General features: G+C 48.9%; 57 protein-coding genes and 1 riboswitch (2 of these 58 cut by a window edge). Of the genes, 43 read left to right on the top strand and 14 right to left on the bottom strand.

Annotated elements, in window-relative coordinates:
• From spoIIP to spoIVA, 11 genes are all read left to right on the top strand, one after another.
• Window positions 1-771, top strand: the 3' portion of a protein-coding gene (gene spoIIP / locus Psch_RS11525; RefSeq protein ID WP_190240403.1) for a stage II sporulation protein P. 528 nt of this gene lie to the left of the window's left edge; 771 of the gene's 1,299 nt are visible here — the last part of the coding sequence; its start codon lies off the left edge, out of view; the stop codon is at window positions 769-771.
• Window positions 772-785: 14 nt separating this feature from the next.
• Complete coding sequence (locus tag Psch_RS11520) at window positions 786-1,706, top strand: YIEGIA family protein (protein WP_190240402.1); 921 nt, start codon at window positions 786-788, stop codon at window positions 1,704-1,706.
• Window positions 1,703-1,894: a capping complex subunit for YIEGIA gene (locus Psch_RS11515; RefSeq protein ID WP_134217063.1), complete on the top strand. Its 192-nt coding sequence runs from the start codon at window positions 1,703-1,705 to the stop codon at window positions 1,892-1,894. Before Psch_RS11520 ends, Psch_RS11515 begins: the two co-directional genes overlap by 4 nt.
• Window positions 1,894-2,508 (top strand): DUF3189 family protein, encoded by a 615-nt coding sequence (locus Psch_RS11510; protein ID WP_243124065.1) that lies wholly within the window; start codon window positions 1,894-1,896, stop codon window positions 2,506-2,508. The genes Psch_RS11515 and Psch_RS11510 overlap by 1 nt, the downstream gene beginning before the upstream one ends.
• Window positions 2,393-2,821, top strand: a complete 429-nt coding sequence (locus tag Psch_RS11505) for a DUF3189 family protein (RefSeq protein ID WP_190240401.1) — start codon at window positions 2,393-2,395, stop codon at window positions 2,819-2,821. The genes Psch_RS11510 and Psch_RS11505 overlap by 116 nt, the downstream gene beginning before the upstream one ends.
• 53 nt (window positions 2,822-2,874) lie before the next feature.
• Complete coding sequence (locus tag Psch_RS11500; protein ID WP_190240400.1) at window positions 2,875-4,221, top strand: DUF512 domain-containing protein; 1,347 nt, start codon at window positions 2,875-2,877, stop codon at window positions 4,219-4,221.
• Between the two features lie 278 nt (window positions 4,222-4,499).
• Window positions 4,500-5,822 (top strand): ribosome biogenesis GTPase Der, encoded by a 1,323-nt coding sequence (der, locus tag Psch_RS11495; RefSeq protein WP_190240399.1) that lies wholly within the window; start codon window positions 4,500-4,502, stop codon window positions 5,820-5,822.
• Between the two features lie 176 nt (window positions 5,823-5,998).
• Window positions 5,999-6,589, top strand: coding sequence for a glycerol-3-phosphate 1-O-acyltransferase PlsY (gene plsY, locus Psch_RS11490; RefSeq protein WP_190240398.1), 591 nt, complete (start codon window positions 5,999-6,001; stop codon window positions 6,587-6,589).
• An 18-nt stretch (window positions 6,590-6,607) separates the two neighbouring features.
• Window positions 6,608-7,657, top strand: a complete 1,050-nt coding sequence (locus tag Psch_RS11485) for an NAD(P)H-dependent glycerol-3-phosphate dehydrogenase (protein WP_190240397.1) — start codon at window positions 6,608-6,610, stop codon at window positions 7,655-7,657.
• A gap of 63 nt (window positions 7,658-7,720) precedes the next feature.
• Complete coding sequence (gene uxx1 / locus Psch_RS11480) at window positions 7,721-7,945, top strand: UXX-star selenoprotein family 1 (RefSeq protein ID WP_190240396.1); 225 nt, start codon at window positions 7,721-7,723, stop codon at window positions 7,943-7,945.
• A 708-nt stretch (window positions 7,946-8,653) separates the two neighbouring features.
• Window positions 8,654-10,132, top strand: coding sequence for a stage IV sporulation protein A (spoIVA, locus tag Psch_RS11475; protein ID WP_190240395.1), 1,479 nt, complete (start codon window positions 8,654-8,656; stop codon window positions 10,130-10,132).
• 27 nt (window positions 10,133-10,159) lie between these two features.
• Here spoIVA and Psch_RS11470 read toward each other — a convergent pair whose 3' ends face one another.
• The 4 genes from Psch_RS11470 to Psch_RS11455 all read right to left on the bottom strand — a co-directional run bounded on the left by Psch_RS11470 (window position 10,160) and on the right by Psch_RS11455 (window position 12,648).
• Window positions 10,160-10,651, bottom strand: a complete 492-nt coding sequence (locus tag Psch_RS11470) for a CBO0543 family protein (RefSeq protein WP_190240394.1) — start codon at window positions 10,649-10,651, stop codon at window positions 10,160-10,162.
• 106 nt (window positions 10,652-10,757) lie between these two features.
• Window positions 10,758-11,345 (bottom strand): CBO0543 family protein, encoded by a 588-nt coding sequence (locus tag Psch_RS11465; protein WP_190240393.1) that lies wholly within the window; start codon window positions 11,343-11,345, stop codon window positions 10,758-10,760.
• 76 nt (window positions 11,346-11,421) lie between these two features.
• Window positions 11,422-11,853, bottom strand: a complete 432-nt coding sequence (locus Psch_RS11460; RefSeq protein ID WP_190240392.1) for a hypothetical protein — start codon at window positions 11,851-11,853, stop codon at window positions 11,422-11,424.
• 21 nt (window positions 11,854-11,874) lie between these two features.
• The gene (locus Psch_RS11455; protein ID WP_190240391.1) at window positions 11,875-12,648 is read right to left on the bottom strand and encodes a hypothetical protein; all 774 of its coding nucleotides are present in this window, start codon (window positions 12,646-12,648) and stop codon (window positions 11,875-11,877) included.
• 396 nt (window positions 12,649-13,044) lie between these two features.
• Between Psch_RS11455 and Psch_RS11450 the strand changes: the two genes are divergently transcribed.
• The 13 genes from Psch_RS11450 to Psch_RS11390 all read left to right on the top strand — a co-directional run bounded on the left by Psch_RS11450 (window position 13,045) and on the right by Psch_RS11390 (window position 28,143).
• Complete coding sequence (locus Psch_RS11450) at window positions 13,045-14,334, top strand: homoserine dehydrogenase (protein ID WP_190240390.1); 1,290 nt, start codon at window positions 13,045-13,047, stop codon at window positions 14,332-14,334.
• A gap of 56 nt (window positions 14,335-14,390) precedes the next feature.
• Complete coding sequence (gene thrB, locus Psch_RS11445) at window positions 14,391-15,293, top strand: homoserine kinase (protein WP_190240389.1); 903 nt, start codon at window positions 14,391-14,393, stop codon at window positions 15,291-15,293.
• A 68-nt stretch (window positions 15,294-15,361) separates the two neighbouring features.
• Window positions 15,362-16,579 (top strand): aspartate kinase, encoded by a 1,218-nt coding sequence (locus tag Psch_RS11440; RefSeq protein ID WP_190240388.1) that lies wholly within the window; start codon window positions 15,362-15,364, stop codon window positions 16,577-16,579.
• Window positions 16,580-16,872: 293 nt separating this feature from the next.
• Window positions 16,873-18,030, top strand: a complete 1,158-nt coding sequence (locus Psch_RS11435; protein WP_190240387.1) for a hypothetical protein — start codon at window positions 16,873-16,875, stop codon at window positions 18,028-18,030.
• A 65-nt stretch (window positions 18,031-18,095) separates the two neighbouring features.
• A complete protein-coding gene (locus Psch_RS11430) occupies window positions 18,096-19,079 on the top strand; it encodes a GDP-mannose 4,6-dehydratase (protein ID WP_190240386.1) in 984 nt (327 codons plus the stop codon).
• Window positions 19,076-20,065 carry a hypothetical protein gene (locus Psch_RS11425; RefSeq protein ID WP_190240385.1) on the top strand — a complete coding sequence of 330 codons (990 nt, stop codon included), beginning with the start codon at window positions 19,076-19,078 and terminating at the stop codon, window positions 20,063-20,065. Before Psch_RS11430 ends, Psch_RS11425 begins: the two co-directional genes overlap by 4 nt.
• A gap of 237 nt (window positions 20,066-20,302) precedes the next feature.
• On the top strand, window positions 20,303-21,277 hold the full coding sequence (locus Psch_RS11420) for a hypothetical protein (protein WP_190240384.1): 975 nt from the start codon (window positions 20,303-20,305) through the stop codon (window positions 21,275-21,277).
• Between the two features lie 17 nt (window positions 21,278-21,294).
• Complete coding sequence (locus Psch_RS11415; protein WP_190240383.1) at window positions 21,295-22,416, top strand: glycosyltransferase; 1,122 nt, start codon at window positions 21,295-21,297, stop codon at window positions 22,414-22,416.
• 19 nt (window positions 22,417-22,435) lie between these two features.
• Window positions 22,436-23,212, top strand: a complete 777-nt coding sequence (locus tag Psch_RS11410) for a glucose-1-phosphate cytidylyltransferase (RefSeq protein WP_190240382.1) — start codon at window positions 22,436-22,438, stop codon at window positions 23,210-23,212.
• 68 nt (window positions 23,213-23,280) lie between these two features.
• Window positions 23,281-24,879, top strand: coding sequence for a lipopolysaccharide biosynthesis protein RfbH (rfbH, locus tag Psch_RS11405; RefSeq protein WP_190240381.1), 1,599 nt, complete (start codon window positions 23,281-23,283; stop codon window positions 24,877-24,879).
• A gap of 117 nt (window positions 24,880-24,996) precedes the next feature.
• Window positions 24,997-25,536 carry a CatB-related O-acetyltransferase gene (locus tag Psch_RS21405; RefSeq protein WP_190240380.1) on the top strand — a complete coding sequence of 180 codons (540 nt, stop codon included), beginning with the start codon at window positions 24,997-24,999 and terminating at the stop codon, window positions 25,534-25,536.
• Window positions 25,537-26,139: 603 nt separating this feature from the next.
• Window positions 26,140-27,465, top strand: a complete 1,326-nt coding sequence (locus tag Psch_RS11395; RefSeq protein ID WP_190240379.1) for a protoporphyrinogen/coproporphyrinogen oxidase — start codon at window positions 26,140-26,142, stop codon at window positions 27,463-27,465.
• A gap of 57 nt (window positions 27,466-27,522) precedes the next feature.
• Window positions 27,523-28,143, top strand: a complete 621-nt coding sequence (locus tag Psch_RS11390; RefSeq protein ID WP_190240378.1) for a hypothetical protein — start codon at window positions 27,523-27,525, stop codon at window positions 28,141-28,143.
• Window positions 28,144-28,602: 459 nt separating this feature from the next.
• Here Psch_RS11390 and Psch_RS11385 read toward each other — a convergent pair whose 3' ends face one another.
• The gene (locus Psch_RS11385; RefSeq protein WP_190240377.1) at window positions 28,603-29,205 is read right to left on the bottom strand and encodes a hypothetical protein; all 603 of its coding nucleotides are present in this window, start codon (window positions 29,203-29,205) and stop codon (window positions 28,603-28,605) included.
• A 286-nt stretch (window positions 29,206-29,491) separates the two neighbouring features.
• On the opposite strand from Psch_RS11385, the gene Psch_RS11380 reads away from it, so the two are divergent.
• Together Psch_RS11380 and Psch_RS11375 are read left to right on the top strand one after the other, a co-directional pair.
• Window positions 29,492-30,424 carry an NAD-dependent epimerase/dehydratase family protein gene (locus Psch_RS11380; RefSeq protein ID WP_190240376.1) on the top strand — a complete coding sequence of 311 codons (933 nt, stop codon included), beginning with the start codon at window positions 29,492-29,494 and terminating at the stop codon, window positions 30,422-30,424.
• A 17-nt stretch (window positions 30,425-30,441) separates the two neighbouring features.
• Window positions 30,442-32,223: a thiamine pyrophosphate-binding protein gene (locus Psch_RS11375; RefSeq protein WP_190240375.1), complete on the top strand. Its 1,782-nt coding sequence runs from the start codon at window positions 30,442-30,444 to the stop codon at window positions 32,221-32,223.
• 65 nt (window positions 32,224-32,288) lie between these two features.
• Here the strand turns inward: Psch_RS11375 and Psch_RS11370 are convergent, their stop codons facing one another.
• Window positions 32,289-33,503: a cofactor-independent phosphoglycerate mutase gene (locus Psch_RS11370; protein ID WP_190240374.1), complete on the bottom strand. Its 1,215-nt coding sequence runs from the start codon at window positions 33,501-33,503 to the stop codon at window positions 32,289-32,291.
• Between the two features lie 103 nt (window positions 33,504-33,606).
• Here Psch_RS11370 and Psch_RS11365 point away from each other — a divergent pair, with 103 nt between their 5' ends.
• From Psch_RS11365 to Psch_RS11340, 6 genes are all read left to right on the top strand, one after another.
• Window positions 33,607-34,980: a TolB family protein gene (locus tag Psch_RS11365; RefSeq protein ID WP_190240373.1), complete on the top strand. Its 1,374-nt coding sequence runs from the start codon at window positions 33,607-33,609 to the stop codon at window positions 34,978-34,980.
• 236 nt (window positions 34,981-35,216) lie between these two features.
• On the top strand, window positions 35,217-35,357 hold the full coding sequence (locus tag Psch_RS11360; protein WP_243124064.1) for a helix-turn-helix domain-containing protein: 141 nt from the start codon (window positions 35,217-35,219) through the stop codon (window positions 35,355-35,357).
• 41 nt (window positions 35,358-35,398) lie between these two features.
• Window positions 35,399-35,935, top strand: coding sequence for a LuxR C-terminal-related transcriptional regulator (locus Psch_RS11355; RefSeq protein ID WP_345789090.1), 537 nt, complete (start codon window positions 35,399-35,401; stop codon window positions 35,933-35,935).
• A gap of 85 nt (window positions 35,936-36,020) precedes the next feature.
• Window positions 36,021-36,293: a type II toxin-antitoxin system Phd/YefM family antitoxin gene (locus Psch_RS11350; protein WP_134217082.1), complete on the top strand. Its 273-nt coding sequence runs from the start codon at window positions 36,021-36,023 to the stop codon at window positions 36,291-36,293.
• Complete coding sequence (locus Psch_RS11345) at window positions 36,277-36,603, top strand: type II toxin-antitoxin system RelE/ParE family toxin (RefSeq protein WP_190240371.1); 327 nt, start codon at window positions 36,277-36,279, stop codon at window positions 36,601-36,603. The genes Psch_RS11350 and Psch_RS11345 overlap by 17 nt, the downstream gene beginning before the upstream one ends.
• A gap of 72 nt (window positions 36,604-36,675) precedes the next feature.
• Complete coding sequence (locus tag Psch_RS11340) at window positions 36,676-37,293, top strand: nucleotidyltransferase family protein (protein WP_282432458.1); 618 nt, start codon at window positions 36,676-36,678, stop codon at window positions 37,291-37,293.
• A 35-nt stretch (window positions 37,294-37,328) separates the two neighbouring features.
• Here the strand turns inward: Psch_RS11340 and Psch_RS11335 are convergent, their stop codons facing one another.
• Window positions 37,329-37,955: a DUF1847 domain-containing protein gene (locus Psch_RS11335; protein WP_243124063.1), complete on the bottom strand. Its 627-nt coding sequence runs from the start codon at window positions 37,953-37,955 to the stop codon at window positions 37,329-37,331.
• Between the two features lie 322 nt (window positions 37,956-38,277).
• Between Psch_RS11335 and adhE the strand changes: the two genes are divergently transcribed.
• From adhE to Psch_RS11300, 7 genes are all read left to right on the top strand, one after another.
• Window positions 38,278-40,965: a bifunctional acetaldehyde-CoA/alcohol dehydrogenase gene (gene adhE / locus Psch_RS11330; protein ID WP_243124062.1), complete on the top strand. Its 2,688-nt coding sequence runs from the start codon at window positions 38,278-38,280 to the stop codon at window positions 40,963-40,965.
• Between the two features lie 138 nt (window positions 40,966-41,103).
• Window positions 41,104-41,287, top strand: a riboswitch (cobalamin riboswitch).
• A 292-nt stretch (window positions 41,288-41,579) separates the two neighbouring features.
• Window positions 41,580-42,647: a FecCD family ABC transporter permease gene (locus tag Psch_RS11325; RefSeq protein WP_190240368.1), complete on the top strand. Its 1,068-nt coding sequence runs from the start codon at window positions 41,580-41,582 to the stop codon at window positions 42,645-42,647.
• 9 nt (window positions 42,648-42,656) lie between these two features.
• Window positions 42,657-43,451, top strand: a complete 795-nt coding sequence (locus tag Psch_RS11320) for an ABC transporter ATP-binding protein (protein ID WP_190240367.1) — start codon at window positions 42,657-42,659, stop codon at window positions 43,449-43,451.
• A 15-nt stretch (window positions 43,452-43,466) separates the two neighbouring features.
• A complete protein-coding gene (locus Psch_RS11315; RefSeq protein WP_190240366.1) occupies window positions 43,467-44,438 on the top strand; it encodes an ABC transporter substrate-binding protein in 972 nt (323 codons plus the stop codon).
• A 29-nt stretch (window positions 44,439-44,467) separates the two neighbouring features.
• Window positions 44,468-45,184: a precorrin-2 C(20)-methyltransferase gene (gene cobI, locus Psch_RS11310; protein ID WP_190240365.1), complete on the top strand. Its 717-nt coding sequence runs from the start codon at window positions 44,468-44,470 to the stop codon at window positions 45,182-45,184.
• Window positions 45,118-46,020, top strand: coding sequence for an ABC transporter ATP-binding protein (locus Psch_RS11305; RefSeq protein ID WP_345789077.1), 903 nt, complete (start codon window positions 45,118-45,120; stop codon window positions 46,018-46,020). Before cobI ends, Psch_RS11305 begins: the two co-directional genes overlap by 67 nt.
• Window positions 46,020-46,754 carry an ABC transporter permease gene (locus Psch_RS11300; protein ID WP_190240364.1) on the top strand — a complete coding sequence of 245 codons (735 nt, stop codon included), beginning with the start codon at window positions 46,020-46,022 and terminating at the stop codon, window positions 46,752-46,754. The genes Psch_RS11305 and Psch_RS11300 overlap by 1 nt, the downstream gene beginning before the upstream one ends.
• Window positions 46,755-47,008: 254 nt before the next feature.
• Here Psch_RS11300 and Psch_RS11295 read toward each other — a convergent pair whose 3' ends face one another.
• The 4 genes from Psch_RS11295 to Psch_RS11280 form a co-directional block, all read right to left on the bottom strand.
• A complete protein-coding gene (locus Psch_RS11295; RefSeq protein ID WP_190240363.1) occupies window positions 47,009-47,230 on the bottom strand; it encodes a hypothetical protein in 222 nt (73 codons plus the stop codon).
• A 275-nt stretch (window positions 47,231-47,505) separates the two neighbouring features.
• Entirely contained in the window at window positions 47,506-49,809 is a 2,304-nt protein-coding gene (locus Psch_RS11290) for a heavy metal translocating P-type ATPase (RefSeq protein ID WP_206663769.1), read from the bottom strand.
• A 17-nt stretch (window positions 49,810-49,826) separates the two neighbouring features.
• The gene (locus Psch_RS11285) at window positions 49,827-50,192 is read right to left on the bottom strand and encodes an ArsR/SmtB family transcription factor (protein WP_190240361.1); all 366 of its coding nucleotides are present in this window, start codon (window positions 50,190-50,192) and stop codon (window positions 49,827-49,829) included.
• 114 nt (window positions 50,193-50,306) lie between these two features.
• On the bottom strand, window positions 50,307-51,074 hold the full coding sequence (locus tag Psch_RS11280; protein WP_190240360.1) for an alpha/beta hydrolase: 768 nt from the start codon (window positions 51,072-51,074) through the stop codon (window positions 50,307-50,309).
• 165 nt (window positions 51,075-51,239) lie between these two features.
• On the opposite strand from Psch_RS11280, the gene Psch_RS11275 reads away from it, so the two are divergent.
• Window positions 51,240-51,860, top strand: a complete 621-nt coding sequence (locus Psch_RS11275) for a nitroreductase family protein (protein ID WP_190240359.1) — start codon at window positions 51,240-51,242, stop codon at window positions 51,858-51,860.
• Between the two features lie 504 nt (window positions 51,861-52,364).
• Here the strand turns inward: Psch_RS11275 and lepB are convergent.
• Both lepB and Psch_RS11265 read right to left on the bottom strand, forming a co-directional pair.
• Entirely contained in the window at window positions 52,365-52,889 is a 525-nt protein-coding gene (gene lepB, locus Psch_RS11270) for a signal peptidase I (RefSeq protein WP_206663768.1), read from the bottom strand.
• Window positions 52,890-53,220: 331 nt separating this feature from the next.
• Window positions 53,221-53,964: an arginase family protein gene (locus Psch_RS11265; RefSeq protein WP_190240358.1), complete on the bottom strand. Its 744-nt coding sequence runs from the start codon at window positions 53,962-53,964 to the stop codon at window positions 53,221-53,223.
• 92 nt (window positions 53,965-54,056) lie between these two features.
• Between Psch_RS11265 and Psch_RS11260 the strand changes: the two genes are divergently transcribed.
• The 3 genes from Psch_RS11260 (at window position 54,057) to Psch_RS11250 (ending at window position 57,110) form a co-directional block, all read left to right on the top strand.
• Window positions 54,057-54,497 carry an NUDIX domain-containing protein gene (locus Psch_RS11260; protein WP_190240357.1) on the top strand — a complete coding sequence of 147 codons (441 nt, stop codon included), beginning with the start codon at window positions 54,057-54,059 and terminating at the stop codon, window positions 54,495-54,497.
• Between the two features lie 91 nt (window positions 54,498-54,588).
• The gene (gene nadE, locus Psch_RS11255; RefSeq protein ID WP_345789076.1) at window positions 54,589-56,511 is read left to right on the top strand and encodes an NAD(+) synthase; all 1,923 of its coding nucleotides are present in this window, start codon (window positions 54,589-54,591) and stop codon (window positions 56,509-56,511) included.
• Window positions 56,512-56,546: 35 nt separating this feature from the next.
• Window positions 56,547-57,110, top strand: a complete 564-nt coding sequence (locus tag Psch_RS11250) for a hemerythrin domain-containing protein (RefSeq protein WP_190240355.1) — start codon at window positions 56,547-56,549, stop codon at window positions 57,108-57,110.
• Between the two features lie 89 nt (window positions 57,111-57,199).
• Here Psch_RS11250 and Psch_RS11245 read toward each other — a convergent pair whose 3' ends face one another.
• Window positions 57,200-57,671, bottom strand: partial view of a hypothetical protein gene (locus tag Psch_RS11245; protein WP_190240354.1) — the 3' portion only. 65 nt of this gene lie beyond the right edge of the window; 472 of the gene's 537 nt are visible here — the last part of the coding sequence; the start codon falls outside the window, past its right edge; it ends in the stop codon at window positions 57,200-57,202.

Here is a 57,671-nt window from a genome sequence, read left to right as displayed (position 1 = left end):
GTAAACTACGACGAGACGCCCCATGACCCGCACGATAACAACGCTTATGTCCGCTCCCGCAGGACGGCCGCCAATTTAATGAAAAGCAACCCTGCCGCAATTTTCGACATCCACCGAGACGGAGTTCCTGACCCCTCTTATTACCGGGCTACGGTGGACGGCAAACAAATTGCCAAGCTGCGCCTGGTTGTAGGGCGGGAAAACCCCCGTATGGACGCCAATATGGACTTTGCCAAGCGTATGATGGCAGCGGCCAATAACATGCACAACCAGGTAGTAAAAGAAATTTTTGTCGGTAAGGGTGATTACAATCAGGATCTGACTCCAACGGCCCTCCTCATCGAGGCCGGCACACATACAAACACCAAGGAAGAGGCTGCCATGGGTATAGCTTTGTTTTCTGAGGCTGTACCCAATGTGTTGGGACTTGCCGCCGGTACGACCGGTAATCCTGCGGCGCAGGCGCCTGGCGCCGGCGGGAGGCCGGCGGGCGCTGCCGGGGGCGCCGGGAGAGCGCTTGCCTGGATCCTTGGGATCACTATAGTGGGTGGCGTTGGCTTCCTGCTGATCAGTTCCGGTAGTTGGGAAAATGCCAAGAAGCGTATTTCAGGTTTCGGACGGGAATTCACCAGCTTCTTTGGCCCGCGTCCCGCTGCCCGTAAAAATGTAAAACTGGACGAAGCGCCTGGACACCGGAAAGTGCCGGAAGAACAGGACCCTCTTGCCAACAAGGCGCTTAAGGAAACTAAGGACGACATAACCAAAGACTAGGTTTGGGGGATAGCATGTCTAACTTAATACCCGAATACCTGCTGGTGATCCTGGCCGGTGTAGTAGCGGGGACCGTTACCAGGGTTATCCTGCTGCGCATTGACTACCGGCAGTACCCGGGTTACCCGCACGGCTACCTGGGCCACCTTTTCCTGGGGTTTATCGCTTCAGTTCTGGGGGCTGTGGCGATTCCGGCAATAATGAAACCGGATTTCGCCGCGGCCACCTTCTTGGCCCTGGCGGCGCAGCAGTTCCGGGAAATCCGTAATATCGAGCGACGCACCCTGGAAAGCCTGGAAAGAAGTGAACTGGTCAGAAGAGGTCTAGATTATATTGAGGGGATTGCCCGTACTTTTGAGGCCAGGAATTACCTGGTGATGGGAACTGCCTTTGTTACCAGCCTAGCGGCCCAGTTTGGCGGGCAGGCAATGGCTTTTGTGGTCGCCATCCTGGCGGTACTGTTTAGCAGATATTTCATGTCCGGCCAGGTAGTCGGCAGCATCTGTGAAGTGGTACCGGCCCGGATCAGCTTTAAGGGCGCTATTTTGATGGTAGACGAGATTGGCATCATGAATGTAGGTCTCAAATCAATGCGCGATAAAATTTTAAAAGATGGTCTGGCGGTTAAGCTTATCCCCAGGGACGGCAACGCCAGGTCCACTTTACATGATATCGGACAGCGCAATGCCATTGCCTTTACCGCGTCGGTCATCCTGGGTACCAAAAAAGACGTGGACATCCCGGAATTTACCCCGCTGGCCAGAAAAAACCCCGATACAGGCGAAGTTGGGTTATATATCATGCCGGTTGAGCGGGACCTGGAGCAGCTTATCGCGGCGGTCAAGCTGACCCCTGTGCTGGAAAGCGCAAGGAGCAAACCGTTGAAGGCGGGAGCTTCAATAAAAGCAGCCAAAGAGCAGGTGAAATCCACATGAGTGAAGAGTCGGTTGGTACCATCCTGGCCATTGTAACACTGCAGATGAGTATGGTTGGCGAGGGCACACCTGTTTTCCTGGCTAGAGACGAGGAAGAGCAGCAAAAGGTTGCCAATTACCTGTCCAGAATACTTGACGCCAATGTCCACGACCTGGAAAACGGTTCATTAATTCTGGTAAAGCACTGATGAAGGTTATTTACCATTGTTATGGGGGTACTCATTCCTCGGTTACCGCCGCTGCTATACACCTGGGGATGTTGCCGGAAGACCGCGTTCCAGGACCGGAAGAGTTTTTGCAATTACCGCTCTATGACCGGCAGGATGCATGCGAGCACGGCCATATTTTTTCCATAGGGATCGATGAGTACGGGCATGAAGTTTACCTGACCGCCCGCCGCAGCCGGCCGGCAGTTCTGGAAAATGTCTTTGCCGGACTGGCGGGGATTTTTGGTGTCCCCGCTTCAAGCTACTGCCTGGTCAACGCTATGAGCCAGGTCAATTGGATCATGATGTTTGGAGGATATCTTTCGAGGCGCTGGGGGTTAGTCGGGGTGGGGCGGCCTATCGTGACCATGGGTACGCGGGTGGCTTACTTTAAATTGGTTGGTTTGGTTAAAAAAACCAAAGAAAAGTTGAGGGCGGATGGCGAAAAAAGTTCTTTATTTCAGCAACAGCCGCTTTCCCGTGGCGATTGTTGCCGGTGCTATTCATACAGGCCGGCTCCCGGCGGGGAAAGACCCGGGCGCCGTCAGTTTTCGGGAGCTGCCGTTTTTGAATATGCAAGACGGCGGAGAGGGTGAGATCTTTGTTATAGGCAAAGATGACCGTGGCAATGATATTTATGCTCTTTCCATAAAAGGGGAGCGTGGTATGCCCCATCGTTTGGTTGAAAGCTTTCTCAGGATCTATAAAATTCCCCGCGGCAACTTGCTTATGGTCGACAGCGGGGTTGGCGACAACTTTTTTTTATTGGCAGGACGCCTTCTCAACAGAGCGGGCTTGCTCGCCGCTTTAGGGCGTTTTTTTACCTATACCGGTATCAAAAAAATGTATGGAGAACTGACCCGGCTGAGTGCTGGTGTTAGAGACGGCCTCGGAAAATCCCTTGACTAGATTCTGGAATTTTTAGATAATGGTTGTTAGAGCTAGGGGGGAGGTCGTCCCGTATGGAGGATCGGGGTTTGCTTATTGCGCAGGTCTTACCCGGGAGTATTGCCGCTGAAATGGATCTTGCGCCAGGGGACCGTTTAATCTCCATTAACGGGTCAGAGGTGCGGGATCTTATCGACTTCCGTTTTTTTGAGACTGAAGAAAACCTCACCATTGAGGTGATCACTGCAGCCGGTGAGGAGTGGGTCCTTGATGTTGAAAAGGACTACGACCAGGATCTGGGTTTGGAATTTGCAGACGGGGGGTTCGGGCGCACTACCAGGTGCTCCAACCGGTGCATTTTTTGTTTTGTCGACCAGATGCCGCCCGCCTTGCGCAAGTCCCTCTATATCAAGGACGATGATTACAGGCTCTCCTTCTGGAGCGGTAATTTTATCACTCTTTCCAACGTTGGAGATGAAGAACTGGAGAGAATCGCCCGGCTCCGCCTGAGCCCCCTCTATATATCCGTCCATACCACCAACCCTGAGCTGCGTAGGGTTATGCTCGGTAATAAACGGGCCGGACTTATTCTGGAACAGCTGAAGTTTCTGGCTTCTGCCGGGATCGAGATGCACACTCAGATTGTGCTGTGTCCAGGCATTAATGACGGCCGGGAACTGGAAAACACAGTAAGAGATCTGGCCGGTTTGTGGCCGTCGGTCAGTTCCCTGGCGGTGGTGCCGGTCGGGTTGACGCAATTCAGGGAGTCCTGCTACCCGTTAAGAAATGTTACACCTGCCGAAGCGCATCAGGTTGTCGAGTGGGTGGGTTTAAGGCAGGATGAGTTCCTGGCTGGTCTGGGCAACCCCTTTGTCTTTGTTTCGGATGAGTTCTACCTGCTGGCTGGAGAGCAGGTTCCCCCCTTAGAGCTCTATGCCGGTTTTCCACAGCTTGAGAACGGGGTGGGTCTGGTACGCCTCTTTTTGGAAGAATGGGAGGAAGTCAGACAGGATCTGCCCCTGGAGATAGAGCCTCTAAAAGTAACCATTGCCACTGGAGTTTTGGGAGCTATCGTGCTGCGGCAGGTCGCGGCGGGACTAAATAACATAAAGGGACTACAGGTTACCGTAAAAACAATAGAGAACACCTTTTTTGGAGAGCGGGTTACTGTAACCGGATTGGTCACGGGGCAGGACTTAATGAACCAAATTGATCCGCGAAATATAGGCGACCTCCTGGTTCTCCCCGCGGTAATGCTGAAAGAGGAGGGGGAGCTCTTTTTAGATAGCCTCACTGTCGCTGACCTGGCTGAACGTTTAAAAACCAGAGTGGCCGTGGTCAAGGGGCCGCGCCAGTTGGTTGAGGTTCTGCTGGAAGGGCCGGAACACGCAGAGCTTTTTGTCGAAGACAGGGATTACTGAAATAATAATTTTAGGTTATCATGGGCCGCAGTGCAAGCGCGATTGGAATCGCACCCACATGAAAGCAGGCACAGTGAAGACAATGTGGGTGCGTTTTAATTGGGAGCATCTTAATAAAAAATCATGGTTGGCGCATCCGCACTTGCAACAGAATGGTTATAATAGTATTAGTATACTTAACATTGATTTTTATGCAGTAATGGCGCCGGGTTAAGGACGGTGTCCTATTTATTGAAGTTTTATTAGAGTTTTACTTAAATCAGAAAGGTGACAATAATATGTCCAAACCGATAGTGGCCATACTGGGGCGGCCAAATGTGGGCAAATCGACGCTTTTCAACCGCATCGTAGGTGGCCGCGTGGCTATTGTGGAGGATACACCCGGGGTAACCAGGGATCGCCTTTACATGGATGCTGAATGGTCAGGACGCCATTTTACCCTGGTAGATACGGGAGGACTTGACTTTCAGGAAGACAGCGAAATTACCGGCCATGTCCGGACTCAGGTAGAGCTGGCTATCCGCGAGGCGGACGTGGTGCTCTTTGTTGTGGACGCCCGGGCCGGTTTAAATCCGGACGACCTGGAAGTGGCTTCGGTCGTTCGCCGCGCTCATAAACCGGCCGTGCTTGTGGTTAACAAGGTTGAAAATTTTGACTCTCCCGAGAAGATATATGATTTTTTCCAGCTTGGTCTGGGGGATCCGGTACCCGTATCTGCGGCGGAGGGATTGAACACCGGCGATATGCTGGACAGGCTGGTGGAACTGCTTCCTCCGGATCAGGGAGTGGCAGACTCTCCGGATATAATCAAAATTGCCGTTATCGGCAGACCCAATGTGGGCAAGTCCTCACTGGTAAACAGCCTCCTGGGAGAGGAACGGGTCATTGTCAGCAATATTCCCGGTACCACGCGCGACGCCATTGATACAACCTTTGAGCGGGACGGCAAAAACTACATGCTCATCGATACTGCCGGTATACGCCGCAGAAGCCGGGTCGAGCGTACTACGGAGAAATACAGTGTTATCCGCTCTTTACGGGCGATTGACCGGTGTGACGTGGTATTAGTCGTTATTGACGCGGTTGAAGGGGTTACCGAACAGGACAAGCGCATTGCCGGTTACGCCCATGAAGCCGGTAAAGGCTCAATTCTAGTGGTGAACAAATGGGACCTGGTGGAAAAAGACGATAAAACTATGAAACGCTATAGTGATAAGGTACGTCAGGAACTGGCGTTTATGCCTTATGCCCCTCTTATCTTCACCTCTGCGCTAACTGGAAAGCGAGTTTTAAAAGTGCTGGAGTTGGTCGATTTTGTAGCCGAGAAGCATGCCACCCGTGTAAGTACCGCCAATTTAAATACCCTGATCAGGGAAGCGACTCAGCAGAACCCGCCACCGGCGGATAAGACCAGGCGCCTGAAGATCTTATATGCTACTCAGAGCGGGGTCAAGCCCCCACGCTTTGTGCTGTTTGTTAATGATCCGGAATTATTGCATTTTTCCTACCAGCGCTACCTTGAGAACCAAATCCGTTCGGCTTACGGGTTTGAAGGGACACCGCTCCGCTTTAGCCTGCGCAGACGGTCCAAGGAGGAGTAAGGAGACCTGACATCTGCTATGAAAATGTAGGTGCGAATTCATTCGCACAAATGCACCATTGGCTGCCACAAGTGCGGCGCTGGCCGCCGTGTGCGATACTCTTAAATTTTTGAAAATGATATTTGGTTCGTCCGGTGTCTGACGACCGGCGGCTGAATGCCGAAGGAGAAGCAGATATGTCGGTTTTTTTAGTTATAATAGCTAGCTACCTGATTGGTTCTATTCCGGTGAGTTACCTGGTTGCCCGCTTATGGAAAGGGATCGACATCCGCAACTATGGCAGCGGCAATGTTGGCATGACCAATGTTTGGCGTAATGCCGGTCCTGTGGCAGGGGTACTGGCCTGGGCCGGAGACTTGGGCAAGGGAGTCCTGACAATACTGTTGGCCAAACATTTTGGCGGGCCTGAAGTAGTAGCCGCAGCCGGTATAGCCGTACTGGTGGGACACAGCTGGCCGGTGTTCCTGCGCTTTAAGGGAGGAAAAATGGTTGCCACCTTTGTGGGCGTAATCGCCGCCATAGCCCTGCCGGTCGGCCTTATTGCCGCGGTTGTGTGGCTGGCCGTGGTCGGGCTTTCCGGGTACGTTTCTGTTGGATCCATTGCCGCGGTTCTTGCCATACCTTTGTTAATCTGGGCTTTTCATCTGGAGTGGCCCTACCTAGTCCTGGGTATATTGGTGGCGGCCCTGGTGATATACAAGCACAAACCTAATATTAAGAGGTTGGCCGGTGGCGCCGAACCAAAAATCAAACGGAAGTTCTGGTAGGCGGGAGGTGTGTAATTGGTGAGTAAAATTATTGGGGTAGCCGGCGCCGGCAGTTGGGCTACGGCTTTGTCGGTACTACTGGCGCACAAAGGGTACACGGTGCGGATGTGGTCGAGACACGCAGCTCTCGCGAAGGAGATTACAATAACAAGAGAAAATATACGATATCTTCCCGGGGTGATTGTGCCCCCGGCGGTCGAGGTCACGGTCCATATTGAAGAGGCGGTGCGCGAAGCTGACGCGGTCGTTTTTGCTGTGCCGTCCCACGCCTTTCGGGAGGTGCTCCAATCCGCTCTCCCCCATCTGTCCGGCACGGGGCTGATTATCAACGCCGCCAAAGGAATTGAGGAGGATAGCCTGCGTCGTTTATCCCAGGCATTTGCGGAAGTTGCCGGTCCGCAGGCACTCGAGCGGTATGTGGCGCTTTCCGGGCCCAGTCATGCCGAGGAGGTGGGCAGGCAGGTGCCCACTGCAGTGGTAGCGGCGTCATCCAGCATAAAAAGTGCTGAATACGCGCAGGACCTGTTTATGTGTGACAATTTCAGAGTCTATACCAATCCGGATGTCGCCGGAGTTGAACTGGGGGGCGCGCTAAAGAATGTCATTGCCCTTGGCACAGGTATTGCCGACGGGCTGGGCTTTGGTGACAACACCAAAGCAGCCCTGATGACCAGGGGCCTGGCTGAAATCACCCGCCTGGGCATCACGCTGGGCGCCAACCCGCTTACTTTTGGCGGCCTTGCCGGGGTTGGTGACCTGATCGTAACTTGCACCAGCATGCACAGTCGCAACCGGCGCGCCGGTATGGCTATAGGCCGGGGCAAATCACTGGAGGAGGCACTGGCTGAAGTGGGTATGGTGGTGGAAGGCGTCCGCACTACCCGGGCGGCTCGCAGGCTGTCCGAGCTTTACGGTGTTAATATGCCCATTACCGAACAGATGCACGAGGTTTTGTTCGAAGGTTTCTCGCCTGAAACAGCTGTTAACAAGCTCATGACCAGGGGCAAAAAACACGAAACGGAAGAAGTGGCCCTGGCTGCTGCCGCCCTGGGTAAAAGCCAGTTTTAGTTCCACAAGATCATCCGCTATAACTAAACATAGTTTGGTAGATAATATAACGGGGTGATCGAAATGTTGAATAGGATTATCTTATTTGGTATAGACGGTTGTTCCTATACGGTAGCCGCAAAGGAGGATCTGGCCAGGCGTAAGAGGCCTTACGAGTACCATAATGTTGTAAAAGAGCAGGAAGCTTTGCAAAGGATGCTTGAACTAACGGGAGGAGCCCGTTTGGTCCCGGTAATCGTCGAGCAGGGCTGCATAAAGATCGGTTTCGGTGGGACCTGCCGGGTGTGAAATGGGACGTGGGACGTGGGTCGTGGGTATGTGGCCGCATTCCTATGGGGTCAGTCAGTGCGAATGAACCAGCCATAATATTTCAATTACATAATACCAATGAAACGCACACTGGAGACATATGTCTCGTCATTCTACATCATCTGTCTCAAGAATATTGCCCGAAAAGGCTTGACTTGCGGGCTTGGGGTTATCCGGAGCGAACGGAGCACCTGGGTGCGTTCCTTAGCGCGTGCGTTGCAGAAAGTCAAAGCTTAAATAGCGCGTAGCTACCGGGTGGCTGTTTGTAGATGCGGTCGGTATGATGTTCTTGTTGCACAAATGGAGAATTGCGAAGAGAGCGGAGAATAACCCCAAGCCCACTACCCCAGAGGCTTTTCGAAAACCAGTTAACAGTGACCTTGTGATACACTTAAATTGATAATATGAATTAATAATGCTGAAGCTGCCAATGAAGGGCGGCTTTTCTTTTTATTTTCGGCAGGGAAATAATGGATATTTTTTTACCGGTTTTTATATTTCCAGGTCATATTCGTCCAACAGGCTCATATATATATATTGTTATTATATGCAACTGGAAAAAAATAGACGTGGACTAGGGTTCACGGCAGATTAATAACATAATCTTTTTTTCGCCTGAGCGGGGGAGGGATGCAACCTTTTTTTATATATAGTTTTTATAATTCTTTAAGGGAGGGAGTGTGTTCATTGGAAAGAACCGATATTTTCCGCGATATTGCGGAACGCACCGGGGGGGACTTATATCTCGGCGTGGTCGGCGGCGTTCGCACCGGGAAATCAACGTTTATCAAACGTTTTATGGAACAAATGGTGCTCCCGAATATGAAAGATGTGCATGATCGGGAGCGGGCCAAGGACGAATTGCCCCAGGGCGCAGCCGGACGGACGGTAATGACCACGGAACCGAAGTTTGTGCCGAATGAATCCGTGGAAATTCAGATAACCCCTAACTTGACTGTTAAGATGCGTATGGTTGATTGTGTTGGCTACCGGGTTGAGGGAGCCCTTGGCTATGAGGAGGAAGACGGTCCCAGGATGGTTTCCACTCCCTGGTTCGAGGAACCAATTCCCTTCCAGGATGCGGCAGAGGTGGGAACCAGAAAGGTAATATCCGAACATTCGACCATGGGGTTGGTTATGACCACCGATGGCTCGATTACGGAGATCCCCAGGGAAAATTATGTTGAGGCCGAGGAACGGGTTATCGAGGAGATGAAGGACATTAACCGTCCTTTCCTGGTCCTCCTCAACAGCACCAACTCATCCAGCGAGGAAGTCCTGCAGCTTGCTGCGGAACTAAGCGAAAAATATGATGTTCCAGTTATTCCGGTCGACTGTGTCCAGATGACTCAGGCCGACATCTTAAATATACTGGAAAAACTGCTTTATGAGTTTCCGGTCAATGAGGTAAATATCAGCCTGCCGCCCTGGGTGGAGGAACTGGAGATCAGGCACTGGCTGCGCCAAAAGTTTGAGGAGTCAGTTCGTGAGACTGTTAAAAATGTCCGCCGTCTCAGAGATGTAAACATAGCCGTGGAGTCTCTGGGTGATTACGACTTTGTGGACCAGGTCAGCCTGCGCAGCATGGATATGGGCTCGGGCTCGGCCTCCATCAGTATCACTTCCGATCCCTCCCTGTTCTACAAGGTGTTGAGTGAGGAATCCGGCTTTGTTATCGAGGGTGAAAGGGAGCTTTTCCGGCTGGTTAAAGAACTCAGCGTGGCCAAGCGGGAGTTTGATAAAGTGTCCCAGGCCCTGGACGAGGTCAGGGAGATCGGCTACGGGGTTGTAATTCCGTCCGTTGACGAACTGGTCCTGGAAGAGCCGGAACTAATTCGCCAGGGAAGCCGCTTCGGAGTGAAATTGAAGGCAACCGCTCCGTCCCTCCACTTGATTAAGGCCGATATCACCACCGAATTAACCCCGCTCATAGGGACCGAGAGCCAGTGCGAAGAACTGGTCCAATACATGCTCAAGGAATTCGAAGACAATCCGCAGAAGATATGGAACTCGGAGATCTTTGGCAAATCAGTTCACGACCTGGTTCGTGAGGGTATCCAGAATAAACTCCACCGCATGCCGGAAAACGCCCAGCTCAAACTACAGGAGACGCTACAGCGGATTGTCAACGAAGGCTCGGGTGGCCTCATCTGCATCATAATATAAAAAAAACCGGTCGCACGACCGGTTTTTTTAAAACCTTTTGCTTCCAAAATACTCACAACCCCAGCGGTAAAAAGCTATAAAAGCCCTGGAAGACAGGAATGTTACGGTTAAGGTGATGAAGGTAATATACCAGCTCCACTTATGGTACTTGATTAATTCCGTGTAGAGTTCCAGGGGATATTCTATCACGGTTATGCCTACGCTGAAGAGTATGGCGTAAACAAGGATATGACGGAAGCCACGCTCCCTGGTAACCTGGTTGTATAATATGCAAAGAATTGGGAAAACCCAGAAATCAAACAAAAGGCTCACCTTATATAAAAGAGGCAACTGCCGGAAAGGGTATTCCAAGAGGTGCAGGTTTACCACTGCAGCCCCCCAGAGACCGTCAAGAACGCTTTTGTAAAGGAATACCACCACCCAGTCCCTGAAATAGCGCCAGTCTACGGCGAAAACCAGCAGCAGCAAACCAATTAGAGCCGATATAACGCTTATGATGAATTCCGTGCTGATAACCATATTCCCCTCCTTGAGACAATCAACTTTTCAGTAGTTAATACGGGGCCGGTTCGTTCGCCCAAGATGCAGACAACCCGCTACTAACCCAAGTCGAGCAGAATCATAATTAGACTGCCCCGTCCCGGGATGGTTCATCTTTGGTCTTGGCCTGGTGTTGTTTTCCTACAATAATTAATAACAGCCACCTTAAAAAAACAGGTATGATAATATATAAAGGAAAAGAGTAGATATGTTTCCATTGGAATATCTTATATATTCCCAACCATATGAGAAAAGGTTCACCTATAAAAGCAAAAACCGCCGCCAGCACGGTATGCGCGATGATGAATTTTTTCCAGGTCGGGAACACCTGGTAAATCAGCATAAAAGGAACAGGCAGCGCCGTGTCGTTTAACGGTATCAAGCGCGGGAAATAAGGTTCGATATCGTAATAGTATTCCCAGAGGTTTAGCTGGCAGCCTACTTCGTCCAGAACGGTTGCCACAGTTAGCGCCATGAACCCGTACAGCAATATTTCAACCAGACGTTTTTTATCTGCATATTTCCACCAAAGCAGCCAGGGGACCACCAGGACAAAAATGAGTATCCAGAATTGAAATGTGCCCAACTCTTTGTGGAGCCAGTGTTGGTACTGCATTTCTATGGCTTTATTCTGCAGCTCGATAACCTCTTCAAAAGATGGTACTGCATTCATTGTTTTGTCTCTACTCTCCTTAACTACCGTATGGTTCAGGCATTATTGTTTTCGGAGCAGTTTCTGCCAACATGTTTCACCTGTCCAACCTGCCTACCCCTAACGCCTGGTTGTTCCACAAGATTTGTTCGGACTCCTTAACGTTATTGTCGCGGCAGTGGATAATTAGAACCACTTCTGCCGTCATACTATTGGGCTTTTTACTCCTATGCGGTATCCTGCTTCTTGCGAGGGCCAGGAGCGCTCCCGCCGCTACCCCCGCCAGCAGGCCGATTAAACCCCAGATAACCGGACCCCACCTCAAAACAAAACCGTATATGACGCCAAGGACCATCAGGGCTGTCCCGGCCATGGCTGCGCCATCAATAAGACTGTTGCCGTCGCTGCCCGCGTTCTGATGTTCAAGCGGGACGGCAAGGATATTTTCCCTGGCCAAGCCGTTATGCAGGAGGTCGGAAATCGCCTGTTCCAGGAATAAGGAATGTTCAAAAGCTGCTACGAGGTACATCTAACCACCCTGATTTATTTACTAGACAGGCATGTCGAAGGCCGGGTTCTGGTAATTCTCCGCCAGGTAAGACCTCTGTTCGGCCTGGTATAACTTATTAATCTCAACCGCGTCAACGTAAGAACCGTAAATGGCGAAGACAAAAATTGAAGGCAAAAAAAGGAGCCATTGGAGATTGAGGATATCCAAAGCCTCGCTGCAAGAACCTGTACAGGTAAGTTGGATGGCGTTATACATATGGGATAACCCGGCAATGGAGATCCATAAAACTAGAATCGTTAAACCAGTGATCGTTCGCTGCAGGTGAAGGTGCCCCAACCCCGGCATGAAAGCGGACCAAATTGCGGTAAGCCGGGGATTGGACAGTTTTAAAAAGTTATGCCCGTTGGAATTTATTTTCATAAACTGAAGAGAAGGCCTTTTTCTTTCGGCCATTTTTGAAACTTTATTTAATTTTTCCGTGAGGTGGTAGCTGTCCCAAATAATAAATATATAAACGACCGCATAAATTGTCAGCCAACTAATGTCTGCGACCTCCCTGGCCAGGTCAAAATTGCCTGTGAAGGAATAAAAAATTGCTGTGTTGAGACTGGATTTCATATTGGCCAAAACCTCCCATAACAAAAAAATAAGGCCTTTGACGGGTTTCCCCAAGAGCATATGCCCCAGTCCGGGAAAAGCCGCCGACCACCATGTGACCACCCAGGGGTTTCTGCGCTGTACCAGGTTGATGGCGTATGGTGTAATATGGGATCTCTTATAGCGGTTTTCTCCATATAAATAGCAGCTGTTCATTTGTTCGCACCTCTGCGGGCCGGGTATTAACTGTTCACAGAGACTTTGCTGCAAGGAGGGTGTTGTTACCGTGAACAAAGTTATTTTTTGCATTAATAGCTCGGATCATGTATTTATTGTCTTCGCAATTAGCTATAATACCGTTAAATAAGCGCAGTGGAGAATATTATCTGAACCGTGGTTCCTTGGTGTTGCCTGCCGCCGCGCCTGGTGCTATAATGTCGCCATACCCATGTACGGTTTAGACAAGTGTTGCCAGCTCCTACAGACCGTTGGACGGGAGAGCAGGTAATAGGGTGTCATGCGGCATAAATAACAACCCATAACAGGTGGTTGGCAAGCCGACTTTGCTGTTTTTTATATATTTTTAGTTCCAGGATAAAGGGGGAGAGCCAGTTGTCCAAGAATGTGATTGGTGTAGGGCTTTTGGGTATGGGTACTGTGGGCCGGGGAGTATACCGCATCCTCACCGAAAACCGGTCCGGCATCGAGCAAAAAGTAGGCGTGCCTGTCGAAATTAAAAAGATACTGGTTCGTGACACCGCCAAAAACAGGGGTGTTCAATTGGAAGAAGGAGTTCTAACGGCAGATGTCGACGAAGTCATCAACAACCCTGACATTGACATTGTTGTAGAGGTTATGGGAGGGATAAAACCTGCCCTGCCATATGCCCTAAAAGCTTTGAAAAATGGAAAGAGTCTGGTCACAGCCAACAAGGATATGGTTGCTGAGCACGGCAAAGAACTGTTTGAGGCAGCCGAGGCGAACAACAGCGACCTCTTGTTTGAAGCCAGCGTGGCCGGCGGAATACCTATAATCAGGCCGCTTAAGGAATGCCTGGCAGCCAACCGGATTCAACAGGTTATCGGCATCATAAATGGCACCACCAACTATATGTTGACCAGGATGAGCAAGGAGGGCCTTGATTTCCAGACGGCGCTTGCTGAAGCGCAGGCCTTAGGTTATGCCGAAGCTGACCCCAGCTCTGATGTCGAGGGTTATGACGCGGCGCGCAAGCTGGCGATTCTAGCTTCCATTGCCTTCAACACCAGGGTTTCCTTAAACCAGGTTTATGTTGAAGGAATTACCCGGATAACCGCCGAAGATATTAGCTATGCGGCTGATTTGAACTATGTGGTGAAGCTTTTAGGTATTGCCAAGGAAAGTGAAGCAGGAGTTGAGGTACATGTGCACCCGGCGATGCTGCCCAAAACGCACCCGCTTGCTCCAGTTGATGATGTCTATAACGCTGTTTTTGTCAGCGGGGACGCCGTTGGCGACGTGATGTTTTTTGGCCGGGGGGCCGGTGAACTTCCCACCGCCAGCGCTGTTGTCGCCGATATCATGAGCGCTGCCCGCAGTAAACTGAAACATGTGCCGGGTTTGTACAACTGCACCTGTTTTGATGAAAAGCCGGTTAAATCTATGGGGTTGACCTCAACCAAGTATTATATCCGTCTCAATGTAGACGACCGTCCGGGGGTGCTGGCCAGTATCGCCTTTGTCCTGGGTAATAACGACGTGAGCCTGGCTTCAGTTATTCAAAAACATACCACCGGGCAGGCTGCTGAAATAGTCCTGGTTACCCACAGGGTATTAGAGCAGAACCTGCAGGACGCCCTTAAAATTATCAAAGAGTTGTCTACGGTTAACGAAATAGCAAACGTAATCAGGGTAGAGGAATAGCAAAGACATATTTATGAGCTTTTTTTATTCCTCTTACAGAGGAGGGCTGCAACCTGATGATTCGTGTACAGGTGCCGGCCACCACGGCTAACCTTGGTCCGGGCTTCGACTGTCTGGGTATGGCGCTGGAGCTTTATAACGTGGTTGAAATAATCCCGATTCCCATGGGAACGGTTATTGAGGTGTCTGGTGAAGGGTCTAACGAAATCCCCAAGGACGAGCACAATATGGTTTACCAGGCTGCCCAAAAGGTTTTTCGACAGGTGGGTTACTCCCCGTCTGGCTTAAAGTTGCGCCTGGCCAACCAAATCCCGGTTGCCAGGGGGTTAGGCAGCAGTACCTCAGCTATCGTTGGGGGAGTGATTGCCGCCAACCTTCTCTCAGGAGGAAAACTATCGATAAAAGATATCATTAGCCTGGCCAGTTCGCTGGAGGGACACCCGGATAATGTGGCTCCGGCGGTACTCGGGGGCATTGTGGTCTCGGTCCAGGCCGATGGAGAAGTAAAATGCCTAAAAATAAAGCCGCCGCACGGCTTAAAAGGGGTCGTGGCAATTCCCGATTTTCCCATGGTCACGAAAGTTTCCAGGGAAATGCTCCCTTCTCAGGTGCCCTTTCAGGACGCAGCCTTTAATGTCGGGCGCGCGGCTCTGTTGGTGGCGGCGCTGCAGCAGGGTGACTTAAGCCTCTTGGGAGCGGCTATGGAAGACCGTCTCCACCAGTCGATGCGCTCCTCAATGATCCCAGGCTTCAAGAAAGTTTTGGCTGCGGCAAAACTGGCCGGAGCCAGAGGGGTTACCTTGAGCGGAGCAGGTCCCACAGTGATTGCCTTTGCCGACTCCAACCTGGAGTTGATTGCCAGGGTCATGGGCGAAACTTTTCGCCAAAACGGCGTCAAGTGCCGCGTACTGGTTTTGAAACCCAGCCCCGTTGGAGCCAGGGCTTTGGAGATAAAGTAGGGCGTTGCGAACTTTAATCAATACTTTGATGTCGACAGCAGTTGTCTGGCATAGGAAGGCGGTTTTTCATGCTGGTAGTTCAGAAATATGGCGGGAGTTCAGTAGCCAACGCTGAGCGGATCCGCCGGGTGGCCGGCCGGGTAATACAGGAGAGGGATAAAGGCCACAGTGTGGTGGTTGTTGTATCAGCCATGGGAGATACAACCGATGATTTAATCGAATTGGTCGGTGGTATTACCGGCAGTCCCCCGGATAGGGAGATGGATATGCTTCTGTCGACCGGCGAGCAGATTTCCATAGCTCTGCTGGCGATGGCCATTCAAGATATGGGGAGTCCTGCCATATCACTGACCGGAGGTCAGGTGGGAATTTTAACCGATGATGCTCACACCAAGGCTAAAATACTGAAGATCAATACCGACCGCCTGCAGAAAGAGCTCAAACAGGGCAATATTGTGGTAGTGGCCGGCTTTCAAGGAATTGACCAGCATAATGATATAACAACCCTCGGGCGGGGCGGGTCGGATACCACCGCGGTTGCTCTGGCGGCAGCTTTAAAGGCTGATGTTTGTGAAATATTTACCGACGTCGACGGGGTATATACCACTGATCCACGCGTTGTTCCTGAAGCCAAAAAGCTCGACCTGGTTTGCTATGATGAAATGCTGGAGTTGGCCAACCTGGGAGCGGCCGTCCTGCATCCCCGCGCGGTAGAACTGGCTATGCAGTTCGGTTTGCCGTTGCACGTGCGTTCCAGTTTCAACAATAATCCAGGTACGTTGGTTAAGGAGGTAGATGATATGGAAAGAAAACATGTGGTAACCGGTGTCGCATGTGACTACAATGTTGCTAAAATTGGACTTTTTGACGTCTTTGACCGGCCTGGCATCGCCTATATCCTGTTCAAGGCCCTGGCTGATGAAAAAATTAATGTTGATATGATCATCCAGAGCGCCATGCGTGATGACAGGAACGATATAGCCTTTACCTGCCCGCAGGGCGATTTGAAAAAAGCGTTGGAAGTTGTGGAAAGGCTGCAGCCTGAAGTGGGTTCGGAAGGTTTTACCAGTGATGACGGGGTGGCCAAGGTGTCTATTGTCGGCGCGGGGATGGTCAGCAACCCGGGTGTTGCCGCCGAGATGTTCGAGGCGCTTTACCAGGAGGGTATAAATTTGGAGATGATCAGCACTTCGGAAATAAAGGTATCCTGCATCATCAAGGCTGGACAAGCCGAACAGGCCGTCCGCGCCCTGCATCAAAGGTTCAACCTTGCCGGGCGAGTTTAATAGTAAGTACAACAACTGGTTAAAATATAAAGGGATGCCGGCATGATGCCGGCATCCTTTTGTGCTATGTGTAGTCGTTCATTTCGCAAACACACGTTGGTAAGCCGTATGCTTAATTGTTGGGTACTTACGGTTTGATGAAGGGGAAGCCATGTAAGTCGTTTCCCATTCTCAATTTCTATACTTTGATCTCTAGTGTTACATAAAAAAACATTTAAGTATTGGTAACAAAAACTTACTACTATAAATAATCTATTAATAAATTGAAGAAGATTTTCCAGGAGGGGTAAATTGTGGGAGGAAAAGATTTAAAGCATTATTGTTTCGGCCAGATTTCATGGCGTTCTCGTCAGGATATAGCTCCAAATACTGCTGAATTCATACTACTTGGTGCCTACAGGCGGGATGCTTATTCCGGCAGCGGCAAGGACGGACTTCCCGTTAGGGGAGATATCATCCTCGATACAACAGGGGGCACCAGTCTCGTTTTCGGCGACGGTACCTTAATGTTCATACTGAAGTATATCGTCACAGCTTTCAGCGAAAAAGAAAACTGGATCCTGGGCAGGGCGCTGGATCCGGTAACTGAAAGAAAAACTATATTACACACTTATCCCGCCCCGGCTGACCCGGAAACGGAAGGACCCTGGAAAGCGGGAATAAAAAGTACTCATCGACAGGCATTAAAAGAACACGTCAATAACCCGGGCCGTGGTTATCAAATAGAAACGCTGGTGGAGTTTACAACGTCGAACGGTTCCCCAGCCGCTTTTGTACCGGTATTCGTTAATGCTCCGCAAAATTCCGTATTTTCCTTTCCGGTTGCTGTAGCCGCCCCTGACGGCGATTCTCTGACCTGTCGTTTGGCCACGGATGTGGAAGCCAGTGGCAATGCCGGTGGGTTCACCCAGCCCGGCCCCCCTCTTGTTCCCAAACCTTTGACCGTAGAAACCGATACCTACGTGGTTACCTGGCGTACCACAGGTACCAAGCCTGGCCAGCTATGGTCCTACCAGGTAATGGCGGAAGACGGAAAGTCAAAAGCAGGTGTGGAAGCCCTGATCCGGATTATTCCAAAGGCCGGTGAGCCACCTGTATGCGCAGCGACTGATCAAACCCAATCCGCACCTATCGGAATGCTTTTCAATATTGATATAGTAGCCTCCGATCCGGACGGCCTGGTTACCGCGATTGAGGCGATAAATCTCCCGTTTTGGGCGAGATTGAACATAACCACCGAACTGCCCGCAGCCGATGCCGTTGCCAGTATTTCCGGTATACCAGGGCCAGAGGACGTTGGGCTTCACGTTCTGTCAATAGTCGCCACTGACAATGACGGAAACCAGGCCGTAAGTCCCCTTAAGATAAAAGTGGACGATGGCGGTTTCAATGCTGTTCACCAGCACGATTATTATAAAATGTCCGATAAGGCTATGGAAATAAGAGCCTGATTTAACTATAAAGAGTGTTAAATACGCGTCTTTTTTCGTGTTCTATAAGAGAAAGGGATTAGTAAATGAGTTACTGGAAAGATAAAAATGTCTTTGTCACCGGGTGTACGGGGCTACTGGGCACCCATTTATGTGAGCTTCTCATTGGCCGGGGAGCCAACGTAGTTGGCCTGGTACGGGACTATGTCCCTAAATCGAGGCTTTTTACGGAACAACTAAAGCCAAAAATGGTTACTGTGAATGGTAACGTGGAGAATTACGGACTGTTGGAAAGAGCGATTAATGAATACGAGATAGACACCGTTTTTCACCTGGCAGCCCAGACCATAGTAGGCATTGCCAACAAGAACCCCCTGTCCACTTTCGACGCAAACATCAGGGGCACTTGGAATCTGTTGGAGGCGTGCCGCCGGAATCCCGGCGTGCAGCGGATTATCGTGGCCTCCAGTGACAAGGCTTACGGCGAACATGAGAGCCTCCCGTATAAAGAAGACGCCCCGCTGCAGGGCAGGCACCCATATGACGTATCGAAAAGCTGTGCCGACCTGATCGCGCAAATGTACAGCCTTACTTATGATTTACCAGTATGTGTTACTCGCTGTGGCAACTTTTACGGGCCTGGAGACCTCAATTTCAACCGCCTCGTGCCCGGGACGATCCGGTCGGCCCTACAGGGTGAGAGGCCGGTTATCCGCAGCGACGGCACCTATATCAGGGACTATTTCTATGTTAAGGACGGAGCCGAGGCTTATCTGTTTCTGGCACAAAAGATAGACGAAATGCCGATACACGGAGAAGCCTTCAATTTCAGCAATGGATTGCAGATAACTGTCATTGAACTGGTTAATAAGATTTTGGCCTTGATGGGTTGTTCGCATTTGCAGCCGGTTATTAAAAATGAAGCGATCAAGGAAATCCGGAACCAATACCTTAGTACTGAAAAAGCCAAAAAAACTTTAGGCTGGCAACCGCAATACCCACTGGAGCAGGCGCTTAAAGAAACGATTGCATGGTACCGCGAACATTTTCCCGGGGGTGAAGTGCTGTGAAGTTTTGTCTGCTGAGTACCGATCCCTATCATCCGGAGCATGGGAAGGACTATACTGCTGAACAAAACAACATGAACCTTTGGGCCACAATCATGGGCGGGACGGTATATAACGGGCCGCTTTTCGACCAGGGGAGGTACGGCCTGGGTTACGATTATTTTAACAAGTTTGACCTGGTTATGGTCGCTCTCCGCCAAGAAACCATTGAGGTAGGCATCAAGGTCAAAAAGAGATCAAAAGTAAAAGTAGTGGTTTTCCTTGATAGTGAAGTTGATTATTTCACGACCTATACCACCCGTGATCTGCAGGTAAAAATGGTGGAGCTTTTAAACATTGCCGATGCCGTGGCAGTGCTGCACGACGAAAGCATTCCTTTTTTCAAAGCCCTGACCAATAAACCGGTTGATGTGGTCGGAGCGCCTTACCCGATTAAAAGGGTCCGTGAGATGTGTCCGCCTGCCCAAAAACGGAAGGAGATTGTATTGGGCAGCAGCATTAGATCAATTCTTACACATAACCGGAATGCGTTAGTCAACCTGGCGGCACTGTCTGGAACTGGTCTGCCGGGTGTGGTAAATATATGGGAGCCAGTTGAAATGGAATATGTCCAGTCTATAAGAAAATTCTTACCGATACCATTTATTTCATTCAGGTCTTTAAAATCAGGCTGGAATCATTTTATTACCCAGGTAAATTATTCCCTCTTGGGCCTGCACCTGGATTACCGGTATTCCTGGGGCAGGTTCCCCATTGACTGTGCCGCTGTCGGGACGCCATGCGTGGGCTCCCCTTCTCTATATACACAAAAGATACTATTCCCCCGTCTGTGCGTACCCTATCATGATATTGGGGGAGCGGTAGCACTGTTGAAGAAATTAATGTCTGATGCTGAGTTTTTTGACGAAGCTGTAACCTACGCCCAATCACAAATTGAGCGCTTCAGCTCTGAGCAGTGCAAAATGAGGCTGTTAAACCTTATTAGCTAATGCCTTGGATGATGAATTCTTATAAGCTTTTTGGCAATGTGAAAAGTTAAATTTCTTCTCATATAACGACCGTTTTAAGACAGTACCAGCAATTATTGAAAACGTGCAGCTTTGCCACAAAGCCCTTGCGAGGATTTAGAAGTCAGAGCTACACTTTTTAACGTTTATTACTCTTGCTTTTATGCAATAAGTTTTGTCCATGGACTTCTTCGTCGCTGCACGAATGAGGTGAAGATCATGAAGTTCTGTTTGGTCAGTTTAATGCCCATGAGCGATTCAGACGGCAAAGTTTTCACCGACGAGGTAAACCGGATTACCCAGTGGGCTACGGTAATGAAAGGGACTCATTATAACGGCGTGTATTTTGACCAGGGGCATTACGGGTTACCTTATGAATTCTTCAACGAATTTGACCTGGTGATGGTAGCTGTGCGCCATGAATCAATTGAGGTCGGCCTAAAAATAAAAAGGCAGTCGACGGCCCGGGTTATTGTTTTCTTAGATGGGGAAATGGAATATTTCACCTCATACATCTGGGGTGATCTGCAGGTAAAATTGATTGAGCTTTTAAATATAGCCGATGCAGTGGGCGTCACGCACGAATTCGACATTCCCATCATAAAGGCCCTGACCAACAAGCCGGTGGGGCTGGTCGGCGTTCCGTTTCCCTTGAAAAAGGTCCGGGAGGAATTGTGTCCCAAGGTTGAAAAAAAACAGATCATCTCCTTAGGGAGCATGTTTCGGAACGGGTTTGTCAATCTGGCAGCCCTCTCGGAAATCGGTTTGCCGGGGGCCGTTGATATATATAATCTGAAGGAAATAGAGTATATCCGTCTGATGAAAAAATATATGCCGATACCCCCGATCACTTTTAGATATACACCCCGCTGGGAAGATTTTATGTTCCATCTGAATCAATCCATCATGGGACTGCACCTGGACTTTCGACAGATCTGGGGGAGATTTGCCCTTGACTGCGCTGCCGTAAGAATGCCCTGCATTGCTCCGGAAAACTTTTATACGCAAAAAAAACTTTTCCCGCGTCTGTGCGTAAGCTACCAGGACATTGACGGGGCGGTCAAATTGGCCAAAGAGCTCTTGAAAAATAACAGTTTTTATGAAGAAGTTATGGCCTATGCCGAATCTCAGCTGGCCTTTTTCGATAACGAGTCGGCGAAAAAAAGACTGCTCGATTTATATAATCAAATTTAAAAAATGGGGAGCGTACGATGCAAATAGACCAAATTACCCCTGCCATATGGTACGGCAATGACATCAGCAATATAGTTTTGGTTTTACAAAAAATAATGAAGGATCTTGGTTGTGAGTCGGACATTTTTACGGAAGCTATGCAGGTAGAAGAAAGAGAAAACATTATTTACCATATGTTTATGGGGTCACGGGCAGCCAAAACCCTGGCCTATTTAAAATCAAAAAGAAAAGTGCTTTTTTACCACGGAATAATGCCCCCGGAGTATTTTGAAAACCACCCGGTACAGATTTCCCTGCTGGGCGGGCGTGAGGAAATAAAAACTCTAAAAAATAATTTTGCTTTTGCCTTTACCACTACAAAGTACCTCGAAGAGGAATTGCACCAAGCGGGCTATGAACAGACTATGGTTTTGCCTCTGCCTTTAGACCTGAAGGAATATGACCAGGAGCCTGATTTGCAGTTGATGAAGGCGTATGAGGATGACTATACAAACCTGCTTTTTGTCGGCCAGATTACCCCAAACAAAAAACTGGAAGACACAATATCGATTTTTAATTATTACCACAAGAAACTTAATCCGAAGTCCCGCTTGTTCCTGGTAGGAAGCTTTTCGTCTCATGCCGGGTACTGTCAGAAGCTGTTGGCTTTAATCAAGGAGCTGCAGATACAGAATGTTTTTTTGACAGGGCGTGTTTCAATTAAAAAGCTCCTGGCCTACTACCGGTTGTCACAGGTTTTTTTATGTATGAGTGAATATGAAGGGTTCTCTACCCCGTTGATCGAGGCTATGTACCTGAAAGTGCCGATTATCGCCTTCGATCGTGCAGCCGTACCGGAGATTCTGGGAGGGGCCGGCTGCCTGATAAATAATAAGGATGTGCGGGATACAGCCAGGCTGCTGGACTGGATAGTGAACGACCGGGCTAAGCGGGAAGAAATAATCAGCCGCCAGTCAGAACGAGTAACTGATTTTCTGCCTGAAAAGGTCTTCCCCTTATATAAAAAGGCGATTATGGAAGCTTTTAGTTGCGAAAACGCAGAGGATTATCCCCAAAATAACAGGCACGGTTTTTTCACACCCGCTCCTTGGTTTGTTTTTCCTCGATTTAACAGAGACGGTTTTAGGATTTTCATTTAAATCAGAAAGGGGCAGCCCTGTGAAACCTAAAGTAGTTATTCTTTGCGGCGGAAAAGGTACACGTTTAAGAGAAAAAACAGAAAATAAACCCAAACCGCTGTTATCAATTGGTAATTACCCAATTCTGTGGCATATTATGAAACATTATTCACACTATGGCTTTAATGATTTTATTCTGTGTCTTGGTTATAAAGGAGAGCTTATTAAAGAGTATTTTATAAAATATAAAAACCGTCTTTGTGATGTCCAATTAAATTTAAAAGACGGTATAGAAACCATAATACAAGACGGAAATCCGGCAGAGAATTGGAACATCATTTTTGCCAACACCGGCTTGGAAACCAATACCGGTGGTCGTATTAAAAAGATTGAAAAATATATAAATGAGGAATATTTCTTTTTGACATATGGAGACGGACTTTCAAACGTCAGCATTGAAAAACTGGAAGGATATTTTAAACAGAAGGGTAAGATCGGGGTTATAACAGGAATCAGACCACAATCCAGGTTCGGGCAAATTACCATCGAACCTGATTGTATCGTAACCGGGTTTAAAGAAAAGCCTTTGCTGAATGACTATGCCAATGGTGGCTTTTGTGTATTCCATAGAAAAATATTTGACTACATGGATGATAATTGTGTTCTCGAGCAGGAAGTTTTTGAACAATTGGTCAATGAAAGAGAGCTCGCAATATATAAACATGAAGGCTTCTGGAAATGTATGGATACCTACAAGGATTACAAAGAGTTGAATGAAATCTGGGATCACGGTAATCCCCAGTGGAAGGTTTATTAGTTAGAAGTTCATTCATAATGAAACATTAAAAGTGACTGATATTTAATATTGTTATTAGGAGGAGTGAAATGTCATTCAAAGCAGGTGACATTTTAAAAATTGAGGGTGGCTTTGTCCTGGTGGCCACATCAGAGGCTGTGGGGTACTGTGTTTGGCCAATGATAAAGCCTGCGGCTAAGGAATGGAGACACACCTCTTCAAGGAATGTCTCCGATAATGGAGACCCTTTTATCCTGGAGGCAGGGGACCTCGTTCTTAAAAAAAGTTGGGAAATACCTTTGGGTATAAATTTAAATTGCCGGCTAATAATCGAGGAGGAGGATATCAAGGGCAAGGTGGGTGAAATTAACTGGCAGTGCCTGGAGAAGCTCTGGAGAAGCGATTTTTCCCGGCGGGCTGAGCAGTATTATAATTTATTTCATACACCGCAGCCCTTTGAGCGAGGAAAAACCCCGGTAGCCTGTTCCGGTAAAGTATACGATGAAAAGGAAATAATCAATTTAATTGACGCATCACTGGATTTTTGGCTTACCACCGGTAGATATGCGTCAATCTTTGAAGAAAAATTGGCGAACTTCCTTGGTGTCCACCACTGCCTGCTGACCAATTCCGGTTCTTCGGCAAACCTGTTGGCGGTTTCCACCCTTACTTCACCAAAGCTGGGAGACAGGCAGCTCAAGTCCGGCGACGAAGTGATAACCGTTGCGGCCGGTTTTCCAACCACCGTCACCCCCATCGTTCAAAACAGCCTGGTACCTGTTTTTGTAGATGTTGACCTGGAGACGTATAATGTGGATGCTGAACAACTGGAGGCAGCCGTCAGCTCTAAAACCAGGGCCATCATCCTGGCCCATACCTTGGGCAACCCTTTCAACCTGGATGCCGTGACGGAAATAGCCCGGAAACACCATCTCTGGCTCATTGAGGATAACTGCGACGCCCTTGGTTCAACTTACAAAGGCAGGTATACCGGCACCTTCGGGGATTTGTCCACCCTCAGCTTCTACCCCGCCCATCACATTACCACGGGTGAGGGGGGAGCGGTGCTAACCAGCACCCCGCAGTTAAAGCGTGTTGTCGAGTCTTTCCGGGACTGGGGGAGGGACTGCTGGTGCCCGCCGGGCAAGGATAACACCTGTGGCCGGAGGTTTGCGTGCCAACTGGGGGAGCTTCCCAGCGGTTACGACCATAAATATACCTATTCCCACTTCGGGTACAACTTGAAAATAACTGATATGCAGGCAGCTGTCGGAGTGGCGCAACTGGCTAAATTAGCTGATTTTGCCGGCATACGCAGGAAAAACTTTCAACAGCTGTATACTGGCTTACAAAATTATGAAGATGTCTTGATCCTTCCAAAAGCCACGGAAAATACTGATCCGTGCTGGTTTGGCTTTCCTTTGACCGTCCGCGCCGGAGCCCCTTTTACCCGGCAGCAGCTGGTACAGCACCTGGAAAATAACCATATTCGCACCAGATTGCTTTTTGCCGGCAATATTTTAAAACAGCCCGCCTTTCAGGGTGTCCATTACAGGATGGCGGGGGAACTGAAAAACACCGACCTGATCATGGAACGGACATTTTGGATTGGTGTATATCCCGGGCTGGGCCAAAAAGAGATTAATTATGTTCTGGATACTTTTGACCGGTTTATACGGATGAAATAGGCATGTTGTTCAATTATGAGGGGATGCCAGTGAGTATTAACAAGTAGTAGGCTAGTACAGAGTTACGCATTTACCAAATATGGAATATATTGGTGTATATGGAAATGAGGTGGGGAAATGACAATTGCCATAGGGGAGCATTCGAAAGCATTTCCTGATCAGTTATTGATCTTTGGTCCTCATGATACTATTCAGATGGGGAAGTTTTCCGGACTGTCAGTAGGGGCCAAAGTATTGGGGGGTGGTGAACATTATCTTAACAATGTAGCAAATTTTTCTTTAAAATCATTTCATTTGCAAGAAATTAATGAAGTTGAAAGTGACATATATACAAAAGGCCCGACCATTATTGGTAACGATGTTATAATAGGAGTCAATGCCTTGGTACTATCAGGTGTAAAAATTGGAGACGGCGCCGTTGTCGGAGCCGGATCGGTAGTTACCAAGGATGTGCCTCCTTATGCCATCGTTGCTGGAATTCCAGCCAGGATAATAAGGTACAGGTTTTCGGAGAAACAAATAAAAGCATTGCTTAGAATAAGATGGTGGGACTGGAGTATCGATGAAATTAAGGAATTTAAAGAGTACTTCTATGCAGGTGTTGATACGTTTATTTCTAAGGCCTTTGAAAAAATGAAAAATGAGGGAAGATTATAAAGATGTACCGGTACTTGCGGCAATATATTTGCCGTATTTTTTATTCTGTAAAATATTTCTTTCTGATATTTATTTAGACTCACGGTCAACTCCATTTGCTTTGCTTCCGGCTTCATGGGCGCCTCGTTAACGTTGGGAGGTGCAATTTTTATTAAAAAAAGTTGTTAATATATGGCAAATATACCAAATTCCTCATACTATACAATTAAATATACAAAAGGAGGTTTGCAAAATGACACCATCATTAGTTCTCCCACCGGCCATTGTAACTGGACTTCCGATTAGTCCAATTATTTTCCCTATCCTTTGGTTTTTTCTTGAAACATTCCCTATCCTTCGAGTACGGATAGGCACCCCGGTCGTATTTCCTTTCCTTTGGCTTGCTGTTGTTTAGTTTAGGTTTATGTTTATGGGATATCCAGCCTGCTTTTTGTAAGCAAAAGACAACCCAGGGGTTTTAGCTCCTGGGTTGTCTTTTGAAAAGATTAGCATTAATGGTAGCAAAAACTTGCATCGTTAACATAGTATATAAAAGAAACTCATTAATTAACAGATTTCAGGGGGATCAAACTAATTTATTAACATTAAAAAAGGAGCAGTTTAATGAGTTCCAGTGGTTCGTACCCAATAGTAACGTTAGGAGCGGGTCCCGCAGGGTTAAGCTTTTCCAGTCACTTTAACCACAACACGGATATCTATGAAAAAGGAACGTCATGGGGCGGGCGTTGCCGTTCCCATCTGATTGATGGATTTATTTTTGATGAGGGGCCGCATTCGTCTTTTACGAAAGATGCTTATATACAGAAACTTTTTGCAGGAAGTATAGAAGGAAGGTTCAATGAAATTTTCCCCAGGATTTTAAACAGGTACGGCTCTAACTGGATCCGTCATCCGGTTCAGACCAATTTAAAGGGCCTGCCTGTGGACCTTGTGGTCGATTGCATTATGGATTTTGTAAAGGCGGAGCAGGACGGGTCAGGCTCTGCGGATAATTACGGCCGTTGGCTGATAGACGGATTTGGGGAGAAGTTTGCCAGGACCTTTCCATACGTCTATACCCGTAAATACTGGACGGTGGAACCTGAACAAATGACGACGGAATGGATTGAACAGAGAATTTACCGTCCGGACCTTGCGGAAGTACTCAGAGGGGCGCTGTCCGACGAATTTTACAATATTCACTATATTTCAAGCGTCCGTTATCCCGAAACTGGAGGCTTTCAGTCATTTTTAAAAGGTTTACAGAAAGGGGCCAAAGTACATTACGGTTTCGAAATGGCTGAAATTGATGTCAAAAAGAAGAAAATAATCTTCAAAAATGGCTTTGAACGTTACTACGAGGTACTGGTCTCGTCGGTACCACTACCCACACTGGTGCAGTGTATCAGGGATTGCCCGGCGGAAATGAGGGAAGCGGCCAACCGGCTGGCCTGCACGTCGATTGTCCTGGTCAACCTGGGTGTAAAGAGGAATAACCTGGCCAACAGTCACTGGTTTTATATTTATAACGAGGAAATTCTCCCCTGCCGGGTGCATTTTCCCAGTGAGTATTCCGCTAATAATTCCCCTCCCGGAACCGGCAGCATCCAGGCGGAAGTCTATTATTCAAGGCACAAGCCGCTGGGTATGTCTCTGGAGAGTGTCCTTGAGAAAACAATCCAAAACATGATTACAATCGGCGTTATTGATAAAGACGACAAGATTACCTTAGCCGTGTGCCAGGACATAAAACACGCTCAAGTGCTCTACCATAAGCAACACAACGAAAGCCGGCGTGCAGTACTGGATTATTTAGAAAAAAATAATATTTACTGCATCGGGCGGTACGGCGAGTGGGCCTATCTCTGGAGTGACCAGGCCATTCTAAGCGGAAAACGACTGGCGGAGCGACTGGTGAATAGTGGTTACAGTATTTGTCATTTCTTGTAACATCATAGATACCATAGGAATAATCTGTTAATGTAATTAATAATACGGGGTGATTCTATGGCCAAACAGCTTCTATTAAACAGGGGATTTGAAAACGGGCTTGCAAACTATTACACCGAGGGTAAGGTTTCAGATTTTGGCGATATCGCCAACAGTGGTATAAAATCGGCATTACTACTCTCCTCTCCCACCTCGGCGGCGGAAATATCACAGGTGATCTTCTATATAGTCCCGGGTGCTCCGGTCAGGTTTTCTTTTTTTGTCAGGAAAATTAACTTTAGGTTTGCAGGAAACGTGTCAAATATCAGGGCCGAAGTAAATTTTCTAAATTTATTGGGTACAACCATCGCTTCTGGTATCGTTATTAACATTCGCGGCAGGGACCTTGGGCAGAATGCATGGTATCGCTATGAAGAGTACGGCGAAATTCCCCTTGATGCAGTAGCAGCCCGTGTGTTAATTCGCCTTAAGCCCTCAGCATTCGGAACCAGCGGCATCCTGGTTGATGATCTGGCACTGGTTTCCGATGTGTTTATCCCCGTACTGGAGCCACCCTTAGTCCTTACACCACCGGTACAGCAGGAGGCCCCGGTGTCGTTTATACCGCCGGAAAACGTAAAACCGGCTTATGAAGGCATACCGTGCCACGAAAACCGGTATATTACTTTTAAATGTTAGGGGTCAAGCTGTCGACAAAGCCCTTTTTTAGAAAAAACGCCTCTTATAATTCCTTTAAATTCAAAGGTTACAAAAGCACAATTTTGAAATTATAGGTTTGTCTTCAATCTGTCCCCCATTTAAGGGGTGCTTTTTTTACCTTTATGTTTCCCTCGAAAGGTAAATGGCTGCATACTCGTTCATCTGATAGGATTAGAAGATAAATACGTTATTAAGGGAGAATGGAAGAACTCTGATAGCTGACTACGTCCAGTTTTATAATTAAGATCGAATTTATTTAAAACAGAGCTGGCACCGTACGAAAAACGGTGTCAGCTCGTGTTATCTCTTAGAGTTCTACGATAGGGCTTTTTAATTGTGTCCAATTAACAGTGTTTAATTCACGGTGGAGAGGGGGTTCTTTCGTTGTTTGATAAAGAGTTTAGTATCGTATTAAATGTATTCTTTCTAATTCGGGTTTCACTGCTGGATTGAGAATGCAGGGCCTACGGCGTCACTGTTGTTCACGGAAGCGTCCGTAAAAATTCCAGGGATTTCATGGTAAATCGGGGATGCCGAGGGTGGTGGAGGCGGTGGTACAGGCGCTCCTACTTCGACAACAAGCGCCAGGTCGTCAACCAGCAAGCTACTGGTCCCGCTGGTAGGCGGTTCCAGACGAATAACCGCCAGCGCAGCCAAAGTACCAAAAGGCGCTTCAGCGTACCCCTCATAATAGTTCCAAGCATTTTCACTAATGTCACAACCCCTGATTGCCATTACTATACCGGGTGGTATAACCACGCCAAACGCGTTAACAAAATTAACTTCGGCCCTGATATTCGATATATTTGTTGCATTTTCGCCAACGAATCTTTTGGCAAAGAATGATAACCTGACCTGAGCGCCAGGCAGGATCAAGAATACTACTTGTGCTATTTCAGCGGTTGATAGTGGAGTAGACAGAAGTTGCGCTGATTTCATGCCGCTATAGGCAATATCAGTGTTAATTGTGACTTTGCCCTGGGTGACATAGCTGGCAAGTTCATTTTCAAATCCTCTATTTTGCAGAATCTGACGGGACATTAAACCACCTCTTTTTTTTATTACATTACTAACTTATTCCAAAGAATAGTTTTATGGTACCATTAAATACAAATTATGGATATCAATAATAATTTTGTAATTCTTCTAGTGCACTTTGTAACATGTTGCTTCTATGTGGCATATAATGGAATAAATATGTGCAGTGGGGTGTGACAATGGCAATAACCTGGCAAGCAAAATCATTTTGAAAATGGGAAAAGCGGGAAGGTTATAAGAGCTTTCATTAGCTTCAATATGAAACATTTTGTGGATGTGTTAAATAGTAATGAAAGTATTAGTTACAGGCGCGACTGGTTTTGTCGGTTCCTGTCTTACACGCCGGTTAGTTGATTTGGAGTATGATGTACATATCTTTACTCGTCGTAATTCAAATAAGTGGCGTATCAAAGACTTATTAGGACGTGTGGCCGAATATGAAGTAGATTTGCGGGATGCCGGCAATGTTGCAAAGGAAGTTTTAAAAATAGCCCCGGCAATAATATGCCACCTGGCAACCTATGGTGGGTTTGCCTTTCAAAAAACCCCATCGGTCATTATAGAATCTAATCTAATTGGGACCATTAATCTATTAAGAGCCTGCGAAAAAACAGGATTTGATTGTTTTATCAATACTGGTAGTTCCTCAGAATATGGAATTAAGACGGCGCCTATGAGTGAGTGTGACATTCTGGAACCGGTAGGAGATTATGGCGTTTCAAAGGCAGCGGCAACTCTCTTTTGCCGCTCTGAGGCTATTGTGAAGAAGCTGCCTATTGTAACACTACGCCTTTTTTCACCTTATGGTCCATGGGATGACCCTAAAAGACTGATACCCTATGTTATAAAATCACTCCTAAGAGGGGAGCCGCCGGTACTTTCGGTCCCGGAATTCTGCCGGGATTTTGTTTATATTGATGATGTATTAGATGGCTATTTGAAAGTAATGAAGACTCCTTTAACCGGGGGGGAAATCTTCAATATTGGGTCAGGGAAGCAACATTCTATTGGAGAAGTTGTTTCCCTGATTACAAACATGCTTGGAAACGGATTGGAGCCAAGGTGGGGTATGGTAAACAGCCATAGGCCTGAGCCGGGTTCCTGGGTAGCCGACATTGGAAAAATCAAGACAAAACTCGGGTGGCTTTCAAATACATCGCTATGGGAGGGGCTTAAAAAAACAACTGCATGGATTAGAGAAAACCTGGAACTCTATCCATAAGAAGGAGCCGTATTTTTATGAAGCTTTCGGATTATGTTATTGACTTCATAGCTAAAGAAGGTGTGGCTCATGTCTTTGAGTTAATTGGCGGGGCTGTAACGCATCTTCTTGATTCTATTTATTATAGGGATGATATCCAATGTGTATCGGTACATCATGAACAAGCAGCGGCTTTTGCGGCTGAGGCCTACGCCCGTATTAATGGAAACCTTGGCGTAGCAATAGCCACCAGCGGTCCTGGGGCGCTAAATCTGGTTACCGGAATTGGAAGCTGTTATTTTGACTCAATCCCCTGCTTATTTATTACCGGCCAGGTAAATACGTACGAATATAAATTTGATCGACCCATACGTCAAATGGGGTTCCAAGAAACGGATATCGTGAGTGTTGTAAAACATCTTACCAAGTATGCGGTATTAGTGACTGCCCCGGAAGAAATCAGGTATCATTTAGAGAAAGCCATATATCTTGCCAGGAGTGGTAGACCTGGTCCCGTGCTTCTTGATCTCCCCATGAACGTACAGCGTGCTCAAATTGAACCAGAAAAATTAAAAGGCTTCTATGACAGTGAAGAGTTTAGTAAAATACCCAAAGCAGATTTATGCAATAGTGACGCGGCTGCAGATGAGGTAATAAGTCTTATAAAGAAGGCAAAAAGGCCATTATTACTTGTAGGCGGAGGAGTCCGGACAGCCGGGGCAGTTAACGAACTTGGTTTACTGGTGGAAATAACCGGAATTCCAGTAGTAGCTTCATTAATGGGGCTAGACTCCATGCCCCATAATAATCCTGCCTTTTTCGGCATGGTAGGATCTTATGGAAATCGTTACAGCAACCTCATCCTGGCCAATTGCGATTTTCTGTTAATACTGGGCTCCAGGTTAGATACCCGCCAGACAGGTACAAGGCCTGACACATTTGCCCGTGCCGCAAAAAAGGCCCATGTTGACATTGATCCAGTGGAACTGAATGAAAAGGTGAAGGTTGACCTAGCTGTAAGCTGTGATGTCAGGGATTTTCTGTGTAGGATTAACACTAAACTGGAAGGCTCCGTAAAGGCTGATTTATCACCCTGGTCTAAAATTATTGAGGGCTACAGGGAAAAATACTCCACCATTCGCCAGCCGGTTCAGTCCGGAAACTTAGAGCCCAACACTTTTATGGAATTGCTATCTTCATTATGCGATGAAGGAGATATAATCTGCCTTGATGTAGGGCAGCATCAGATGTGGGCTGCGCAGTCTTTCCGAATCAAAAAACAGCAGAGGATGCTGATTTCAGGTGGTATGGGCGCCATGGGCTATGCGCTTCCGGCAGCGATAGGGGCATCAAAGGCGGCGCCTGGTAAGAGGGTAATTGTTATCGCAGGAGATGGTGGTATTCAGGTTAATATCCAGGAACTTGATATCATTGCAAGCCATAACCTTCCCATTAAGATATTTTTAATGAACAACAAGTCTTTAGGGATGGTCAGACAGTTTCAGGATATGTATTTTGGTGGCCGGCAGCAATCTACTGTTAAAGGTTATAGTTGTCCTGACTTGGGAGAGGTGGCAACAGCCTACGGGATTCCATCCTATATTAATATTTCTCCAATATATTCACGGAATATTATTGAAACAGTTTTAAAAACAAATGGACCATCATTCGTAGATGTGAAATTAGAACAAACTACTTGTGTAAACCCTAAACTTGTTGTAAATAGACCTATTGAGGATATGTCTCCTCATCTTTCCAGGCAAGAATTGAAGGAGGTCATGCTGATAGATTTAATAGATGTGATGGAAGTACCGAATTAAAAGTTAAGCTGTGAATGAAGCCCTACCCGATTATCTGGTTGAGGCAGGATCAGAGAAAACACCCGTCAAAAGCCTCCTGTTTTACCCAGCACAAAATAGTCCATCAGCTCATGGCCGGCTTTTATGACCAACCCCTTTGAGGCGGTTAGTTCGTCGTAAGTGCGGTTTGTTTTTTTATTCTGGCCTTTAGAGTAAATGGCGAAGGGTACCGGGCTGCTTGCATGAGTCATAGTCGCCAGCGGGGTGGGGTGATCGGGCAGGACCATAATCTTATAGCTATCGTAAATGTCAAGCTCGTGCAGCAAACGGCCGAGCATCCGGTCAACCATTTCAATGGCCTTAATCTTGGTGTCGAGCTCTCCCCGGTGCGATGCGGCGTCCGGCGCCTCCACATGCAAGTAGACTAAATCACGGCCTTTGCCAAGCTCATCAAGAGCAGCCTGGACCTTGCCGTCGGCATTGGTGTTGACGGTACCGGTGACTCCCTCCACTTCAACCACATTGAAGCCGGCGCAGATGCCGATGCCTTTGATCAAATCCACCGCCGAGATAATCGAGCCGTTCAGCCGGTAACGGTCATAGAATTTTGGCATCCGTGGTCTCTTGCCCATGCCCCAGAACCAGATGGCATTGGCAGGCCGCAAGCCCTTTCCGGTTCTGGCCGCGTTGACCTGGTGTCCGGGCAAAAAGCCGGCGCTTTCCCTCATCAGGTTCAAGAGTATTTCCCCGATCTGACCTTTTGGCAGATAAGGTCCGATCACTCTTCCCGAAATATCATGGGGAGGTGTGAGTTCACCGTCTGGCGGCCCGCCTTTCCAGACAAGCAGGTGTCTGAAGCCAAAGCCGGGGTAAAATTTTAATTGTGCGCTTTCCAGGCGGGCTTTTACTTCCTCAATAATTTTTCCCGACTCCGCGGTGGTGATTTCATCAGCGCTGTAGTCCACCATGGTCTTATCTTCATAACGTTCCTCATCGGAAAGGGTAACCAGGTTGCAGCGAAAAGCCACATCGTCGCTGTCCAGCTCGACGCCCATGCTGACCGCCTCCAACGGTGAGCGGCCTGTGTAGTAAAGGCGCGGGTCGTAGCCCATAACTGAAAGGTTGGCTACGTCGCTGCCTGGTGGAAAGCCTGCGGGTACTGTTCCAGCAACACCTATTTCACCGTATGACGCGACAAAATCCATGTTGGGGGTGGAGGCAAATTGAAGCGGAGTTTTGCCGCCAAGGCCGGCCAACTGTTCGTCAGCCATACCGTCTCCGAGCAATATGATGTATTTCATGTTACACCTCTAATATTTTAATCCTGTTAAGTATTCTCCCGCTAAAAAGTGAATCCTGCAATTATTTTGATAAAAACAAGGGCACGCAGTAATTTTGGAGGGTATGAACCTGAAAATGCCGGCAACCGTCCAATTAAAAGGATTGAACATTAACCGGTTGAAAAAGGGGAGGATTGGATTGAGTAGAGATCGCATGCCGCCTGCCAAAATACTGTTGGTTGTTCCTGTCCTAATGGTTATTGCCGTTCTAACCTTGTACGGTACGGCAGTTAATGACAAGGGAGAAGAAAGCGCCGGCATCCTTAACGTCTACTGTGAATCCGAGTCTAACCCTGTCAATAGGACTATCGGCTTTGGTGACCTGGTATTTACGGGCTATAACAACGATCTGCGTTTGACCAACGACGGAAAAAAAGCTGTATTCAGCGCGTATAATTACCCGCCTGGCATTGAGGCGGGGGTGGAGAGCAGTCTTTTGCTGCTGGATTTGGTGACAGAAAAAATAACAACGCTGGATCGGGGGAATACCATTCGCGCTCTGGGTTGGGATCCGGCCGGAGAAAATGTCCTATACGTAAAAGACAGCAACCTGACCCGGTTTTCCTTGCAGGAGGGCGCCGTCAATACTCTTGCGGAGGAAACCTATTACGGCTCCTACAGCCCTGATGGCTCGATGATTGCCTATACGCGGGGGAAGAGCGGCTTATGGGTCTGTGACAGGAATGGTGATAATCAAAAAAGGCTAACCCAAGCAACCGAGGACTGGTATCCGGTCTGGTATCCTGACGGCCAACACCTGTTTTATTTTAACGATCTGGGTCAGGAGCTCGGTGACGGGGCGGGACGCCTGCAGGGCATGGCTAAAATTTCGGTAGAGGACGGAAGCATTGAGCCGTTATTCCCGGAGAAAACAGGCAAGTTTCGTTCCGCGGGGTGGATTGTCCCCGGTGAATCTCTACACGTGGTCAGCGGCTGGGACGACGTGTATTACCATCACATCATGGATTTGAACGGCAGAAAAATCACTGACCTCGGCGAGAATAATAATGAGTATGCTCAGGGTGGCTATGTTACTGCAGTTTCTGGCGGGGGCAGGCTTTTCAAGGTTGCCAAAGGAGGACTAATCGAAATATATGACGGTACGGGGGCATTGCAAAAGTCTTTTGATCTGGGTCAGGCCGGTCAGGTATACACCAGCGCTTCCTATGCTTCTGACGGCCGTATTCTAACAATGCATTATCTGCCAAGCCCCGGTGAGGCACAGGTTGAGAAAGTAATAGAAATCCTGGATCCATCAACAGGAAACAGCACTGCAGTGTCACAGGGAAGGGATAATTACGAGGCCTGTTTCTGGGGTATAGGAGGGCATGAGGTTTGGGTACTGGAAAAAAATGTGCTGGATTCCCATTATGTGCTGACCGGCTTCAGCTTGGTTCCTATTGGTGATGCTGAGCTATTCAAACCGTTGCCCATGTAGTTATCATTAGCCAGTGTCAAGTCTTACATAAAAAATTCTAATTTTTTGCTTTTGTTATTTTAGACTTCGAGTGTACCGGAGCACCTGGAGAATTTTTCATTAGTTGAATCACCCGTATTATAACATGCTATAGCACATGCTATAATACATTGTGGAGGTGTGTTTATAAGCTTTCGTGAACTTGTCAAAACTCTCCTGGCCGGCTGGGGATAACACAGGAACAGCTTGCCCGTGATTTGAATATCAGTTTTTCTACAATCAACAGATGGGAGAACGGCCGCACCATCCCCAGTAAGCTGGCAAAAATGAGGCTTATGGAATACTGCCTGCAAAGGAATGTCAGCGAAGTGATTCTTGCCGATTTGATGAAACAATAGCGCAAATAATCACCGGAGGGGGGAGCTGACATGCATTTTCAATATGTCCCTTTTATCTGGCCTTTGATATCATCAAAAAGGAAATGCCGGAAGTAAAAATAGTGATGCTTACCTCCTTCGACGATGACGAAAACCTGTTTGAGGCCGTCAAAAGAGGGGCGTCCGGCTACCTGCTGAAGAACCTCAATGCGGAGGAGCTTATCGCCCTGCTGCACACCCTGGAACAGGGTGAAGCCCCTTTGTCTCCCGGACTGGCCGCCCGGCTGCTGGAGGAATTCGCCCGCCAGGCGGCTGAAAAAGAGCCGGAGGTGCAAACCGGCCCGGAGCAAGCCGCCGGCCCGGAGAAGGCCACAGGCCCGGAAGCGGACACCGGCCGGTTGACCCCGCGGCAGGCTGAAGTGCTTGGCCTGGTGGCCAAAGGCCTGAGCTACAAGGAAGTGGGAGCCACCCTTGGCTTAAGCGAGCGCACCGTCAAGTATCATATGGAAAGAATCATCGAGCTGCTTCACCTGGAGAACCGTGCCCAGGCTATCGCCTACGTTGGTAGAGAAAGCTCCAATTCTGCGGGCAATAAATAGAATTAAGGTAGACACCATCTTGTGTTATGTTATAGAAATGATAGAATATAGTTATAATAATGTTATTTGAAAGGATGTCTGCAAGATGAATATTAAGCCATCAACAACCATCCGACAGGACTATAATGGCTTTTCAAAATACTGTCATGAGCTTGACGAGCCGGTTGTGCTTACACGTAATGGGGAAGCAGACTTGGTTGTTATGAGTCATGATGCGTTCCGGCGTATGGAGGCCCGCATTAAATTGCAGTCCAAGTTACTGATTGCGGAAAAGCAGCTTGCTGAAGGTGAGCAATTGCTTGAACACGATGAAGTAACCGCAAGAATGCAGAGGAAGATTGATGCCGCAAAAGTATAAGATTAGATATACGCCGATAGCAGTTGACGATATGGATGAGATTTTCTCATACATATCGAGGGATAATATTATTGGCGCAGAAACTTTGCTGAAAAAAATAACTGAAGGAATAACCAGGCTTGCAGTTTTTCCCAATATGGGTTCGGTATTGTCGGAAGAAGAGTATACCCTTATTAATCGTGGATATCGGTTTATCGTTGTTCGGCCATATCTTGTTTTCTACAGAATAATAGATAATACCGTTATCATACATAGAATATTGCACGGTCGCAGAGATTATCTTCGCGAGTTATTTATTGTAGAGGAATGAACACGTAGTTGGACTGAGATTTGTTTGAATCGAATATATCGGTACCCTCAAAAGGTACAGTCATTTTAACAATTGAAAGACGGCTGCAAATATACCTATCAGCTTTCCCATGAGGATTTTTTTGTTTATATCATGATGCATCTCACAAAGCACTATACGACTGGTGGGACGGGCATCCGCTCCATTATGGATATATGGGTATACAAAACCCGCTATGGGAATGAAATGGATTGGGACTACATACAAGCAGAGCTGGAGAAAATCAAGCTCCGGGAGTTTGCAAAAAACATCCTCAGGCTCGCCGAGGTGTGGTTCGGCAATGCACAGAGCAATGCGTTTTATGATGAATTGGCGGACTTTATATTTTCCAGCGGGGTCTACGGCACAAATAAAAATGCGACAGTATCTGCTATGAACACGTACGCAGGCGAAAATAGACCTGTTTGGCCAGCGAAGTATAGATATTGTCTGAAGTTGTTTTTGCCTGGACTGGAGCATATGAAAATACAGTATCCGTTCCTGGGTAAACTGCCATTTTTGCTGCCGGTTTGCTGGGTGTTCCGGGGTGTTAAGTGTTTGCTGTTCAAGCGCAAGCATACTTTTCAAATGATAAATAATGTTCACTTGATTTCCGAGAAAGATGTAGCAAGAATACTAAATTTACATAAAAAAGCCGGAATTTTGAAATAAGGAGAAACCTAGTTATCTAATGAATGTTAAACTGTTTATTTGTCCACCTGCAGCTTGCCGCTGAAGTAATGGGAGGCGTAAATGGACGCCAGCGGGTTGTGGCCTGTAACCCGGTCTTTGGCCGCCAGGACTGTTATTGGCGCGTCGGAATGCTTGATAAACAGGGTATCGTGTCCGACACACAAGCCTAATAGGATATTCAAATCTGGTTTTTCAACATTTAAGAGCTTGGCCTGGGCGATGGGGTTGCACATGGCTTCGAACTGGCCGGGGCGGACCTTCTCTTCATCCCGTATGCCCAGCTCTTCCTTGGCTTTTGCCCCGGTTTTACACATGACAGACAGCACGGTGAAACCATTGTTCTCCAGTATCCTGGTAACCTCCAGGGCTTCCCGGCGGAGCCCTACGCAGAAAGCCAGGCCAAGCCTGGTAAAACCAGCCATATTTGAGAACTCCATGATTTCACGCAGTCTGGGCCATATCCCGTAGCCGGTTGCCTCGACTTTGGCCGCAAGGTAGGCCAGGCGCCCGTCTGTTCCCTGGTAGGCCTGCCCGGCCTCTTCGTATACTGCCCCATAGGACTGCATCGGGCAGTCCTGAGGCAAGTTCCCCGGCTTCCCCTCTCTACAGGTATACCTTCCACATTTTGCGCAGCTCAGCAAGACAAGGTCCCCCTTCCTTATAAAGAATATCTCGGGTTCCAGCTAAACCCATGCCCAAGAGTTGCAATACATAAAGCTATAGGTTCGCTTGCAAAAAGCACATATACGGGTTTGTGGACATGTTTCCTTTATTGTACAATGTCTTATCTTTTTTCACAATTGGTGAAAGCCCTCTAGGCGTTATACGGGCTTTCTTGTGCAGAATTAGCTTTACGGCTATTTTGCCGCCGGCGGCGGCTCTTGATCTTCCCGTTGCGGAATATTACTGCTCCTGGCGGAGATACTTCTTAATATATAGTTCTTTTAAAAGGAAGGGATGGGCATGACGGGGAGAAAAGGGGAAGACGATACTAAAGACAGGGAGATGATCGACGCCCTGATCGAAAAGGCGCAGGAAGCCTTGCGGCGGATGATGGAGTTGAGCCAGGAGGACGTGGACCGGATTGTGAAGGCCATGGCCCTGGCGGGTTTGGACCGGCATATGGAACTGGCCAAGCTGGCGCTGGAGGAGACCGGCCGGGGAGTATACGAGGACAAGATCACCAAGAACATCTTCGCGACGGAATACGTTTATCACGATATTAAAGCTCACCGGACTGTGGGCGTGATTCATGAGAATGAGGAAGAGGGCTATTATGAGATAGCCGAACCGGTAGGAGTGATTGCGGGCGTTACACCGGTAACCAACCCCACCTCTACCGTGCTGTTTAAGTCCCTGATTTCAATTAAAACCAGAAACCCGATTGTTTTCGGCTTTCATCCCGGGGCACAGAAAAGCAGCGTGGCTGCCGCGAAAACCGTGCTGGAGGCTGCAGTGGCCGCCGGGGCTCCGGTTGACTGCGTCAGCTGGATTGAACGCCCCTCGCTTAACGCCACCAGGATGCTGATGTCTCACCCGGGGGTGGCGTTGATCCTGGCCACGGGAGGAGCGGGAATGGTCCAGTCCGCTTACAGCAGCGGCAAGCCGGCCCTCGGAGTGGGGCCGGGCAACGTGCCCTGTTACATAGAAAAAACCGCCGACGTAAAAAGGGCCGTCACAGACCTGATCTTAAGTAAAACTTTTGACAACGGGATGATCTGCGCTTCTGAACAGGGGGTAATCGTCGACCGCGAGGTGGCGTCAGAGGTGAAAGGTCTCCTGGTTGAGAACGGCTGTTATTTTGTTTCTCCTGAGGAGGCGAAAAGCTTGGAAAGTTTGGCCACCTGTGGCGAAACCTGCTCGATGAGCCCGGAGGTGGTCGGCAAGAAGGCTGCGACAATTGCCGGAATGGCCGGTTTTAGCGTACCTGATGCAACTAAAATACTGGTTGTGCCGCTGGACGGGGTGGGGCCGGAGTACCCTCTGTCGCGGGAAAAGCTCAGCCCCATCCTGGCCTATTATATTGTAGATGGGGTCCGGCAGGGTATTGAACGCTGCCGGCAAATGGTGGAATTCGGCGGGATGGGCCATTCAGCCGTGATTCACTCGTCTGATGACGGTATCATTGAAGAATTTTCGAGCAGGATACCGGTGGGCAGGATTATTGTCAATTCACCTTCCTCGCATGGAGCCATAGGTGATATATACAATACCAACACACCCTCCCTGACACTGGGCTGTGGTTCCTACGGAAGAAACTCCACTACCGCCAACGTCAGCGCGGTTAACCTGATCAACATTAAAAGGGTGGCTCAAAGGCGGGTCAACATGCAGTGGTTTAAGGTGCCGGAGAGAATTTACTTTGAACGGGGCTCGGTTCAGTATCTCTCCAAAATGCCGGAAATCAGGCGGGCCTTTATCGTAACCGATCCGCCGCTGGTACAGCTCGGCTACCTCGACAAGATCAGGTACCACCTGGAAAAGAGAACAGAACGGCCCCAGGTGGAGGTGTTCAGCGAGGTTGAGCCCAACCCTTCGCTGGAACTGGTGCTGAAAGGCCGCGATATCATGAAGCGTTTCCAGCCCGACACGATCATTGCTCTGGGCGGGGGCTCCGCCATTGACGCGGCCAAGGGGATGTGGTTGTTTTATGAGCACCCGGAGGTTGAATTTGAATTTTTAAAGCTTAAGTTCCTCGACATACGCAAGCGGACCTATAAGTTCCCCAAATTAGGGCGTAAGGCCAGGCTGGTGGCGATACCTACGACCAGCGGCAGCGGCTCGGAAGTGACTGCCTTCGCCGTGATTACGGACCGGGGCAAAGATATCAAGTACCCCCTGACGGACTACGAATTAACGCCGGACGTGGCCATTGTCGACCCGGATTTCGTGGAATCGTTACCCAGCTCTCTGGCTGCCGACTCTGGTCTGGACGTTTTGTCTCACGCAATTGAGTCTTATGTGTCGGTGATGGCTTCAGAATTTAGCGATTCCCTGGCCTTAAAGGCCATCGACCTGGTTTTCCGCTACCTGCCGCGGTCCTGGCAGGAGGGCGAAAGTTTGGCCAGGGAAAACATGCACTATGCCTCAACCATAGCGGGCATGGCCTTTACCAACGCCTTTTTGGGCATCAACCACAGCCTGGCCCACAAGGTGGGGGGGGAATTTGATATCCCGCACGGCCGGGCGAATGCTATTTTGCTCCCGTATGTAATTGAGTACAATGCTGCGTTGCCCACGAAATTTGTTTCATTTCCGAAATACAGACACTTTGTTGCCACTGAAAAATACCGTCAGATAGCCGCCTACCTCGGCCTTCCCGCGGCAACTCCCGAAGAGGGTGTGCGCAGCCTGGTCAATGCGGTGCGGACCCTGAACAAAAGCCTGGGTGTCCCGGCGACATTCAGTGAACTGGGTGTTGACCGGCAGCAGTTTATGGCCAAGCTTCCACAGTTGGCCGAAAAAGCTTTCGAAGACCAGTGTACAACAAGCAATCCCCGCCTGCCTCTGATTGCCGAGCTTGAAGAGATTCTGCGCCAGTCCTATGACCCTGCGGTTTATAAGGAAAATGACGCCGTTTATGAAAACAGGCTGCAGTCGCCGGGCTTGTTATACGACCCGACGGAGCGCGAAAATAACCTGCTGCAGTAAGGCGCGTTGACTTTGCGCAGACCTATTGCATCCAAATATTTTAATTCTGCAGCCAGGAAGAAAATATCAAGGCAGGTTGCATCAGGCAGAATAAATAATATATGGACAAACATCGAAAACAATGTTAGTATAATTTCAACAAAATAAGTTGTTGCAGGTGTCCCCATTTTTACGGGGATGAAAAGGGAACCGGGTGCAAGTCCCGGACGGTCCGGCCACTGTAAGTGTGGAGCCGCTCCAAATACCACTGGGTCAAGGCCTGGGAAGGTGGAGCCGGCAGCGAAACACAAGTCAGTAGACCTGCCTGGGCAAAAGTCACGTGCCTCCTGCCTCGGAAAGGAAGGCGCATTAAAGGGATCTATGAGAAGGTTTTAAGCCTTTTTTGGACAGCCCGGCTTTTGCTATAAGCCGGGCTTTTCCATGTTATATCTCCTCCTTTTCGTATGGTTTCCCCGCGCAAGGGGCCGGCAGGCGCAGCCTGCCGGGATCACTTTTCAAACAATAGTCAATTTTTTAATAGATCATGATTCCTCGAGCTTTCTTAAATGAAACCTTGACTGCTCAATTAACCGGATATGTCATTATCAAGATATCAATGCGACGGGCAGGTCTCAATGCAGCAGGAGTTTGTACTGAAATTCAAAAAAAAAGAGCGCCAAAGGCTTTGGGTGATAGTTTTACTGGCCGTCCTGCTGGTGGCCGCCTGCCTTTATTTTACCGGTCAGGGCGTGGTCAAGATTCCGCCTGCGGAGATAGCGCGGATTATATTCACATCATTTAGCGCCGGCAGCGCCACATCCGGAGCGCTGGATGATGTACACCAGGCAGTACTCATGGATATCAGGCTGCCGCGGATCATTGTAGCCGTTCTGGTAGGGGCCGGCCTGGGCGCCGCCGGCGCCGTTTTTCAGGGGCTTCTGATGAACCCGCTGGCCGATCCTTATACCCTTGGTGTTTCTACCGGAGCTGCTTTTGGGGCCACGTTGGCCATCTTCTTCGGGATCTATCTGCCTGGTGACCTGGCAAGCCTTTCCATATCATTATTGGCTTTGGCCGGCGCACTGCTTGCTTTGGCTGTAGTGTACGGTCTGGCTTTGGCTGACGGGGTTTTGGCTGTGACCAACCTGATTCTCTCCGGTGTTATCGTCAGCGCCATTCTTTCTGCGGCCATCAGCTTTGTAAAGAGCCTGGCCGGGGAAGGAGTGGGCTCAATCGTTTTCTGGCTGATGGGAAGCTTTGCCTCGCGGAGCTGGCATCATGTTTACCTGTGCCTGCCCGCGGTCCTGGTTGGCATTGCTGTTTGCTGCTATTTTGCTGACGACCTCAACGTACTCAGCCTGGGCACAAAACAGGCCAGGCAGTTGGGCGTCAATGACGGCCAGGTGACCACGATCCTGCTCGTGGCCTCGTCAATGATGACGGCGGTCTGCGTTTCTGTCTCCGGAGTCATCGGCTTTGTGGGTCTGATTGTGCCCCACCTGATGCGCATGCTGGTGGGTTCCGACCACCGCATCCTGCTCCCGGCTTCGGCCTTGGGCGGAGCCCTGCTCCTTTGTGGCGCCGATACCATTGCCAGAAGCCTTCTGGCCACGGAGATCCCGGTAGGTGTCCTTACAGCCCTGCTGGGCGGACCTTTTTTCTGTTATATTTTCAAGCTTAAAGCCAAAAAGCAGATTTACTAGGAGGCAGCCATGAAAGCAACTGCCCTGCTCTACACCGACCGGGTAACAATGGATTACGGAATCCAAGCGGCACTGCAGGAAGTCAGTATGGAAATCAGGCATGGTGGTTTTTACGGGCTCCTCGGGCCCAACGGCAGCGGCAAAACGACTTTAATCAGTGTGCTCAGCGGCGCCATGAAACCTACCTCCGGCCGCGTTCTCTGGCAGGACCGGGACCTGAGCGGCTATAGCCGCAGGGAAATTGCCCGGAGTTTTGCGGTAGTGCCACAGGATTATTATATAAATTTCCCCTTTTCCGTAACGGAAATCGTCATGATGGGACGCAAGCCGCACCTGAACCGCTTTGCCAGGTCTACCGGCGCCGACCTGGAGGTAGTGTACCGGTGTATGGAGGTATGCGGGATTATGGAACATGCTGAAAAGCCCATCACCAACTTGAGCGGCGGTGAACGACAGCGGGTGATTCTGGCGCGAGCGCTGGCCCAGACGCCGGAAGTGCTTTTTCTCGACGAAGCCACTTCCAATTTGGATATTTGCCACAAGATCGAGTTGATGAGCCTGGTGAAAAGAATGAATGTAGAGCAAGGCTTGACTGTAATTGCCGCGATGCACGACCTGAGCCTTGCCGGTATATTTTGTGATGAACTGGTCTACCTGGAAAGGGGCAAGGTGGTCTGCAGCGGTCCGGCAGAGCAGGTTTTTAACGAAGAAGTTATAAGCAAGGTTTTCAAAATCAAGGTGCAAATACAGAAAAACACCTGCAATGGTGTATATAACCTGTCGCTTTTGCCGGAACTGGCCTAAAAGGAGGAAAAGCAAATGTTTTTGCATCGTAGAAAGCTTATAATTTTGTTTATCTTCTTGCTGCTTTTTGGCATGCTGGCCGGATGCGGCTCATCCAAACCAACAGAGGAATCCGGCGGGATTGTCGTAGTCGACGACCTCGGCAAAGAAATCAGGCTTAAAGAAACGGCCAGGCGCATTGTATCGCTGTACCCGGCCCACACGGAGAACCTCTTCGCCCTGGGCTTGAGCGAGGAGATCGTAGGTGTTTCCGGTAATGAGACCTACCCGCCTGAAGCGCTGACAAAACCAGGGTTCAGCTTCCGGGGAGACCCTGAAAAGGTTATTGCCGCCAGGCCGGATCTGGTCTTAAGCAGGCCCTTTATATCAAACGCCAATCCCGATTTTATCACCAAACTGGAAGCCGCGGGTATACCAGTTGTGACCCTGTACCCGGAGAACATCGAGCAATTCTTTACGTATCTTCAGAAACTTGGCAAGCTAACCGGAAAGGAGAAGGAAGCCGGGGACCTTGTGGATGGCTTTAACAAGAAGCTGCAGGAAATCGAGGAAGTAGTCGAGCAAATTTCGCCGGAAGAACGAAAGAGAGTTTTTTTTGAAACCAACCAGGACGACCTAAAGACCTGCACGTCAGATTCAAACGCTGCCTTTGTACTGGAGCGGGCGGGAGCCGTAAATATTGCCGCGGACGCCAGGGCGGTCAGGGAGGGGAGTACCATTGCGGCTTACGGTCAGGAGCGGCTGCTGACCAGGAGCAATGATATTGATGTCTACATCGTGCAAAACGGTGAAATGAACCGGGTCAGGGAACAGGACGTCTACAACCGCCCCGGTTTCCGGATTATAAAAGCTGTCCAGGAACGACAGGTATATGTGTTGAATGAGGAAATCATGTCCAGGCCTACCATGAGGTTGTTGGAAGGTATCGTTGAGGTCGGGAGTATTTTATATCCCGATGTTTTCAAAGAACTGGGCAACGGCAAGTGATAAAGAATGTTAAAAGGGTGGAGGTTACCATGAAAGGCGTGTTTTACGGTATAGGCGTAGGGCCGGGGGATCCGGACTTGCTTACCCTGAAGGCGATAAAGTTATTGCAGAATGTGGATGTCATCATTGCGCCCCGTACGGAGAAAAAGGAGGGCAGCATCGCTCTCTCCATAGCCGGAAACTATATTCGGGATGACACCAGGATCCTTGAGCTGGCTTTCCCCATGGTATTTGACCGTAGTTTCCTGACAGAGGCCTGGGAGCAGAATAAAACCGTCATCCTGGATTTATTGCAGGAAGGGAAAAATGTCGCTTTCCTCACCCTGGGTGACCCGATGCTATACAGCACCTATATCTACATATACAGGCTGCTCGAGGGCAACGGGATTACTATTGAGACAGTGCCCGGTATTACCTCCTTTTGTGCGGCAGCCAGCCGTTTAAATTTTCCGCTGGCTGAAGGCAATGATATTCTCAGCATCGTTCCGGCCATCCTGGAAGAGGACAAAATAGCGACCGCCCTGTCATATTCAGATAACCTGGTCCTCATGAAAGTTTACAAGAATTACGAGCAGGTGGCCGGTCAGCTGAAAAAACATGGTTTTGACGGGGAAACGGTTATGATCAGCAGGTGCGGTTTTGAGGACGAGGAAATTACCTATACCCTGGAAGGCCGGGAATGCAAAATGCCCAATTACCTGTCTACCATATTGGCAAAAAAGCGCTCAAACGGCCGGTCACAATGATTATCCTGGAAAATGTTACAAAATATTACCGGCAAACAGCATCTGTCCAGGGGCTTAGCCTGCACGTCAAACAGGGTGAATTTTTTGGGCTGCTGGGCCCCAATGGGGCCGGCAAAACAACAACCATCCGGATGCTTACCGCCTTAACCATGCCGGCCGGAGGCAAAATCCAGGTATGCGGGTATCCGGTCAGCCGCAATAACACACGTTTCAAGAACGAGATAGGTGTGGTACCTCAACACCTCAACCTGGAGCCTGAGCTCACTGTGGTGGAAAACCTGCGCCTGCACGCCATGCTCTACGATATGACACGGCAGGAGACCAAGCGCAGGGTGGAAGAGTTGCTGGACTTTACAGGTCTCGAAGAAAAGGCGGACGCGCTGGTCAATACCCTCTCCGGCGGGATGAAACGGAAGGTTTTAATTGCGCGGGCGTTGATGCACAACCCGAAGGTCCTCTTCCTGGATGAGCCGACCGTCGGGTTGGATGTTTTTATCAGGCGCAAAGTATGGGATTTAGTGAAAAGCTTGAATGTCAGGGGTATAACCATAATGCTTACCACGCACTATCTTGAGGAAGCGGAAAACCTGTGCAGCCGGATCGGCCTTTTGAAAAAAGGCAGGCTGATCATGGACGGCACGCCCGGGGAACTAAAGCAGTTGGCAGGACATGTAGTGGTAGAGCAGTTTAAAAATGAACATACTGAACTGCGCCTTTTTCCAAACCAGCAAGAGGCTCTTAAGTTTGCGGAGCAACTGCGGGACTCTTTCTCAATCCGTCAGGCCACGCTGGAAGACGTTTTTGTTAAATTAACAGGGGAAAGGGAGAATGCGTGATGGCCGGTCTCAAGGCCGTGCTATGGCGGGAATTTCTCTTTTTTAAACGCAGATGGTGGACCATCACGGCCAGTTCAATGGTGGCGCCGCTTTTATATATGGTTGCTTTTGGCTGGGGTCTGGGTAAAACCGTAAGCCTCGGAGGAGTAGCCTACCTGGATTTTATCGTCCCGGGGGTCGTGGCCTTGAGCACCATGAATGTCAGTTTTAACGCCGTGGCCACACCTTTGTCCATTGCCCGCCTTTACGACCGCACCTTCGAGGAATACATGGTAGCGCCCATTACCATTTACTCTTTTACCGCGGCCAAAATTTTGGCCGGGGCGGCCAGGGGACTGTATGCCTCAGCGATCATCATGGGCCTGGCCTTGTTGTTTGGAGCCAGGTTCAATGTCGATTTACGGTTCCTGGTACTGTTGTCGCTCAACTGCCTGGTGTTTTCCAGCCTGGGCTTTCTGGCCGCGCTTAAAGTTAGGTCTCATCCCGATATGACCAGGTTCAACAACTTCCTGATCACGCCGATGATTTTTGTTTGCGGCACCTTCTTCTCGGTGGACCGTGTGCCTTTTCCCATGGACTGGGTGATTAAGCTTCTGCCCCTGACCCCGGCCAGCCAGGGACTACGCGCAGCAGCGCTTGGCTGGGAGCTGCCCTGGACAGCCCCGCTGTTGCAGCTGGCTTACCTGACTGTTTTTGTAGTCTGGGGGCTTAAGACCTGCCTGGAGGTTGAGTAGTGATATCGCTTGTCTTATTTGCTCGATTTAAAGTTCTTTAGCAGGGCGCTGTGAAAAATCTACCAGTATAAATTAAGAAATTTTACAGAAGAACTCCCGGCCGGGATTTTTTTTCTTTGTATTATTTTTGTTGATAAATAACGCCATTAAGAATCGGTATGTTTTTTAGTAAGATCTTACAGTTTCATACGGTGATTAGTAAAGATATAGTCTCCGGAGCTGAGTACTTGAGAACCGTTCCTTGTCGTACTTTTCTAATATGGCCCGATAAGAACACCGAAGCTCGCCATCCTGTATACAAAATTTTTAATCAGCTGGATAGCTACTTGTACAGAGAAAACAGGGAAAAGAAGAGGCAATAATAATGTTACTGTGTCTTGAAGGACTTTTTCCTGAATCAACCAAACAATGTAATTGTAAACAACATATACCTTTAAAGAGAAAAATAAATTCGACCAAAATGTCAGCATGGCCATTAGACTAGCCTCCTAATTTTTGAAATTACAGTACAGTTCTATAAATTTCTTAAAATTCCTTTAATTTCTATGTATGATATTATTAAAATTTAAAATATTTATATTTAATAGTATATTATGTAATATTATCGACTATAGAAAGGACAGGAAGATATCAGCTATTTTTCTTGTAAAGGCAAAACAATAACCCCGACTTTTTGGCGGGGTTATTGTTTTGCGACTATTTGCTGAAAAAATTATGCAATAGCTTCATGCATTTCTGCAAAAGGCATGTACTAAGCTACCGAGCTCCGGAACTTGTTCTGATCCGCCTGCAACAGGCGCATACCGTTTAAAATTACCAAAAGCGCTGCTCCTGTGTCTGCAAAAACCGCCATCCAAAGGTTGGTTATGCCTGCAAAAGTCAGGGCTATAAAGATCGCTTTGACCAGCACTGAGAAAGCAATGTTCTGTCTGATAATATTTATCGTGCTGCGGCCCAAGCGGATGATGTAAGGTATCCTGGCTAGTTCGCCGGCCATTAAAGCAATGTCGGCTGTTTCGAGGGCTGTATCAGTCCCTGTAGGACCCATGGCTATGCCGACTGTTGCAGCAGCCAGGGACGGAGCGTCGTTGATACCGTCACCAACCATGGCCAGCTTGCCGTATTGAGTCATAAGGGAGTTTACCACCTGCAGCTTGTCTTCGGGGAGCAAGCCGGCATGTACCTCATCCACGCTAAGGCTGGAGGCGGCCGAGGCTGCGGCGCCGGGGTTGTCTCCGGTCAGCATGACGATGCGTTCTATACCTGCCTGACGCAGCTCCTTGACCGTGTTCGCAGCGTTGTCCCTTAAGCTTTCGGCTGCGGCAAGGATACCTATGACCTCGCTGTCGGTCCCGATAATAACCGGAGTTTTTCCCTCTTCTTCAAGTTCATAGAGATTCTGGGCTAGTAGAGGTGGTATTTCAAGCCCTTGAAAAAGCCTGTGGTTGCCGGCCAAATAAGTGACGCCTCCGATCTCTGCTGTTGCGCCTTGACCGGGGTGAGAGCGGAAAGCCGAGCACTGTGGAATATCAAAACCTCGCTCTTTTGCCAGTCGCATGATGGCCTGGGCCAGCGGGTGCTCGGAGCAGGATTCAATAGCTGCGGCGATGCCGACCAGTTTCTCCCGGGTGTAGCCGGGAGCAGTGAAAATTTCTTTGATTTCCGGTCTGCCGGTGGTGAGGGTCCCTGTCTTATCAAAGGCAACCACCTTAAGTGAGCCGGCCTCTTCCAGGTATGCTCCTCCCTTGATCAGGACCCCTTTCCTGGCTGCGCTGCTGATAGCCGCCACTATTGAGACCGGGGTCGAAATGACCAGGGCGCAGGGGCAGGAAATCACCAGCAGGATCAGCGCACGTTCAAACCAGGGAGCAAAGGGCTGCCCGAAGACAAGTGATGGGAGCGAGCCGGTGAGGGCAGCCGCTGCAATGACCAGGGGAGTATAAATGCGGGCAAAGGCTTCCACGAAATGCTGGGAGGGCGCCCGTTGAGCTTGCGCTTCCTCAACCAGGCTGATAATTCTGGCCAGTGTATTGTCCCGGGAGGTCCTGGTTACCGTGATTTCCATGAATCCCCGGCCGTTCACCGTGCCGGCGTAGACTTTATCGCCGGGCTCTTTGGCAACCGGTAAGGATTCACCGGTAACGGGCGATTGGTCTACCTCGGAGCAGCCGGACAGGACGTTCCCGTCCATGGCGATACGCTCACCGGGACGTACCAGAAGGATGTCGCCGGGTAGTATTTCATCAATCGGAGCGCTGATTGTAAAACCGCGTCTTTTGACCATGGCTTCTTTAGGAGCGAGAGACATCAGCGCACGGATTGAATTTCTGCTCTTTTCCATGGTATAGTCTTGGAGCATATTGCCAAGTGAGAAAAGAAATACGACAGTTGCTCCCTCGGACCACTCACCGATGGCGACAGCCCCAGCTGCAGCGACGATAACCAGGAAGTTTATGTCCAGGCTGAAGCTCTTGAGGGCGTAAAGGCCGCTGCGTGCGGCTTTATATCCCCCCGTGAGGATACTGGCCGTATAAAGCGATGGCAGCACCGGTCCTTCTATGCCCAGCAGGGACAGTGCCAAAGCTGTGCCGAGCAGCAGGCCGGAGATGGCTGTCAGGATAACGCTCTGCTGGTAAAAAAGCCCTTTCAGCCCGACCGGCTTAACCTGGCCGGCAGCTTCAATGCCATACCCTGACTTCTTCACAACTTTGACAATATCGCCGGCCGGACAGGTATGCCTGACTTCCAGGGCGGCTGTTCCAAAATTCAATTGCACCGAAATGATACCGGGTAGTTCCCCCAGCTTATGGTGAAGCTTAGCCGCACAGTCCGCGCAGCTCAGTCCAGTGAGCCTGTAGCTGGAATTTTCAATATGGGAGGGGTTTGCCTGACCGGCTTCATAGCTGTTACCTGCGGTATCTACAGATGAAGGGGTGGCGTAGGGAATCTTTTGCTGCTCTGGTAAGGCGGCTCTACAACCGCAGCAGCCCAGACCACATGTCCCGGATGTATTTTTTTTGTTTTGCGGGTCTTCTAACGGCTCTGGTCGTAGCACTGGTAATTTCCTCCGCTTCAGGAATGGTTTTCGTTGTGTACCTGGTGACGCCTGGCTGTTTCCAAAATTGTGGCCACGCATTCGTCAGCAAGGCGGTAGAATACCATCTTGCCCTCCCGCCGGTACCTGGCCAGCCCCGAACTCCTTAACAAGCGCAGGTGGTGGGAGGCCGCCGCAACGGAAGAACCGATGATGCTGGCCACATCACAGACGCAAAGCTCATCACGGGACAAGGCATAGACGATCTTCAACCTGGTAGGGTCGGCCAGAGCTTTAAACAAAGGGGCGAGCTGCTCGATACCCTTGATCTCCCGCTTGAGGAGGCTAACTTTCTCTTCGTTAAAACAAAAGATGTCGCAGACGTCGTGGCTGGCTTTGGGCATGTCAATCACCCTCAATACATTAAAATACTTATTTGAATATTATAATATAAAATTATACGGTTTTTGTCACTACAAAGAAATTTCAAATAGTGGAAGCAGATTAAGGCTTTACGCTTAAGAGGGAAAATGTTCTGCCAGCCATGCCAACGTTATTTGCCACGCTTCACGGTAGTGCCGGGTAAACTGGTGGTCGGCCCGCGGTATAATCCTGAGCTCCTTCGGAAAACCTGCTGAACTGTAGATTATACGGGCGTTTGCAACCGGTACCACAGCGTCGCTTTGGCCGTGCAGAGCCAGCAGCGGCCGGGGGGCAATCATAGCGGCGCTGTGGGCCGGGTCATGCTGTTCCAGGTCGGTGAAAAATTTTTCACCGACCATGACCGTGCCGCTGTGATCTGTCAGGGGTATCAAGCTACCCTCCTTTGCATTTCCCCGTTCGCGGAAATCATTGAATAACTTTGACGGTTCGGCCGGGGCCGCCCAGGTACATACCCCGGCTACGCGCTTGTCCAGAGTGGCGTGGCATAAAACGGTAGTCCCGCCAAAGCTCCTGCCCAGGGTTATGAACTGTTGAAAGCCTGATTCCAGAACGTAATCAATGGAACTGGCGAGGTCCTCAATATGGCCGGTCAGGGTTATATCGGCAAAAATACCCTCGCTTTCGCCAGAACCGCTGAAATCAAAGAGGAGGGTGGCATAGCCCTTTTTGCCCATTTCTTCGGCCATGGCGACAGCCCTTCCACCACCTTCCTTGCTGCCGGTAAAACCATGGCAAACAATAACCAGCGTTCCACGGGCAGGACCGGAATATAACAACCCGGCAAGTTTCAAGCCCTGCTTGTTGGGGTAGCTGATTTTTTTCCAGGTCCAAATACTTGTCACAAAAAACACACTCCCTTCATTAAAATTGTAATCTTTCTCTTACATTTTAGAAAGCCCCAAACCACTGATGCAAAGTGCTACTTGGACCTTATATGTATTGACATGGTGAAAGCCAAAAAATACAATTTAATACAGAAAAAGCTGAGCAAAAGGGTTGGTGGTAAAATGGATATCAGTGCACTGATTAGGGAAAGGCGCAGCATACGGAAGTATCATGACAGGGAAGTGCCGCAAGAGGTACTTGCAAAGATACTGGAGGACGCGCTATGGGCGCCGTCGGCGCTCAACAGGCAGAATTGGCAGATAGTAGCCGTGCGGGGTGAACAGAAAGAAAAACTGGTGGAGGCTATCGCCAAAACCAATAAATATTTTAAGCCGCACCTTGAAAAGTTATTCCCGGAGAAAATGGTCAACATTACCCTGCAGTTTTTTAGGACCCTTGGCGGAGCCCCGGTAATCCTGCTGGTCTACATACCGAAGATAATTGTTGAAATACACCCGGAAATGAACAATCTCGAAAGGTATCAAAATGAACAAGGCAGGCTGCTCAGTTTTATTAGCGCTGCAGCCTTGATTCAAAATATCCTGCTGCTGGCCAAGGCCGAGGGATTGGGAACTTGCTGGATGACTGCTCCCAAGCACGTGGAGGACGAAATAAACGAAGTAATGGGCATAGAGGGAAAGGAACTTGTCTCGGTTATCCCTATCGGTTACCCGGACCAGAAACCACCTGCGCCACCCAGAAAGGACAATAAAGTCCGCTGGATCGGATTTGAGCAGAAGTAACGATAGGTGCAAATTCTACTTCTTCTGCATTCATGCAGAAACACAATGGTAAAGGTCATTGTTAGCTGGTTTTCGAAAAGCCGCATGCGTAGTGGGCTTGGGGTTATCCTCCGCTCTCTTCGCAATTCTCCATTTGTGAAACAAGAGCGTCATACCGACCGCATCTACAGACAGCCATCCGGTAGCTACGCGCTATTTTGGCTTTGACTTTAAGCTACGCATGCGCTAAGGAACGCACCCAGGTTAACCCCAAGCCCGCAAGTCAAGCCTTTTCGAGCAATATTGTTGAGACAGGTGGAGGCAAATGACGTGAAATATGTCTCCCCATGGTCACTCCCCAGTATGCATTTTCATTGGTATTATGTGATGAAAAATCAAGGTTGGTTCATTTTCGCACAAGTCTCCAAAACAATGTAATAAAAAAACAAAGCCGGCTTATACGAGAGGTTCCAGCTTTGTCTTATTCTCGGTATACAACCGGCTCTTATAGCTGGTCGTTTCTTTTTACAGGGTAAAAAAAGTGGCGCTGGAAAATGGGTAAAACCTTGCCACGGCCTTGCCGATGATGAGTTCCTCCGGCACCACACCCCAAAACCTGCTGTCGTAACTTTTGTTGCGGTTGTCACCCATCACAAAAAGGCTGTTTTCCGGTACGGTTATAGCCTTATAATCGTCTCTGGGTTTTTCCAGTTCATATGGTTCGTCCAGGGGGGCGCCGTTGATGTAGACAATCCCATTCTTTATAGCAACGGTGTCGCCGGGCAGGCCGATAACTCTCTTAATCAGGACCTCGTCCAGCTTGCTTGCGGGGGGCGCCTCGAATACTATCATGTCACCCCTGCTGATACCGCTAAAATGGAATGAAACCTTATCAATAATCAGCCGGTCGCCAATTTTCAAGGTGGGCAGCATGGATTCAGAAGGGATCCACCTGGCTTCCGCTACGTAGGCGCGTATACCCAGGGCAAGCAGAACGGCAAAAACCAGTGTGACGCCCCAGTCTATAATGTTCTTTCTTTCCAGATGCATAATAATCTCCTTTTTGAGGATGTTATGGTGCTATGTTAGATCAAGGATATTATGTTGTCAACTAGCATGCTTTTAAATGCTCTTAAATAGCTTTTGAATTCCTCCCGCTCAATTAATCGCTTTCAATAATTTTAAGAATCAGCAGAAACCATTAAATTGTTGTGCAATGCGTGCATTTATAAGTTTCATCCTCTTCCGGCGGCAGCGACTTGCTGGAGATGGTGAAGAAAAATTGAGCAGGCGGATGTCAAGGCAGGGATCTGCAGTTTATGTCTTGAATAACTGAAAGCTATCGCTTTTTTTTAAGCTTAAGAGGTTGGCCGAGGATGGTTTACCGTCCGGCGTCAAACCCCTCCAGCAGGGCTTTGACGCTTTTCCCAAGCACCTGGTGGTTGTAGCCCCCCTCCAGGACGGCAAAAAATTTGCCGCCGCAAAACCTGCGGGCGTGGCCGGCTATTAGCTTGCCGATAGTCTTGTAGTCCTCCGTCCTGAGGATAAAGCCCCAGTCCTTCATATGCATGTCAAAACCTGCCGAAACAGCGACCAGGTCGCAGTCGGTGTAGACGCTGAGACACTGCCTGAGCCCGTCTATACCGTACAGATGATAATAGCTAACCTCAGGGGCATCCTCATAAATATTGTCTGTTCCGTCCCCAAAATGGAGATCTATATCAACAATCAAGACCTTGTTGACGGCTCCCCTGCGGCGCAGTTTCTCAATGGCTATGGCTATATTGTTAAACCAGCAAAAACCCCAGCACGAATTTCTGCCGGCGTGGTGACCAGGCGGCCTGACCAGCGCGAAGGCCGGTTCGCCCCGGTATGCCAGTTCAGCCGCTTTAATCGCTCCACCTGCGGCAAAAAGGGCAACCTGGTAAAGCGTGCCATTGCCCTTTACATATTCAATATGGCCTGGCTGGTGGACCAGCAGCAGATCTGCCTCTTGTGCCGGATCAGGCTCGATAAATTCGTAAGCGCCGTGTAATTCATCAATGATGCAGTCAATTCTGCCCTTGGCGGCAGCGGGGTCATAGTCATAAACCAAACGAAATATATCATGATATACAACTTTCACAGCAAGTCCTCCGTATTTTTCAGATTTATTATAATTTTATAGCAGGAATGGGATATGATGGTATAGATATGTAAATATTTAAGGAGAGAAATATGCAAGGATTTAAACACAAGCTGCTGGCTGTAATGCAACACGTGGTTATGGTCTGCCAAGGAGAAGTCCTGCTGCTTCGTTATTCAGGCTATCAGGGCAATAGCGTGGCAGGTTTATGGGGTCTTCCCGGCGGACACTATATATCTGGTGATCCGGTGGATGACCTGCTGCGGGAGGTAAGGGAAGAAACCGGTTTGCGGCTTACAGGCGGGCTGGAGCTGTTAAAAACCTACGTAGTGAAGTTTCCCCACAGTTTCGAACGTTTTGGTGTCTTTTACCTGTATAGTATGGGTGATGGTTCCAAACCGGTGATCAACCTCAGCCATGAACATACCGAATTTAAGTGGGCTGGCCTGTCCGGGATCCAGAATACCACCTTTATCGGTCCTTACCATAAAGAGATTGTGGAAGCTGTGCTTTCAAAAGATAAAAAGTTATAATATAGCTTTTACTTGTTTCCAAATAAAAAGGAACATGCTACTATGGCAATAATAACAGCAACTAACTGGAAATTCTTGACCAGGCAACGAGGTGTCAACATTGATTAGAATTGCAATAGGCCAGATGGAAGTTATACCGGGCAGGCCGGATTTAAATAGCGCCACGATGCTGGACATGATCGGGGAAGCTCGCCGGGCGCAAGCCCAAATGGTCATATTCCCGGAGATGGCCATCCCTGGTTATTTATTGGGTGACACCTGGGAATATGAAGCTTATCTGAGGGATTGCGAGGAGTATGGCCGCAGGATAGTGGAAGCTTCAACTGATGGAATATGTGTGTTGTTCGGCAATGTAGGTGTTGACTGGGGGAAAATAGGGGACGACGGGCGAGTGCGCAAGTATAATGCTTTTTTTGCCGCTCAAGGTGGGCGGCTTTGTGGCGGTGAAAACTTTCCCTACCCGTTCAGGATAAAAACACTCCAACCCAACTACCGTGAATTTGACGATACCCGCCACTTTTACAGCCTGCGCAAGCTGTCCATGGAAGTAGACAAAACTATCGGAGAGCTTTTGCAGCCTGTAAATATTACTATCGAAGGTAAACCGGTCAGAGTGGGCTGTATCCTCTGTGAAGACGGCTGGAGCGACGATTATGCTGTAAAGCCGATGGCGTCCATTCATCGCAATGGACCGGTGGACCTGTTTGTTAATATCTCAAGTTCGCCCTTCACATTCGGTAAGAATGACAAGCGCAACCGTGTGTTTTCCAAGCAGGTTAATGAGACCGGGGCGCCTTTAATCTACGTAAATAATGTCGGCATCCAAAATAACGGCAAGACGATATACACCTTTGATGGTCACAGTACGGTTTATAACAGACGCGGAGAGATAGTGGACTTCTGCCGTCCTTTTTCACAGGAGCTGAAGATTATTGAAATAGACCTGGAAAGCGGGGGCGAGAACTTAGTTCCGGTCGAGGTACCCACGGATTGGGATACCGGGGCTATTTATCAGGCTCTTCATTATGGTATCAGTAAGTTCCTAGCCGCGATAAACATCAGGAAAGTGGTGGTTGGTCTTTCGGGGGGTATTGACTCGGCTGTAAGCGCCTGCCTTTACACCAGGGTGCTGGGGCCCAAGAATGTATATCTGGTCAACATGCCCAGCGTCTTTAACTCCCGGACCACGCGGGGGCTGGCAGCCAGGTTGGCCCAGAACCTGGGATGCATGTATACGGTTATGCCGATTCAGGAGGTTGTTGACTACACCTATAACCAATTGACTCAGACCCCTGTGGCCGACCTGACTGACGCCAGTGAGTTCAAGGTATCTGTGTCCGCCTTTGTCCTGGAGAATATCCAGGCCCGCGACCGCTCGGCCAGGATCCTGGCCGCCCTGGCTGCGGCGGTAGAGGGGGGCTTCACCTGCAACGCGAATAAAAGTGAAATGACCGTCGGGTACTCTACCTTGTACGGGGATCTGGCCGGGTTTATGGCGGCGCTGGGCGATCTCTGGAAGCACCAGGTCTATGATCTGGCCCGCTATCTTAACGAGCAAGTCTACCAGAAAAACGTGATACCCCAGGAGATCATTGACCTGGTACCAAGCGCTGAACTGTCACGCGAGCAGGATGTTGATCAGGGCAAGGGCGACCCGATTGTCTATCCTTATCACGATTACCTGTTCAGGGCTTTCATGGAACACTGGAAAAGGGCCGCCCCAGAGGATATATTGACCTGGTACGCGCAAGGATGCCTTGAAGAAAAGGTAGGCTGCCGTCCGGGCCTGGTAAAAGAACTGTTTCCGGGTCCCGCGGAATTTATTGATGACCTGGAGCGCTGGTGGAAGCTGTATACCGGCATGGGTGTGGCCAAACGCATTCAGGCGCCGCCGGTTCTGGCGGTAAGCAGGCGGGCCTACGGCTTCGACCACCGTGAAGCGCAAAACGCGGCTCATTTTACCGGCAGTTACCTGAGGCTAAAGCATGAACTCTTAAAGGCAGCCGGGGAGTAATATAAGAGTATTTTTAAGGTTTGGAGGTCTGGCAATTGGACTGGCTGAAAAGATTTCACGACGACCATGCGGCTTTGATGAGAATTATCAGCAAGCTGGAAGGAAACCTCAAGGACATTGAGTATGGTGAAGCAGGCGTCAATGTGATCTGGGAACTCAGGGAGTTCGTAGAACTGGTTCGCAATGTGGTGATTCCCCATTTCAAGGCGGAAGAGGAGACTGTTTACCCCGGGCTTTCCGAGGGCGCCGGTAAAGATCTCAGTGAGCTTATTGCCAGTCTATACGAGGAGCATAATCAGCTTTACGAGGCTTTTGACGGGTTTAACAAAGCGCTTCTTGATGTTGATTACCAGGAAGATAAAGCCGGCAGGGGCCGCAGAATTGCTGTGGAAATGGCCAGGTCCGGCAACATCGATAAGTTGGAGGTCCCTAAAAATTTTGATAAAATTTCTCAAGTAACGTCCCTGGAGGAAAGCGTAGATAAGGAAACCTTACTTCAGCACGGCTTCGTCATACTAGAGCTTTTGGAAAAACATTTGAAGATGGAAAAAGTGGCGGAGAAACTTGACGGTAGTGAGATAAACAGCAAAAAAGCATAATACACTTGAGAGTTTGATAGTATTCTGCGGGGAAAGTGATTTTAATATGTCTGTTAATATGTGTTTCCACGTTTAATTTACAGGTAAACTCAGAAGAACTTAATTGAAGGTTGCACAATAAGCATTCCTTCACCCAGTTCGAGCCTGGATATTTCCAGGTTATTCAGCAAAAAGCCCAGCTTTTTTTGCAACAGCTGATTAAAACCTGGAATTTGGTTAAAGTCAATGGTTATTTTATCTTCCTCAATCATAAGGTACTCCATCAGCCTGAGCAGGTTCTCCGGGGTTTCGGCGCGGGCTACCGGATCAGGGTCCATAACCACTTCCAACCTGGCTTTGATATTCAATCCTTGATAGGAAATCAGAACCGGACCCTGGAGAGGCAGTTCTACAAACCGGCTGTTACGGTTGAAGGCGAAGTTGCTTAGAGACATCACCAGGTTGACTTTATAAGTTGAAGCCTCTGATGAACATAAGGTAGCCTCAAGGTTAATCAGGCCCCGGCTTATTTTTAATTCAATATCTTGGACCAACCGGTTTTCTTGAATTAGGTTTTTCAAA

This window comes from Pelotomaculum schinkii (assembly GCF_004369205.1).
GTDB lineage: Bacteria > Bacillota > Desulfotomaculia > Desulfotomaculales > Pelotomaculaceae > Pelotomaculum_C > Pelotomaculum_C schinkii.
This window is presented reverse-complemented; position numbering and strand designations above follow the sequence as displayed.

Excerpts from the sequence above, each read along its gene's own strand:
- Psch_RS11520 (WP_190240402.1), top strand. The coding sequence starts at position 786 with ATGTCTAACTTAATACCCGAATACCTGCTGGTGATCCTGGCCGGTGTA.
- Psch_RS11515 (WP_134217063.1), top strand. The coding sequence starts at position 1,703 with ATGAGTGAAGAGTCGGTTGGTACCATCCTGGCCATTGTAACACTGCAG.
- Psch_RS11510 (WP_243124065.1), top strand. The coding sequence starts at position 1,894 with ATGAAGGTTATTTACCATTGTTATGGGGGTACTCATTCCTCGGTTACC.
- Psch_RS11500 (WP_190240400.1), top strand. The coding sequence starts at position 2,875 with ATGGAGGATCGGGGTTTGCTTATTGCGCAGGTCTTACCCGGGAGTATT.
- der (WP_190240399.1), top strand. The coding sequence starts at position 4,500 with ATGTCCAAACCGATAGTGGCCATACTGGGGCGGCCAAATGTGGGCAAA.
- plsY (WP_190240398.1), top strand. The coding sequence starts at position 5,999 with ATGTCGGTTTTTTTAGTTATAATAGCTAGCTACCTGATTGGTTCTATT.
- uxx1 (WP_190240396.1), top strand. The coding sequence starts at position 7,721 with ATGTTGAATAGGATTATCTTATTTGGTATAGACGGTTGTTCCTATACG.
- Psch_RS11470 (WP_190240394.1), bottom strand. The coding sequence starts at position 10,651 with ATGGTTATCAGCACGGAATTCATCATAAGCGTTATATCGGCTCTAATT.
- Psch_RS11465 (WP_190240393.1), bottom strand. The coding sequence starts at position 11,345 with ATGAATGCAGTACCATCTTTTGAAGAGGTTATCGAGCTGCAGAATAAA.
- Psch_RS11460 (WP_190240392.1), bottom strand. The coding sequence starts at position 11,853 with ATGTACCTCGTAGCAGCTTTTGAACATTCCTTATTCCTGGAACAGGCG.
- Psch_RS11455 (WP_190240391.1), bottom strand. The coding sequence starts at position 12,648 with ATGAACAGCTGCTATTTATATGGAGAAAACCGCTATAAGAGATCCCAT.
- thrB (WP_190240389.1), top strand. The coding sequence starts at position 14,391 with ATGATTCGTGTACAGGTGCCGGCCACCACGGCTAACCTTGGTCCGGGC.
- Psch_RS11440 (WP_190240388.1), top strand. The coding sequence starts at position 15,362 with ATGCTGGTAGTTCAGAAATATGGCGGGAGTTCAGTAGCCAACGCTGAG.
- Psch_RS11430 (WP_190240386.1), top strand. The coding sequence starts at position 18,096 with ATGAGTTACTGGAAAGATAAAAATGTCTTTGTCACCGGGTGTACGGGG.
- Psch_RS11420 (WP_190240384.1), top strand. The coding sequence starts at position 20,303 with ATGAAGTTCTGTTTGGTCAGTTTAATGCCCATGAGCGATTCAGACGGC.
- Psch_RS11415 (WP_190240383.1), top strand. The coding sequence starts at position 21,295 with ATGCAAATAGACCAAATTACCCCTGCCATATGGTACGGCAATGACATC.
- rfbH (WP_190240381.1), top strand. The coding sequence starts at position 23,281 with ATGTCATTCAAAGCAGGTGACATTTTAAAAATTGAGGGTGGCTTTGTC.
- Psch_RS21405 (WP_190240380.1), top strand. The coding sequence starts at position 24,997 with ATGACAATTGCCATAGGGGAGCATTCGAAAGCATTTCCTGATCAGTTA.
- Psch_RS11395 (WP_190240379.1), top strand. The coding sequence starts at position 26,140 with ATGAGTTCCAGTGGTTCGTACCCAATAGTAACGTTAGGAGCGGGTCCC.
- Psch_RS11390 (WP_190240378.1), top strand. The coding sequence starts at position 27,523 with ATGGCCAAACAGCTTCTATTAAACAGGGGATTTGAAAACGGGCTTGCA.
- Psch_RS11385 (WP_190240377.1), bottom strand. The coding sequence starts at position 29,205 with ATGTCCCGTCAGATTCTGCAAAATAGAGGATTTGAAAATGAACTTGCC.
- Psch_RS11380 (WP_190240376.1), top strand. The coding sequence starts at position 29,492 with ATGAAAGTATTAGTTACAGGCGCGACTGGTTTTGTCGGTTCCTGTCTT.
- Psch_RS11375 (WP_190240375.1), top strand. The coding sequence starts at position 30,442 with ATGAAGCTTTCGGATTATGTTATTGACTTCATAGCTAAAGAAGGTGTG.
- Psch_RS11370 (WP_190240374.1), bottom strand. The coding sequence starts at position 33,503 with ATGAAATACATCATATTGCTCGGAGACGGTATGGCTGACGAACAGTTG.
- Psch_RS11365 (WP_190240373.1), top strand. The coding sequence starts at position 33,607 with ATGAACCTGAAAATGCCGGCAACCGTCCAATTAAAAGGATTGAACATT.
- Psch_RS11350 (WP_134217082.1), top strand. The coding sequence starts at position 36,021 with ATGAATATTAAGCCATCAACAACCATCCGACAGGACTATAATGGCTTT.
- Psch_RS11345 (WP_190240371.1), top strand. The coding sequence starts at position 36,277 with ATGCCGCAAAAGTATAAGATTAGATATACGCCGATAGCAGTTGACGAT.
- adhE (WP_243124062.1), top strand. The coding sequence starts at position 38,278 with ATGACGGGGAGAAAAGGGGAAGACGATACTAAAGACAGGGAGATGATC.
- Psch_RS11325 (WP_190240368.1), top strand. The coding sequence starts at position 41,580 with ATGCAGCAGGAGTTTGTACTGAAATTCAAAAAAAAAGAGCGCCAAAGG.
- Psch_RS11320 (WP_190240367.1), top strand. The coding sequence starts at position 42,657 with ATGAAAGCAACTGCCCTGCTCTACACCGACCGGGTAACAATGGATTAC.
- Psch_RS11315 (WP_190240366.1), top strand. The coding sequence starts at position 43,467 with ATGTTTTTGCATCGTAGAAAGCTTATAATTTTGTTTATCTTCTTGCTG.
- cobI (WP_190240365.1), top strand. The coding sequence starts at position 44,468 with ATGAAAGGCGTGTTTTACGGTATAGGCGTAGGGCCGGGGGATCCGGAC.
- Psch_RS11305 (WP_345789077.1), top strand. The coding sequence starts at position 45,118 with ATGCAAAATGCCCAATTACCTGTCTACCATATTGGCAAAAAAGCGCTC.
- Psch_RS11300 (WP_190240364.1), top strand. The coding sequence starts at position 46,020 with ATGGCCGGTCTCAAGGCCGTGCTATGGCGGGAATTTCTCTTTTTTAAA.
- Psch_RS11295 (WP_190240363.1), bottom strand. The coding sequence starts at position 47,230 with ATGGCCATGCTGACATTTTGGTCGAATTTATTTTTCTCTTTAAAGGTA.
- Psch_RS11285 (WP_190240361.1), bottom strand. The coding sequence starts at position 50,192 with ATGCCCAAAGCCAGCCACGACGTCTGCGACATCTTTTGTTTTAACGAA.
- Psch_RS11275 (WP_190240359.1), top strand. The coding sequence starts at position 51,240 with ATGGATATCAGTGCACTGATTAGGGAAAGGCGCAGCATACGGAAGTAT.
- lepB (WP_206663768.1), bottom strand. The coding sequence starts at position 52,889 with ATGCATCTGGAAAGAAAGAACATTATAGACTGGGGCGTCACACTGGTT.
- Psch_RS11260 (WP_190240357.1), top strand. The coding sequence starts at position 54,057 with ATGCAAGGATTTAAACACAAGCTGCTGGCTGTAATGCAACACGTGGTT.